This is a genomic window from Pseudomonas sp. JY-Q, assembly GCF_001655295.1.
GTDB lineage: Bacteria > Pseudomonadota > Gammaproteobacteria > Pseudomonadales > Pseudomonadaceae > Aquipseudomonas > Aquipseudomonas alloputida.
In genome coordinates this window covers 3,587,078-3,644,198 of sequence record NZ_CP011525.1, presented here as the reverse complement: position 1 = coordinate 3,644,198, position 57,121 = coordinate 3,587,078, and the positions used below count along the sequence as shown (strand labels likewise).

At 62.7% G+C, this 57,121-nt stretch carries 51 protein-coding genes and 1 pseudogene (2 of these 52 cut by a window edge); 20 read left to right on the top strand and 32 right to left on the bottom strand.

The annotated features are described in order from the left end of the window. The 3 genes from AA098_RS16550 to AA098_RS16540 form a co-directional block, all read left to right on the top strand. Positions 1-657, top strand: partial view of a porin gene (locus tag AA098_RS16550; protein WP_010953581.1) — the 3' portion only. Its footprint begins 531 nt before the window's first position; 657 of the gene's 1,188 nt are visible here — the last part of the coding sequence; its start codon lies off the left edge, out of view; the stop codon is at positions 655-657. Positions 658-797: 140 nt separating this feature from the next. Further along, positions 798-1,961, top strand: coding sequence for a nitric oxide-sensing protein NosP (nosP, locus tag AA098_RS16545; RefSeq protein WP_003254110.1), 1,164 nt, complete (start codon positions 798-800; stop codon positions 1,959-1,961). After that, positions 1,930-3,828 (top strand): NahK/ErcS family hybrid sensor histidine kinase/response regulator, encoded by a 1,899-nt coding sequence (locus AA098_RS16540; RefSeq protein ID WP_064614781.1) that lies wholly within the window; start codon positions 1,930-1,932, stop codon positions 3,826-3,828. Before nosP ends, AA098_RS16540 begins: the two co-directional genes overlap by 32 nt. A 45-nt stretch (positions 3,829-3,873) precedes the next feature. Here the strand turns inward: AA098_RS16540 and AA098_RS16535 are convergent, their stop codons facing one another. From AA098_RS16535 to AA098_RS16500, 7 genes are all read right to left on the bottom strand, one after another. Next, complete coding sequence (locus tag AA098_RS16535) at positions 3,874-4,539, bottom strand: response regulator transcription factor (protein ID WP_003254108.1); 666 nt, start codon at positions 4,537-4,539, stop codon at positions 3,874-3,876. A gap of 54 nt (positions 4,540-4,593) precedes the next feature. Further along, positions 4,594-5,154 (bottom strand): PQQ-dependent catabolism-associated CXXCW motif protein, encoded by a 561-nt coding sequence (locus tag AA098_RS16530; protein WP_003254107.1) that lies wholly within the window; start codon positions 5,152-5,154, stop codon positions 4,594-4,596. 204 nt (positions 5,155-5,358) lie between these two features. Further along, a protein-coding gene (locus AA098_RS28570) for an IS3 family transposase (RefSeq protein ID WP_085983016.1) occupies positions 5,359-6,713 on the bottom strand; the annotation gives its coding sequence in 2 pieces (ribosomal slippage) (positions 5,359-6,237 and positions 6,240-6,713; 1,353 coding nt in all). 186 nt (positions 6,714-6,899) lie between these two features. Then, entirely contained in the window at positions 6,900-7,691 is a 792-nt protein-coding gene (locus AA098_RS16515) for an ABC transporter permease (RefSeq protein WP_060538209.1), read from the bottom strand. Then, positions 7,688-8,428, bottom strand: coding sequence for an ABC transporter ATP-binding protein (locus AA098_RS16510; RefSeq protein ID WP_003254104.1), 741 nt, complete (start codon positions 8,426-8,428; stop codon positions 7,688-7,690). Before AA098_RS16510 ends, AA098_RS16515 begins: the two co-directional genes overlap by 4 nt. Continuing rightward, positions 8,425-9,414: a YVTN family beta-propeller repeat protein gene (locus AA098_RS16505; RefSeq protein ID WP_054888204.1), complete on the bottom strand. Its 990-nt coding sequence runs from the start codon at positions 9,412-9,414 to the stop codon at positions 8,425-8,427. The genes AA098_RS16510 and AA098_RS16505 overlap by 4 nt, the downstream gene beginning before the upstream one ends. A 30-nt stretch (positions 9,415-9,444) precedes the next feature. After that, on the bottom strand, positions 9,445-10,638 hold the full coding sequence (locus AA098_RS16500; RefSeq protein ID WP_014860446.1) for an ABC transporter substrate-binding protein: 1,194 nt from the start codon (positions 10,636-10,638) through the stop codon (positions 9,445-9,447). 150 nt (positions 10,639-10,788) lie between these two features. On the opposite strand from AA098_RS16500, the gene AA098_RS16495 reads away from it, so the two are divergent. Then, a complete protein-coding gene (locus AA098_RS16495) occupies positions 10,789-12,066 on the top strand; it encodes a histidine kinase (protein ID WP_054888205.1) in 1,278 nt (425 codons plus the stop codon). Next, positions 12,063-12,701 (top strand): response regulator transcription factor, encoded by a 639-nt coding sequence (locus AA098_RS16490; RefSeq protein WP_003254098.1) that lies wholly within the window; start codon positions 12,063-12,065, stop codon positions 12,699-12,701. Before AA098_RS16495 ends, AA098_RS16490 begins: the two co-directional genes overlap by 4 nt. 360 nt (positions 12,702-13,061) lie before the next feature. Here the strand turns inward: AA098_RS16490 and AA098_RS16485 are convergent, their stop codons facing one another. Then, positions 13,062-13,721 (bottom strand): pentapeptide repeat-containing protein, encoded by a 660-nt coding sequence (locus AA098_RS16485; protein ID WP_064614780.1) that lies wholly within the window; start codon positions 13,719-13,721, stop codon positions 13,062-13,064. Positions 13,722-13,787: 66 nt separating this feature from the next. After that, entirely contained in the window at positions 13,788-15,683 is a 1,896-nt protein-coding gene (gene exaA / locus AA098_RS16480) for a quinoprotein ethanol dehydrogenase (protein WP_012052783.1), read from the bottom strand. A gap of 254 nt (positions 15,684-15,937) precedes the next feature. Between exaA and pedF the strand changes: the two genes are divergently transcribed. The 11 genes from pedF to AA098_RS16430 all read left to right on the top strand — a co-directional run bounded on the left by pedF (position 15,938) and on the right by AA098_RS16430 (position 27,619). Continuing rightward, on the top strand, positions 15,938-16,399 hold the full coding sequence (gene pedF / locus AA098_RS16475; RefSeq protein ID WP_014860448.1) for a cytochrome c-550 PedF: 462 nt from the start codon (positions 15,938-15,940) through the stop codon (positions 16,397-16,399). Between the two features lie 5 nt (positions 16,400-16,404). Further along, the gene (locus AA098_RS16470; protein ID WP_054888207.1) at positions 16,405-17,280 is read left to right on the top strand and encodes an ABC transporter substrate-binding protein; all 876 of its coding nucleotides are present in this window, start codon (positions 16,405-16,407) and stop codon (positions 17,278-17,280) included. Between the two features lie 8 nt (positions 17,281-17,288). Further along, positions 17,289-18,050, top strand: coding sequence for a quinoprotein dehydrogenase-associated SoxYZ-like carrier (locus AA098_RS16465; protein ID WP_060538204.1), 762 nt, complete (start codon positions 17,289-17,291; stop codon positions 18,048-18,050). A 38-nt stretch (positions 18,051-18,088) separates the two neighbouring features. Continuing rightward, positions 18,089-19,012, top strand: coding sequence for a quinoprotein relay system zinc metallohydrolase 1 (locus AA098_RS16460; RefSeq protein WP_047603007.1), 924 nt, complete (start codon positions 18,089-18,091; stop codon positions 19,010-19,012). Positions 19,013-19,207: 195 nt separating this feature from the next. Further along, positions 19,208-20,995 (top strand): PQQ-dependent alcohol dehydrogenase PedH, encoded by a 1,788-nt coding sequence (gene pedH, locus AA098_RS16455; protein WP_003254089.1) that lies wholly within the window; start codon positions 19,208-19,210, stop codon positions 20,993-20,995. 317 nt (positions 20,996-21,312) lie between these two features. After that, positions 21,313-22,833 carry an aldehyde dehydrogenase family protein gene (locus tag AA098_RS16450; RefSeq protein ID WP_003254088.1) on the top strand — a complete coding sequence of 507 codons (1,521 nt, stop codon included), beginning with the start codon at positions 21,313-21,315 and terminating at the stop codon, positions 22,831-22,833. Positions 22,834-23,064: 231 nt separating this feature from the next. After that, positions 23,065-23,136 carry a pyrroloquinoline quinone precursor peptide PqqA gene (gene pqqA / locus AA098_RS28565; protein ID WP_003243383.1) on the top strand — a complete coding sequence of 24 codons (72 nt, stop codon included), beginning with the start codon at positions 23,065-23,067 and terminating at the stop codon, positions 23,134-23,136. A gap of 51 nt (positions 23,137-23,187) precedes the next feature. Further along, positions 23,188-23,460 carry a pyrroloquinoline quinone biosynthesis peptide chaperone PqqD gene (gene pqqD, locus AA098_RS16445; RefSeq protein ID WP_003254087.1) on the top strand — a complete coding sequence of 91 codons (273 nt, stop codon included), beginning with the start codon at positions 23,188-23,190 and terminating at the stop codon, positions 23,458-23,460. Between the two features lie 89 nt (positions 23,461-23,549). After that, a complete protein-coding gene (ercA, locus tag AA098_RS16440; RefSeq protein WP_003254086.1) occupies positions 23,550-24,713 on the top strand; it encodes an alcohol dehydrogenase-like regulatory protein ErcA in 1,164 nt (387 codons plus the stop codon). Beyond that, positions 24,697-26,367 carry a NahK/ErcS family hybrid sensor histidine kinase/response regulator gene (locus AA098_RS16435; RefSeq protein ID WP_064614779.1) on the top strand — a complete coding sequence of 557 codons (1,671 nt, stop codon included), beginning with the start codon at positions 24,697-24,699 and terminating at the stop codon, positions 26,365-26,367. Before ercA ends, AA098_RS16435 begins: the two co-directional genes overlap by 17 nt. Before the next feature lie 637 nt (positions 26,368-27,004). After that, a complete protein-coding gene (locus tag AA098_RS16430; RefSeq protein ID WP_017147696.1) occupies positions 27,005-27,619 on the top strand; it encodes a hypothetical protein in 615 nt (204 codons plus the stop codon). A gap of 139 nt (positions 27,620-27,758) precedes the next feature. Here AA098_RS16430 and AA098_RS16425 read toward each other — a convergent pair whose 3' ends face one another. The 5 genes and pseudogenes from AA098_RS16425 to AA098_RS16405 all read right to left on the bottom strand — a co-directional run. Next, positions 27,759-28,982, bottom strand: a complete 1,224-nt coding sequence (locus AA098_RS16425; protein WP_047603004.1) for an OprD family porin — start codon at positions 28,980-28,982, stop codon at positions 27,759-27,761. Between the two features lie 104 nt (positions 28,983-29,086). After that, positions 29,087-30,469 (bottom strand): tripartite tricarboxylate transporter permease, encoded by a 1,383-nt coding sequence (locus AA098_RS16420; protein ID WP_177342682.1) that lies wholly within the window; start codon positions 30,467-30,469, stop codon positions 29,087-29,089. Further along, positions 30,469-30,921 (bottom strand): hypothetical protein, encoded by a 453-nt coding sequence (locus tag AA098_RS16415; protein ID WP_064614778.1) that lies wholly within the window; start codon positions 30,919-30,921, stop codon positions 30,469-30,471. Before AA098_RS16415 ends, AA098_RS16420 begins: the two co-directional genes overlap by 1 nt. 102 nt (positions 30,922-31,023) lie before the next feature. Further along, on the bottom strand, positions 31,024-31,938 hold the full coding sequence (locus AA098_RS16410) for a hydroxymethylglutaryl-CoA lyase (protein WP_195743560.1): 915 nt from the start codon (positions 31,936-31,938) through the stop codon (positions 31,024-31,026). 2 nt (positions 31,939-31,940) lie between these two features. Next, positions 31,941-33,236, bottom strand: a pseudogene (locus AA098_RS16405) (hydroxymethylglutaryl-CoA reductase, degradative); the annotation flags it as partial. 141 nt (positions 33,237-33,377) lie between these two features. On the opposite strand from AA098_RS16405, the gene AA098_RS16400 reads away from it, so the two are divergent. Beyond that, on the top strand, positions 33,378-34,745 hold the full coding sequence (locus AA098_RS16400) for a PLP-dependent aminotransferase family protein (protein WP_064614776.1): 1,368 nt from the start codon (positions 33,378-33,380) through the stop codon (positions 34,743-34,745). A 29-nt stretch (positions 34,746-34,774) separates the two neighbouring features. Here AA098_RS16400 and dsdC read toward each other — a convergent pair whose 3' ends face one another. The 13 genes from dsdC to AA098_RS16335 form a co-directional block, all read right to left on the bottom strand. Next, positions 34,775-35,713, bottom strand: a complete 939-nt coding sequence (gene dsdC / locus AA098_RS16395) for a DNA-binding transcriptional regulator DsdC (protein WP_014756321.1) — start codon at positions 35,711-35,713, stop codon at positions 34,775-34,777. Between the two features lie 35 nt (positions 35,714-35,748). Then, positions 35,749-37,098: a D-serine ammonia-lyase gene (locus tag AA098_RS16390; RefSeq protein ID WP_060538202.1), complete on the bottom strand. Its 1,350-nt coding sequence runs from the start codon at positions 37,096-37,098 to the stop codon at positions 35,749-35,751. A gap of 34 nt (positions 37,099-37,132) precedes the next feature. Then, entirely contained in the window at positions 37,133-38,476 is a 1,344-nt protein-coding gene (locus AA098_RS16385) for a gluconate:H+ symporter (protein WP_060545000.1), read from the bottom strand. A 414-nt stretch (positions 38,477-38,890) separates the two neighbouring features. After that, positions 38,891-39,613: a proteasome-type protease gene (locus AA098_RS16380; RefSeq protein WP_054888213.1), complete on the bottom strand. Its 723-nt coding sequence runs from the start codon at positions 39,611-39,613 to the stop codon at positions 38,891-38,893. Positions 39,614-39,686: 73 nt separating this feature from the next. Beyond that, complete coding sequence (locus tag AA098_RS16375) at positions 39,687-40,466, bottom strand: transglutaminase family protein (protein WP_004576480.1); 780 nt, start codon at positions 40,464-40,466, stop codon at positions 39,687-39,689. After that, complete coding sequence (locus AA098_RS16370) at positions 40,463-41,413, bottom strand: alpha-E domain-containing protein (RefSeq protein WP_003254074.1); 951 nt, start codon at positions 41,411-41,413, stop codon at positions 40,463-40,465. The genes AA098_RS16375 and AA098_RS16370 overlap by 4 nt, the downstream gene beginning before the upstream one ends. A gap of 3 nt (positions 41,414-41,416) precedes the next feature. Beyond that, complete coding sequence (locus AA098_RS16365) at positions 41,417-42,826, bottom strand: circularly permuted type 2 ATP-grasp protein (protein WP_003254073.1); 1,410 nt, start codon at positions 42,824-42,826, stop codon at positions 41,417-41,419. 433 nt (positions 42,827-43,259) lie between these two features. Next, on the bottom strand, positions 43,260-43,631 hold the full coding sequence (locus AA098_RS16360; protein WP_003254071.1) for a RidA family protein: 372 nt from the start codon (positions 43,629-43,631) through the stop codon (positions 43,260-43,262). A gap of 27 nt (positions 43,632-43,658) precedes the next feature. Continuing rightward, positions 43,659-44,354, bottom strand: coding sequence for a DUF3726 domain-containing protein (locus AA098_RS16355; RefSeq protein ID WP_004576483.1), 696 nt, complete (start codon positions 44,352-44,354; stop codon positions 43,659-43,661). A 2-nt stretch (positions 44,355-44,356) separates the two neighbouring features. Next, positions 44,357-46,051 (bottom strand): hypothetical protein, encoded by a 1,695-nt coding sequence (locus AA098_RS16350; protein WP_004576484.1) that lies wholly within the window; start codon positions 46,049-46,051, stop codon positions 44,357-44,359. Positions 46,052-46,077: 26 nt separating this feature from the next. After that, a complete protein-coding gene (locus AA098_RS16345; RefSeq protein WP_004576485.1) occupies positions 46,078-47,628 on the bottom strand; it encodes a BCCT family transporter in 1,551 nt (516 codons plus the stop codon). Positions 47,629-47,683: 55 nt separating this feature from the next. Next, entirely contained in the window at positions 47,684-48,670 is a 987-nt protein-coding gene (locus AA098_RS16340; RefSeq protein ID WP_003254063.1) for a dipeptidase, read from the bottom strand. Between the two features lie 13 nt (positions 48,671-48,683). After that, positions 48,684-50,126: an aldehyde dehydrogenase family protein gene (locus AA098_RS16335; RefSeq protein WP_064614775.1), complete on the bottom strand. Its 1,443-nt coding sequence runs from the start codon at positions 50,124-50,126 to the stop codon at positions 48,684-48,686. 95 nt (positions 50,127-50,221) lie between these two features. Between AA098_RS16335 and AA098_RS16330 the strand changes: the two genes are divergently transcribed. Beyond that, the gene (locus AA098_RS16330; protein WP_060538188.1) at positions 50,222-51,109 is read left to right on the top strand and encodes a LysR family transcriptional regulator; all 888 of its coding nucleotides are present in this window, start codon (positions 50,222-50,224) and stop codon (positions 51,107-51,109) included. Positions 51,110-51,175: 66 nt separating this feature from the next. Here the strand turns inward: AA098_RS16330 and AA098_RS16325 are convergent, their stop codons facing one another. From AA098_RS16325 to AA098_RS16310, 4 genes are all read right to left on the bottom strand, one after another. Further along, on the bottom strand, positions 51,176-52,105 hold the full coding sequence (locus AA098_RS16325) for a LysR family transcriptional regulator (RefSeq protein WP_054888216.1): 930 nt from the start codon (positions 52,103-52,105) through the stop codon (positions 51,176-51,178). A gap of 98 nt (positions 52,106-52,203) precedes the next feature. Beyond that, positions 52,204-52,713, bottom strand: a complete 510-nt coding sequence (locus tag AA098_RS16320) for a flavin reductase family protein (RefSeq protein ID WP_064614774.1) — start codon at positions 52,711-52,713, stop codon at positions 52,204-52,206. A gap of 25 nt (positions 52,714-52,738) precedes the next feature. Next, complete coding sequence (locus tag AA098_RS16315; RefSeq protein ID WP_064614773.1) at positions 52,739-53,773, bottom strand: methionine synthase; 1,035 nt, start codon at positions 53,771-53,773, stop codon at positions 52,739-52,741. Positions 53,774-53,799: 26 nt separating this feature from the next. Next, positions 53,800-54,783: a DUF1852 domain-containing protein gene (locus AA098_RS16310; RefSeq protein ID WP_064614772.1), complete on the bottom strand. Its 984-nt coding sequence runs from the start codon at positions 54,781-54,783 to the stop codon at positions 53,800-53,802. Positions 54,784-55,014: 231 nt separating this feature from the next. On the opposite strand from AA098_RS16310, the gene AA098_RS16305 reads away from it, so the two are divergent. Both AA098_RS16305 and AA098_RS16300 read left to right on the top strand, forming a co-directional pair. Next, complete coding sequence (locus tag AA098_RS16305; protein ID WP_064614771.1) at positions 55,015-55,515, top strand: peroxiredoxin; 501 nt, start codon at positions 55,015-55,017, stop codon at positions 55,513-55,515. A gap of 86 nt (positions 55,516-55,601) precedes the next feature. Further along, positions 55,602-56,540 carry a LysR family transcriptional regulator gene (locus AA098_RS16300; protein ID WP_060538179.1) on the top strand — a complete coding sequence of 313 codons (939 nt, stop codon included), beginning with the start codon at positions 55,602-55,604 and terminating at the stop codon, positions 56,538-56,540. Here AA098_RS16300 and AA098_RS16295 read toward each other — a convergent pair. Continuing rightward, positions 56,517-57,121 carry the 3' portion of a porin gene (locus AA098_RS16295; RefSeq protein WP_060545006.1) on the bottom strand. The gene runs 526 nt beyond the window's last position, so 605 of the gene's 1,131 nt are visible here — the last part of the coding sequence; its start codon lies off the right edge, out of view — the gene reads right to left on this strand; the stop codon is at positions 56,517-56,519. The genes AA098_RS16300 and AA098_RS16295 overlap by 24 nt on opposite strands.

The following is a 57,121-nucleotide window of genomic DNA, read 5'->3' as shown; positions in this document are numbered from 1 at the left end:
AGCGGTTACCCATACCCGTTCCCTACCTCACAGATCACCTACCGTACGCCCGTGATGGAGGGCCTGCGGGTGGCGGTGGGCATCATGGACCCGGTGGACACCAACGACAGCAGCCCGACCGGAAAGGCCTACCAGGAAAACCCACGCACCGAGAGCGAGATCACCTACCAGTTCGACCTGGGTGGGGCGCAGATCTACAGCTGGGTCAACGGCAGTTACCAGACCTCGGACAATACTGACTCCACGGTAGAAACGATCACTTCCAAGGGGGTGGGTTACGGGGTGCAGGCAAAGATGGGCGGCTGGTCGCTGACCGGCTCGGGGTTCCAGGCCAAAGGCATCAACCCGTTCTTCACCAACAATGCCGGCGAACCGGTTTTGCGCAATGTCGACAGTGATGGCTACCTGCTGCAGGGCTCGTACAAGTTCGGCAAGAACCGCGTGGCGCTGTCCTATGGCAAGACTAAGGACGATGGCAACGGTGCGGTTGGCAGCGGCGCGGACTACGAGACCCGGGGTGTAGCGCTGTTCCATGACATTAACGACAACCTGAAACTGGTGGCCGAGTACAACCAGTTTTCCATCGACGGGCATGACACCAGTGCGCAGAACGAAGACACCGATACCTTTGCGGTGGGCGCGGTGTTGACCTGGTAAGCGGCCGGGGCCGCAAGGCGGCCCCGAATGACACGGTCTTTTACGCCCATGGAACCGCCCACCCGCTACCCAAGTAGCATTCGTCACCCACCACCACCTCCTTAAACTGATCATTCAGCCACCCCGTGCCGGAGACCACGATGCAGCAGGCTCATAACGACGGTGTGGTCAGTGCCATGTCGCAGGCTACCGACGCACGGCTGGCCGCTCAGGACCTGGCGCGGCAGTTGCTGCACCCGCACCTGGGGTTCGTGCTGTTCTTCTGCTCCGCCGAATACGACTTGCAGGCTTTGGGCGAAGCGTTGGAACAAGACTTTGGCGGCATACGCCTGGTCGGCTGCACCAGCGCCGGTGAAATCACCCCGCTGGGCTACGGCCGCAATTGCGTGACGGCGGTGGGCTTCGATCACCGGCACTTTTCGATCGCCACCGCGTTGATCGATGAGATGGAGCGCTTCAGCCTGATCGACGCGCAGCAGATGGTCGAGCGGCTGGTCGGCACCTGCCGCAGCAATACCCTGGCGCCAATCAAGGGCCACAGCTTTGCACTCACGCTGCTCGATGGCTTGTCCAGCCGCGAGGAGATGGTGCTTGCCGCACTCAGCGCAGCCCTGGGGGATATCCCGCACTTCGGCGGCTCGGCCGGTGACGACAACTACCTGAACCGCACCCATGTGTATTACGGCGGTACATTCCACAACGGTGCAGCCGTGGTGGTGCTGGTCAACACCTGGCTCGACTTCGAAGTGTTCACCACGCATCACATCCTGCCGCGCCAGGAAAAGCTGGTGGTCACCGGTGCCGACAGCGCCCAGCGCCGGGTTTTCGAACTGAATGCCGAGCCGGCGGCCGAGGAATATGCCCGCCACATCGGTGTACCCGTGGCTGCGCTCGATCACCGGGTGTTCGCCGCCCACCCGCTGGCCGTGCGCATTCATGATCAGTACTACGTGCGGGCGATCCAGCAAATGCACCCTGACCTCAGCTTGAGCTTCTACTGCGCGGTGGAGAACGGCATCGTGCTCACGGCCATGACCCCGGGCCCGCTGTTGCCGAACCTGCACCAGCTGTTCGATGGCCTGCACCAGCGTCTCGGACCGTTGTTGCTGACCATCGGTTGTGATTGTTTCCTGCGGCGGCTGGAACTGGAGGCCCACCACGGCCTGGAGCCGGTCGGCGCGTTCCTGCGCGAGCAACGGGTGATCGGCTTCAACACCTACGGAGAACAGTTCAATGGCATGCACATCAACCAGACCTTCACCGGGGTCGCCATTGCCCGCAACCGGCCTCCTGTCGGTCGCTGAACTGCAGGCCGAGCTGACCCGGCTGCAGCACCAGAACCACAAGCTGCAGCGCATCAATGACGCACTGATCGAGCGCATCGAATCGGGCGTGACCCGGGGCAACGACCCATACGCCGCGTTCCAGCATTCAGTGGTGCTGGCCGAGCAGGTGCGCGAACGCACCGATGCGTTGAACCAGGCCATGGCCGAGCTCAAGGCCGTCAACCGCCTGCTCAGCGAGGCCCGGCAGCGGGCTGAGACGGCCCATCAGCACCAGATTCGCCTGATTACCGAAAACGTCCCGGCGCTGATCGCCTACCTGAACGCCGATCTGGTCTACGAATTCACCAACAAGGTTTACGAGGAGTGGTATTGCTGGCCGCATGGCGTGATGCTGGGCCAGAGCCTGCGCGAGGCCCACAGCGAGCAGCATTACCAGCGCCTGGAAGGCTACGTGGCGCGGGCGCTGGCGGGGGAGAGCGTAACGTTCGAGTTTGCCGAGACCAATGTCAACGGCCAGGAACGCTACATGCTGCGTTCCTACGTGCCGAACCGCCTGGCCAGTGGCGAAGTGGTGGGTATCTTCGTGCTGATCCGCGACATCACCGAGCGCCGCAACACCGCACAGGCGTTGCACCAGGCGTATCAGCACCTGGAGCAACGGGTGCGCGAGCGCACTGCCGAACTGACCAGCCTCAACGACCAGTTGCTGCGCGAAATCGAAGAGCGCAGCCAGGCCGAGTCGCGTCTGCGCGAGGCCAAGCGCGAGGCCGAGCAGGCCAACCTGTCGAAAACCAAGTTCCTTGCTGCGGTCAGCCATGACCTGCTGCAACCGCTGAACGCGGCGCGGCTGTTCACCAGTGCATTGCTTGAGCGCGACGAGCCGCAAAACGCTGCCCACCTGGTGCGAAATGTCAGCAATTCGCTGGAGGATGTGGAAAACCTGTTGGGTACCCTGGTGGATATTTCCAAGCTCGATGCCGGGGTGATCAAGGCCGATGTCGTCCCGTTTGCCCTCCACGAACTGATGGACAACCTGGCTGCCGAATACGCCCAGGTGGCGCGTAGCGAAGGGTTAGAGCTGCATTTTGTGGGGTGTTCTGCCGTCGTGCGCAGTGACATCCAGCTGCTGGCGCGCATCCTGCGCAACCTGCTCAGCAATGCTATCCGCTACACCCGCAGCGGGCGCGTGGTGCTGGGGTGTCGGCGCCAGCGCGGTGGCGTGCGGATTGAAGTGTGGGACAGCGGCATCGGCATTGCCGAAGAACACCTGGAAGACATGTTCCTGGAGTTCAAACGGGGTGATGTGCAGCGCCCGGACCAGGACCGTGGGCTGGGCCTGGGCCTGGCAATCGTGGAGAAGATCGCCGGCATCCTCGGCCACCGGATCCGCGTGCGGTCATGGCTGGGCAAAGGCTCGGTGTTCGCTGTCGAGGTGCCGCTGAGCGCCACTGCACCCAAGGCCCAGCCGAGCCAGGCGATCTGCGAGCCAATGCTCGAACGCCTGCGCGGGGCGCGGGTGTGGGTGCTGGATAACGATGCGGCGATTTGCGCGGGCATGCGCACCTTGCTGGAAGGTTGGGGCTGCCGGGTGGTCACTGCGCTGTCGGAGGAAGACCTGGCGCGCCAGGTGGACAACTACCACGCCGAGGCCGACCTGCTGATTGCCGACTACCACCTGGACAATGACTGCAATGGTGTCGACGCCGTAGCGCGGATCAATGCCCGCCGCGCCCAGCCGCTACCGGCGCTGATGATCACGGCCAACTACAGCAACGATCTCAAGCAGCAGATCCGCGAGCTGGGTCACACGCTGATGCACAAGCCCGTAAGGCCGATGAAACTCAAGACGGCGATGAGCCATCTGTTGGCCAGTGGCGTGGCATAGCGGTTGGCCGCTTCGCGGGTTTACCCGCGAAGCGGCCGGAACAGGTCAACGGCGCAGATAATCAGCAAAATCGATATCGCCAGCACTGAGGATGGCTTGTACCCGGTTGTGCACATTGAGTTTGCGCAAGATCGCCGAAACGTGGGCCTTGACTGTGGTTTCGGCGATGTCCAGCGTGTAGGCGATCTGCTTGTTCGATTCACCTTTGGTCATGCGCTCGAGCACCAGCAGTTGCTTGCGGGTCAGGGCCTGGAGCATTTCCGGCGGGAAGCTCGGGGCATCGTTATGGCGCCGGCTGGTACTGCTTTTTTGCGCGCGGATGATGTCTGGCGGCAGGTAGACATTGCCATTGAGGATCTGCTCGATCGCTTCGATCATCTGTGAGCGTGGCGACGACTTGGTGATGAAGCCCACGGCACCGTAGGTAATGGCCTGCAGCACGATCTGCTTTTCCTGCTCGGCCGAAACGATGACCACCGGCGTGGTTGGCGCCTCGTTGCGCAGGGTGATCAGGCCATTGAGGCCGTGCATGCCGGGCATGTTCAGGTCGAGCAGGATCAGGTCGAGGTCGTCATGCGCCTGGGTCAGGGCCAGGGCGCTTTCAAGGTCGGCGGTCTCCATGACCTCGCTGCCCTGGAAGCCATCGCTGATGACATTGTGGATGGCTTCGCGAAACAGGGGGTGATCGTCGGCAATCAGAATTTTGTACATGGCCTTTTCACCTTGTTTTTATTGGATGGAGCGGGGCACGCATACGCAGGCATTTCAGGGGAACGGCACCGGTTGTGCCGGCTGCAATGGCAGGTTGGCTTGCTGCCAGGCATCCAGGCCGTCGCGGTACCAATACAGGTTGTTATAGCCCAAGGCTTTCGCGCGTTTTACCGCGTTCCAGCTTAACCAGCAATCGGAGCGGCAGTAAAAGACCAGTGGTTGGTCCGGGTGCCCGGCCGTGGCTTTTTGCAGGTTACGCACGAAGTAGTCCTGCCATGCCGGGCTCAGTTCGCCGTCGCCAGTGTTGGCCAGCCACAGGCTGCCGGGGAGGTTGCTGTGTGGTTCGTCTTCGATGAAACGACCTTGCAGCCATTGGCGGCGATAGACGTCGATCAGCACCGGCCTGGGCGTCTGGCCCAGCAGGCTTTGCAAAGTGGCGGTGTCGACGACCTGGCCGCCTTCGACCTGTTGCGGGGTCGGGCTGCGATAGTGCGTGCTGCGATAGCCGTCGGCGGAGAACAGCGGCGCCGTGTCAGCCTGGGCGATGCCTAGCGTCAGGCTCAGCGAAAGTACCGCCAGCAAAGGGCGTGGCAGCCGGGGCAGGGCACGTGGCATGGAGGTTTTTCCTTTTTGTTATGGACTCATTACATGCCAGTGGCGGTGCTTTGTGAATGCGACGATAGACAGTAAATGCAGTACTAAAGTAGTAGATGGCCGGGCGCCTGAAGGCAGGGAGACGCCCAAGGTGTGGGAGCAACTGTCTTGCTCAATTTCTGAAAGCTGGCGCGATCTGGACTGCCCCCCAAAAGTTGGACAGTTTTAAGCTGCAGCCTGAGCCCTGTACTCCACAGGGCTCAGGCCATTGAGCCTCAGCTTGATGCGATCATGGTTGTAGTAGTGAATGTACTCATCCAGACCCGCTCTCAGCTCATCAATGCTCTCGAAACGCTTCAGGTAGAAAAACTCGGATTTGAGCGTGCCGAAGAAGCTTTCCATGGCCGCGTTGTCCAGGCAATTGCCTTTTCGAGACATGCTCTGCTTTACCCCACATTCGCTTAGCTTACGGCGGTATTGCGCCTGCTGGTAATGCCATCCCTGATCCGAATGCAGCACGAGCTTCGGTTTCTCTCCCAGGCAATCGAGCGCTTTGCCAAGCATGTTCCCAACCAGGCTATAGCACGGGCGGCTGGCCATTTCGTAGGCCACGATTTCGCCGTTGTACAAATCCATCACGGGCGACAGATAGAGCTTCTGTTGAGCTACTTTGAACTCGGTTACGTCAGTCACCCACTTTTGGTTTGGGCGTTGAGCGATAAAATTTCGCTCCAGTACATTCGCTGCCACTTTACCGACGGTACCTCGATAGGAGCGATATTTCTTGGGGCGCACTACTGATTTCAATCCCTGCTCAGCCATCAGCCGTTCAATGACCTTCTTGTTCACCCGCTTTTCCTTCCTGATTACGAGTGCGATACGGCGATAACCATAAAGCCCTTTCTGCTCGTGGTAGACGCGATGCACCAATGCCTTGAGCTCAGCATGCCGATCTGGCTTCTGCTGAGCTTTGAGCTGGTAGTAGAAGGTGCTGCGCGCCAGCTCGACCAGTTGAAGGAGGTCAGGCAAAGGAAATCTGCGCTTGAGTTTGGAAACGATCAGGACTTTTTCCCGCGTGTTCGTTCCTTTTCCTCGCGCAGAGCCTTGAGCTCCTTTAGGACAGCATTCTCCATGCGCAGGTACTCAAGTTCAGCCATCAGCTGATCTCGAGACTTCTGATCATCATTGGTATCGGTGGGTTTGGCAGGCTTGATCTTCTTCGACACGTCGATTGGCTTTCTTGGCTTGATGGCAGTAGAGGGTGCAGGACTGCCACTGTAGTACTGCCGCTGCCAAATGCCTATCTGAGAGGACTGCCCAAGACCAAAGTGGGCAGCGGTCTGGCGCAGCGAAAGCCGATGCTCGTGCATATAGCTAAGCACCTGCTGTTTGAAATCACTGGTATAGCGCCGCCCATGCGAGCCTGGACCAATGCCATTATTGGCCTGATAACTGGCCACCCAGCGTCGAAGCAGGCTGAAATCGATACCTAAGTGTTGAGCCACCTTTCGGAAACCGTTGCTGCCATCCAGGTAGGCTGTGATCGCTGTGAGCTTGAATTGCTCGGTGTACTTACCCATAGATCCCCCAAGGGTTGGATTGGTGTCCAACTTCTTGGGGGCAGTCCACCGTGTGGGAGCGGCCTTGCGTCGCGAAAGGGCCGCAAAGCGGCCCCCGGTTTCAGCTGCACCGCACACATGGCCGGGGCTGCTGCGCAGCCCAATCGCGACACAAGGCCGCTCCCACACGCGTTACACGCCAGGTTTTCAGCGCGGCTTGCGCAGCGCTGCATGCTGGGGGTTGAAGGTGAGGATCGCCAGCAGGGTGAACAGCCCGGTCAAGCCCAGGCACACCGCCAGCGCCAGCAGGTTCATCCGCTCATAAAGTGCAAACCGCACCAGCTCTACGGCATGGGTGAACGGGTTCACAGCACACAGCCAGTACAACCACTGGCTGGCCTCGCGCATTTTCCACAACGGGTACAGCGCCGACGACAGGAAGAACAGCGGGAAGATCACGAAGTTCATCACCCCGGCGAAGTTCTCCAGCTGGCGGATGGCGTTCGACAGCAATAGCCCCAAGGCACTGAGCATGAAGGCCACCAGCAGCAACGCTGGCAGCGCCATCAGCAAGCCCGCTGCCGGTGGTTGTACCCCGTATAACCAGGCGATGGCGAGGAAGGCATAGACTTGCAGCAGGGAAATCAATGAAGTTGCCAGCAGTTTGCTGCCCAGCAGGAACGGGCGTGGCAGCGGGCTGGTCAGCAACACGCGCATGCTGCCCATCTCGCGGTCGTAGACCATCGACAATGAGCCCTGCATGCCGTTGAACAGCAGAATCATGCAGGCCAGGCCGGGGATGATGTACACCTCGTAGGGGATGTAGGTGTCGTACGGCTCGATGATGGCAATGCCCAGCGCTGCGCGAAAGCCGGCAGCGAACACCAGCAACCACAGCAGCGGGCGTACCAGCGCGCTGAGCAGGCGTGTACGCTGCAGCACGAAGCGCAGCCATTCGCGCAGCATGATGCCGTTGAAACATTGCCAGTAAGCGTTCATCGGGCGTTGGCTCCTGAGGGGGCGTTGGTCAAGCGGGCAAAGGCGTGATCGAGGTCACCGCCGTGCTCAAGGCTCAGCGCATCGGCGGTGCCACTGGCCACCAGGCGCCCCTGATGCAGAATCAACAAATCATCGCTGGGCTGCACTTCGTCCAGCAGATGAGTGGCCCACAGCACACTGAGCTGCTGCTCGCGGCACAACCGGCGCAGGTGCTGGTTAAGCGCCAGGCGGCTGGCCGGATCGAGGCCGACGCTGGCTTCGTCCAGCAGCAGCAGGCGCGGTTCATGCAGCAGCGCGCGGGCAATTTCCACCCGCCGCCGATGGCCGATGTTCAGCTCACGCACACGATCGCGCCGGCGTTCACCAAGGCCTTGGCGGGCCAGTTCGGCTTCGACCCGCAGGTGGCTCTGACGCCGCGACAGGCCATGCAAGGCGGCGTGGTAGCGCAGGTTCTGCTCAACGCTCAGGTCCAGGTCCAGGGTGCTTTGCTGAAACACCACGCCCAGCTGGCGCAAGGCCGGGCGTGCAGCGTTGCGTAGCGAGCAGCCACACACGCGGATGTCGCCATGCTGCAGGTCGTACAGGCGCGTGAGCAGGGCGATCAAGGTCGATTTGCCGGCACCATTGGGGCCCAGCAATGCGGCGAAGCGCCCAGGTGCCAGGCTGAAGCCGACCTGCCTGAGTGCCTCGCGCTGGCCATAGGCAAAGCTCACGTCACTGACGTCGAGGGCATTCATGGTGTCACCACCACGCCCCAGGGGTAGCGCCCGACCTTCACCGACTTGAGCACTTTGAGCTGCTTCACATCGATGACCGAAACGTCACCGCTGACACCGTTGGTGGCCAGCAACTGGCGCTGGTCCGGGGTGAATGCCAGCTGCCAGACCCGCCGCCCGACCAGCAGGTAGTCGAGCACATCAAAGGTCTTGGCATCGATCACCGCCACGTGGTTGGCCGGGCCCAAGGCGACGAAGGCGTACTTGCCATCGGCGCTGAGCTTGATGCCCACTGGTTGGACTTTGTCCGGGTGCACGCCCTTGATCTGGAAATTCAGGGTTTTCAGCACCTGGCGCGTGGCCACGTCGAGTATGGTCACCGTGCCGCCGATTTCTGCCGAGGCCCACAGGCGCGAACCGTCTTTGCTGAACTCGACGAAGCGCGGGCGCTGGTCGACCAGCGTGCTGTCGGCCAGGGTCTGGGTGCTGGTGTCGATCCAGTGCAGCATGTTGGTGGTTTCACTGGTGTTGACCGCCCACTTGCCGTCAGGGCTGACCGCCATGCCTTCGGGTTCGATGCCGACTTCGATCTGCCCGAGCACCTTGTCGGTGACGGTGTCGATCACTGTCACCAGCGCATCGTCCTCGTTGGACACATACAGCCAGCGGTCGTTGGGGTGCAGGGCGAACTGCTCGGGGTCCTTGCCGGAAGGCAGCTCCTTGATGATCTTGCGTGTGGCCACGTCCATCACCTGCACCCGGTCCGAATCGCTGGCGCAGATGTACAGCAGCTTGCTGTCGTGTGACAGCAGCAAGCCACGCGGGCGCTGGCCCACCGGCAGGGTTTCGGTGACTTCCAGCGTTTGCATGTCGATCAGGCTGAGGCTGTTGTCCTTCTCGTTGGAGACCCAGGCGGTGGCAGCCATGGCGTGACTGCTGGCCAGCGCCAGGGCGCCCGACAGCAGGCTGGGGTAAATCAGGGCCCGGTGGAAGAGGGGGCGGCGCATGGCGGATTCCTTATTGTTGTGGTTGTCGGGTCAGGGGTAGCTACACGTCACTTCGGGCTTGTCATAGCCCAGGCTGTCCATTTCGTTGAAGGGATGCAGGAAGCCCTCCTGCGGCGAGGTGCTGACCAAGGCGCGGGGCTGAACCAACGGGATCGGCTGGCGCAGTTCGCCGTTCCACGGGCGGTAACTGAGCTTGCGCCCCTTGAAGCCGTCCAGCGGCAACTGCTCGCTGAGCAGCAGTTGCTGCAGCGCGCGAGGTTCGGCCAGGCGCAGCTTGCTGGCCGCACTGGCGACACTGCGCACAGCCATCCAGGCGGCGAAGTCACGGTCATTCATCCAGCGCCCGGCCTGGGCCTCGAAGCGTTTTTGCAACTGCGCCGCCCCGAAGGTTTCCACCGTCTTGTGCCAGCCCGTGGGGGTCAGGCCCTGGGTACCGGCCACCGGGCGTGGATACCACGTCTGGTAGGGCAGGTACTCGCCGAAGTCACCGCGCTCGTCGGCCACCAGTACCACGTCGTATTCGGCAGTCTGGGTGAACAGCGGCATGTCGGCCTGGGCGCTGCGGCGCTGGTCGTTGTCGAACGTCCAGGTTTTTTCCGCGACCAGTTGCACGCCAAAACGCTTCACCGACCGCCGCAGGGCAGCGGCGTAAGCCTGGTCGTCCGGGGTCTGGCCGACCACCAGCAATGCCCGTTGCCATTTGCGCAGCACCAGAAACTGCGCCAAGGCATCGGCCAGCATGGCCCGGCTCGGCAGGCTGTGCAGGACATTGCCCAGGCACTGGCTGCTGCGCAGGCTGTCGTCGGGGCTGCCGGCGTTGAACAACAGGCTGTCGGGCAGGGCGGCAGACAGCGCGCGCAGGCTGGCGGCCGGGGCATTCACCACGAACAGGCGCAGGCCTTGTTCATGCTGGGCCCTGGCGGCTTGCAGCAGGGCCTCGGGGCTGTCGACATTGGCGCTGGTCAGCTGAAACTGCTGCTTCAGGAAGCGCCCGGTGCTGTTGCTGTCGACAATGGCCAGTTCGGCACCTTGGAGCCCGGCATCGCCGGGTTCGGGGATGACGTTGGACAGCAGCGGGCCAGCGGCGGGGCGATAGCCCAGGTAGCCGATGCGTATGTGCAACGGGGCTGCGGCCTGGCCCTGAGCGGCGGGCGCCTGGGGCGTAGCCAGCGTTGCGGCCAAGGCCAGCAGGCAGGTCAAGGCAAGGTGGGCAGGCTGGCGCATAACACACTCCACGGCAGATGGCGCCAGCATAGGAAGCCCGCCGGGAGGGGGGAATATGCAGAAAGTAGCGCTCGGCCGGTACCAAGGTAGTAATTCAGTGCGGGGGCCGCAGTTTTACGATGGTCCACAACGGCCTGAGGAGAACCGCTTGTGCGCCTTGTCAACTTGTCGGCCCTGTGGCGAGTCAACCTCTGGGTCACGTTATGCTTCGCCTTGGTGACGCTGGCTTGTGCCGGGGTGCTGTTGCACCAGGCGGTGGCCGACGTCGAGCGTGAGTTGCAGTCAGCCGAAGCCGTGGTGGCATACCTGGGCGACACCGCCGAACGCGACCCGGCAAACCTGCAGCCCGGCTTGACCAAGAACCTGCGCCATGTGCGGGTGCATTGGCTGGCAGCGGGTGAGGTGCCAAGGCTGCCGCAAGAGGCCGGTATGGATGCCTGGCTCGGCCGCCAGTTGTTCGGCGAGCGCTACCACAGCAGCCGGCTGCTGGACTTGAGTGATGGCCGCCGCGTGTTGATTGCCGTGGATGCGCGGGATGAAATCGATGAAGTCTGGGACTCCCTGCAACAACTGCTTGTCGTTTGTGGCCTGGCGTTGTTGCTGAGCTTGTTGACCATCCGCTGGGCGGTACGGCGGGCCATGGGCCTGCTGGATGAGCTGCTGGGCGCCTTGCATCAGGTCTCAGGCGGGCAATTGACGGCACGCCTGCGCGAAGCCGGCCTGCCGGAAGCGCGCCAGCTGGCCAAACACTTCAACCGCATGGCCGCAACCCTGGAGCAGGCTCAGGCCGACAATGCCCACCTGACCCAGGCCCTGCTGGCGGTGCAGGAGCAGGAACGTACCCAGCTGGCGCAGACCCTGCACGATGATCTGGGGCAGTACCTGGCAGGCATGCGTGCCCAGCTATGCCTGCTGCGTATGGTGGCCGAACAGCCTGAAGTGGTGACGCAGACGGCGCAGGCCCTTGAATTCAATTGCGAGCGCCTACAGCAGGGTTTTCGCGCGCTGGTGCACAACTTGTATCCGGTGGCGCTGCACTACATGCCGTTGGCCGAGGCCTTCGGGCTGTTGGTGAGCCAGTGGCAGGCCAGCCAGGGCATCGAATGCCGGCTGCGGGTTGGCGAGCACTTGCCGGCGCTGCCTGGGGCGAGCAGAACGCATTTGTACCGCTTGCTGCAGGAGGCGTTGACCAACGTCGCCCGGCATGCCGGTGCCAGCCAGGTGCGGGTGCGCCTGCAGCGCAGTACCAAGGGCTTGCGCCTGTTCATTCGCGACAACGGCTGCGGCGGGTGCCAGCCCCAGCGCCCAGGGGTAGGCCTGCACTCGATGGCCGAGCGCGCCCGCAGCCTTGGGGGGGAGTTACGCATTTTCAGCCGCCCGGGCGGTGGCTGGGCGCTGGCCCTTAACATTCCCCAGGAGGTGCGATGAATATCGTGTTGGTCGATGACCACGCCGTGGTCCGCCAAGGCTACGCCAGCTTGCTGCGGGCGGTGCTGCCATTGGTGCAGGTGCGTGAGGCCGCCAGTGGTGAAGAGGCGCTGGCCAGGGTACAGGAGCAGGTGCCCAACCTGGTGATCATGGACTTTGGCCTGCCCGGTATCAGTGGCCTGGAAACCACCCGCCGCCTGCGCCAGCGCCTGCCGCAATTGCGGGTGCTGTTTTTCAGCATGCACGATGAGCTGCCGCTGGTGCGCCAGGCGCTGGATGCGGGTGCCTCGGGCTACCTGACCAAGAACTCGGCGCCTGAGGTGCTGATCGAGGCGGTGCAGCGGGTGTTGGCCGGGCATGCCTACATCGAGCAGCCCCTGGCCACCCAGCTGGCTTGCCTGTCACAGCAAAGCACCAGTGACCCCCGGTTGCAGCGCATGACCCAGCGCGAACTGGAGATATTCACGATGCTGGCCAAGGGCACCCCGGCGCGGGTGATTGCCGAGCAGTTGTGTATCAGTGCCAAGACCGTGTCCAACCACCTGACCTTGCTCAAGAGCAAGTTGCAGGTGAGCTCGCATGCCGAACTGGTGCATCTGGGGATTGACCTGGGGGTGGTGCGGGTGGCGGGGTGAGGTATTTCATTGCACCTGTTGGGGCTGCGTCGCAGCCCACCGCGCACAACGGAATGTGTCCACCCCCCGACATGTGTCCACCCCCGATCTGTGTGTGTAGGAGCGGGTTTACCCGCGAATACGGTGGCGGCGGCAACAGTGAACGGCGGGTGGAAATTGGCCAGCAGGCCCGGCCCTTTCACGGGTGAACCCGCGCCTACGACGGAATGTGTTCAACCCCCGATGCGTGTCCACCCCCGATCTGTGTGTGTAGGAGCGGGTTTACCCGCGAATACGGTGGCGGCAGCAACAGTGAACGGCGGGTGGAAATTGGCCAGCAGGCCCGGCCCTTTCGCGGGTGAACCCGCGCCTACAGGCCGCTCATTTGTCCCAGGTTTCAGGGCACCCCTTGCACCCCTCCATGTTGGCCTCCTGAAAATTCCCGTAATGCTGCCGCGCCCCGCGCAAATCGGCGTGTGCCAGGTTGCTCTGGCCAAACTTGGCCTCCTGCAGGTTGGCATCGCCCAGGTTGGCCGCTTGCAGGTCGGCCTTGCTCAACCAGGCCATCTCCAGGTCCGCCGCCTGCAAGTTGGCCTGCTGCAGCTTTGCCCCGGACAGCCTGGCGAACTGCAGGTAGGCTGCGCGCAGGTCCGCCTTTTCAAACTGTGCACCCTGGGCGAACAAGCCCCAGCCTTGAATGGCCACCAGCCTGCTGTTGCTCAGGTCAGCCAGGCGCAGATTGCTCTGTTGCAGGCTGGCGCGGGTCAGGTTGGCACCTTGCAGGCGGGCTTTTTCCAGATTTGCCAGGTCCAGTTGGGCATGACGCAGGTCGGCATCGCGCAGGTCGGCACCGGCCAGGTTCATCTTGCGCAGGTCCTGGTTGGCCAGGTTGGCGCCGCGCAGGTTGGCCCCCGGGCACTGGCTGGCTTCGGCAATCACACAGCCGTTGATGGTCAAGGGGGTATCGTTGCCGGCGTCGTCGGCGCTCACTGCCAAGGCAGGGAATAGCGCCAGCAGCAAGGTAAAGGGCAGGTAATTCATGGCAAAAGTCTCTGGGCAGGAGAAGGGCAGAAACGGGGAGGGGCGCAGGCCGCTCCCCGCTGCAGGTCAACGCTGTGCAGTCTTGTTGTCCCAGCTCGGGATCTTGAACACCCAGAACGAACCACCCTGAGCCACCGGTTTGGTCAGCTCGGCCATGTCGCCGCCCCACAGCGGTACTGCACCGCCGTAGCCCACGGTCACGCCGATGTACTGCTCGCCGTCCTGCTCCCAGGTGATGGGCGGCGAGACGATGCCGCTGCCGGTCTGGAACTTCCACAGCTCTTTGCCCGTCTTGGCGTCGAAGGCCTTGAAGAAGCCGTCGCCCGTGCCGGTGAACACCAGGTTGCCCTTGGTCGCCAACACCCCGGCCCATAACGGCAGGTGCTCCTTGTGTTCCCAGACCAGCTTGCCGGTGGTCGGGTCCATGGCGCGCAACGTGCCGACGTGGTCGTCGTACATGCGCTTGATACGGAAGCCCATGCCCAGATAAGCCGAGCCCTTCTTGTAGTTCACTTCCTCGGTCCAGTATTCCTCTTTCCACTGGTTGCCGGGGATGTAGAACAGCCCGGTGTCCTGGCTGTAGGCCATGGGGTTCCAGTTCTTGCCACCCAGGAACGGTGGCGAGACTTCCACCGGCTTGCCCTTGGTTTCACCCGGCAGCGGCTTGGCCGGGCGTTGGCCGGGGTTTTCCACCGGGCGGCCGGTCTTCAGGTCGATATGGCTGGCCCAGGTGATGTTGTCGACGAAGGGGAAGGCGTTCTGCAGCTTGCCGTTGTTGCGGTCGACCACATAGAAGAAGCCGTTGCGGTCGGCGTGGGCGGTGGCCTTGACCACGTTGCCGTTCTTGTCCTTGTAGTCGAACAGCACCAGCTCGTTGTTGCCGGAGAAGTCCCAGGCATCGTTGGGGGTGTGCTGGTAGAACCACTTGACCTCGCCGGTACTCGGGTCGACGCCGACCTGGCCGGAGGTGTACAGGCTGTCGAAGTCATGCGGGTTGCCGTCTTTCGACGTGCGCGCCCAGGTATTCCAAGGGCCGGGGTTGCCAGCGCCGACAATGATGGTGTTGGTTTCGGGGTCGAAGCTCGCGCTTTGCCAAGGGGCACCGCCGCCGTGGCTCCAGGCTTCGACCTTGCCGGTTTCGGTGGTAGGGTCGTCCGGCCAGGACGGCGCCTTGACGTCACCGGTCGGGGTGCTGTCCTTGCCGTTCAGGCGGCCCATGTGGCCCTCGACGAAGGGCCGCATCCACACTTCTTCACCGGTGTCCGGGTCGCGCGCGAACAGCTGGCCGACCACGCCGAATTCATCGCCGGAGCTGCCGTGGATCAGCAGCACCTTGCCGCTGGTCTTGTCCTTGATCAGCACTGGCGCACCGGTCATGGTGTAGCCGGCGCTGTGGTCGCCGAACTTCTTGTTCCACACCACTTTGCCGGTGCGCTTGTCGAGGGCGATGACACGCGCATCGAGGGTGCCAAAGTAGATCTTGTCGCCGTAGATCGCCGCCCCGCGGTTGACCACGTCGCAGCAGGGACGAATGTTGTCGGGCAGGCGGTGGTTGTAGGTCCACAGGCGTTTGCCGGTCTTGGCATCGAGGGCGAATACCCGTGAGTACGAGCCGGTGACGTAGACCACGCCATCGCTGACGATGGCCTGGGATTCCTGGCCGCGCTGCTTCTCGTCGCCGAAGGAGTAGGACCAGGCCGGGGTCAGCTTGAACACGTTCTTGTCATTGACCTGGGCCAGCGGGCTCCAGCGCTGGGCATTGGTGCCCATGCCGTACTGCAGCACGTCCTGGGTGGTCAGGTGGTCATTGGCGATGTCTTCCCAGGTGACGTTCTTGCCGGCAGGTGCAGCGGGTGTGCTGGCCGCTGTTGCCACATTGCCCAGGGCCAGGCTACCGGCTATCAGCAGGACGCGCACGCTCAGGGCCAGCGGGGAAAGGGCGGGTAGCGATCTTATTGTCATGGTTGCAGTTCCCAGTGGAGGTTTTGGCCTGCACAGGGTGGGGCGCAGCGGCCATCGCGGGATACGGAAAAAGTCCCGCCCTTGCCGGGAATAGTTCCCGCACGGCACCTCAATTGGCCCTTCGCCACAAGCCCTACTACCAAGGGATTAAGGCCCGGCCACCAAAGCAGCATTCGGCCGCCCGCGGGCTGTTTCTAAGATGGCGGCACGGCCTCTGTGGTTGAGGCTTTGTGTGCAATGGTGAGGGCATAACAATGACAACAAAATGCAATGTGTTGCTTGCTGCTGGGTTGCTGGCCGCAGCCGTGCTGACCGGTACAGCCTGGGCCCATGGCAACGTGGTGCCCCAGGCAGTGGAGACCAAGGGCCTGACCCCGATCAAGGACACTGGCGTGAGCCTAGACGGCGACGGCTGGGCCGCGGTCAACCCGTACCGCAGCTCGCCCGAGCACGAAAAGGCCGTGGAAATCGGCGCCTCGGCCTACAACCAGAACTGCGCTGCCTGTCATGGCCTGGAGGCCAAGTCGGGTGGTATCGCCCCTGACTTGCGCATGCTCGATGCGGGTGATGCCGGCGATGAATGGTTCGTCGAGCGGGTACGCCACGGCGCGGTTCGCGACGGCCGCGTGTACATGCCGAAGATGGCCGATTACCTCAGCCAGGAAGCCCTGTGGGCGGTGCGCACCTACCTCGACAGCGTGCACGTCGAGGAGTGACGGCCATGCGTCTGTGGGCGGTGCTGTTGAGTGGCCTGCTGCTGTGTTGCGCGGTGGCCCAGGCGCAGGTGCGCAACTATGACGCGATCATCGCCGCCGGCGAGCTCAAGGTGGCAGTGTACAAGGATTTCGCCCCCTACAGTTTCCAGGACCACGGCCAGCCGCGTGGTGTCGATGTGGAGCTGGCGCAGGCCCTGGCCACGGCCTTGGGGGTACGCCTGCAACTGATCTGGGCGCCACCCGGAGAAAAGCTCGACGATGACCTGCGCGACTACATCTGGCGTGGCAGCCCGCTGCGTCATCAGCAATTGGCCGACCTGATGATGCGGGTGCCTTACGATCGCGCCTACGCGCAGCGGCGCAACGAGCTGGGGGAGCTGGAAAACGCCCAGGTGGTGATGTTCGGCCCCTATCAGCAGGAGCGTTGGCAGGTGGCCTACGATCGCCGTCGCCTGGCCTCGGTGGCCAGTGTCGCGGTATTCCAGCAGCATCCTATCGGGGTCGAGGTGGACAGCGTGCCGTCGTTCTACCTGACATCGGTGTTCAACGGCATGCTCAGCGCCAGGACCCACCATTACCCCAGCGTGCAGCAAGCTTTCGCTGCCATGCAGGCCGGCCAGGTGGACGCAGTGATGGCGATGCGCGGCGAGGTTGACTGGCAGCTGCACCAGGCCGCCGACCCGCAACTGGCCCTGGCAGAAAACGCCTACCCGAACCTTGGCAAACAGGCCTGGGAAATCGGCATGGCCGTACATGAAAGCAACCGACAGCTGGCCTATGCCGTGGAGGAGGCCATGGAAGCGATGATTCGCGATGGCCGGCTCAAGGCGATGTATGCCGCATACGGCCTGCGTTACGAGGTCCCGGAGATGTATCAATAGGAGTGGCCATGAACTGGCAAGCAACTTTCCTGCTGGCCTGCTGGATGCCCTGGGCCGCCCAGGCTGCGACACAAGGCACCCACACAGACCCGGTGCCTTCTGTGATGTGGGACTTCTACCACAAGCAGTTGCTGGGCCAGGCCGCGTTCGTCTTCGATGACCGGGTCAAGCTTCTGGCGCCGCCCTTTGCCGAGGATGCACGGCAGGTACCGCTGGAGATCGACGCCCGGGCGTTCACGGGCGATGTGGTGCGGATTATCGCCTGGGCAGAACTGAACCCTCTGCCGCGCATCGTCGACTTTCAGCCCGGCGAGCGCGTCTTGCCCTGGTTGTCGATCCGCATCCGCATCGAACAGGCCACACCGTTGCGCGCCGCCGTACTGACACGCGATGGCTTGTGGCACGTTGGTTCGACCCTGATCGATGCTGCCGGCGGCGGTTGTACCGCACCCAGCGTGGTGCGCACCCAGCCCGGCTGGGAGGAGCACCTCGGGGAGGTGCTGGGCGGGCGCTACCCGCGTGGCGACAGCAGCCGCCTGCGCCTGCAGGTGGCCCACCCGATGGATAACGGCCTGGTCAGCGGCATTCCTGAATTCTTTCTCAATCATGCCGAGTTGCAAGGTGCAGATGGCCAGCGCCTGGCCAGCCTGGAGCTGTACCCGGCGGTCAGCGAAAACCCCAACCTGGGCTTTGACATTCAGGGCCCTGGGCCAACACGGCTGCTGTTGCAGGACAACAGCGGCAACCAGTTCGAGGCGGCGCTGCCCTGAGCGCGTTGTCTGATTTCACCCTGACCCGAGGCACCGTCATGCGTTGGATCCTGCTGTTGCTGCTGTGCCTGGGGCTGCCGGCCCAGGCTGATCTGGCGTACCGGCTTACCCCCCGGCAGATCGCCGAGGGCACCTGGTTGCTGGAAGGCAGCACCGACAATTTCGCCAAGGCCAATGGCGGCAATGTGGTCAACACCGCGTTCATCGTCACCGACAGCGGTGTGGTGGTGATCGACAGCGGGCCGTCGAAGGGCTATGGCGAGGCATTGCGCAAGGCAATTGCCACCCTCACCGACAAGCCGGTAGTGGAGGTGCTGCTGACCCATCATCATCCTGACCATGTGCTGGGCAACCAAGCCTTTGCCGATGTGCCGATCGGTGCCCTGGCCGGCACCCGCGACCTGCTGCGCCAGCAAGGCGATGCCATGGCCGAGAACATGTATCGCCTGGTCGGCGACTGGATGCGCGGTACCGAGGTGGTGCTGCCGACCCGGGTGCTGCAGCCGGGGGTGCATGAGGTGGGCGGGCACCGCCTGAGGTTGCTGGGGCTGGGCGGGCATACGGGGGCCGACCTGGCGATTTTCGATGAAAAGACCGGCGTGCTGTTTGCCGGCGACCTGGTGTTCTATGACCGCGCCCTGACCACGCCCAACAGCCCGGGGCTGGACGTGTGGCTCAAGGACCTGGATACCCTGCAGGCACTGCCCTGGAAACAGCTTGTACCCGGGCATGGCCCCTTGGCCAGTGATGCGCAGCCGTTCGTGCAGATGCGTGACTACCTGGGCTGGCTCGATGGCCTGATGCGTGATGGCGCGGCGCGCGGTGACGACATGGCCGAGATGATCCGCAGCCCCATTCCCGAACGGTTTGCCGGGATCAGCCTGACGCGTTATGAGCTGATCCGCAGTGTCAGCCACCTGTACCCGCGTTACGAGCGCCAGCAGTTGCAGCGCTTGCCATGACATTTACGGTGCCTGTGAGCCCCCGCGCCGTCCGTGCCGCGCTCTATGGCTGCCCCCGTCCATCGCTCAGGCCCCTACCAAGGAACTAGAAAACTCCGCACTGCGGGCAATTGTTGGCAATCGGGTCGGGACCAAGAATTCCCAGCACACCGGGAAATTTTCCCGGGCACAACAAAAAAACCAAAGGTAGCCGTCATGACCCGATCCCCACGTCGCCCCTTGTTCGCCGTGAGCCTGGTGCTCAGCGCCATGCTGCTTGCCGGCGCGGCGCACGCCGCTGTCAGCAATGAAGAAATCCTCCAGGACCCGAAGAACCCGCAGCAGATCGTGACCAATGGCCTGGGCGTCCAGGGCCAGCGCTACAGCCCGCTGGATCTGCTCAACGTCAATAACGTCAAGGAGCTGCGCCCGGTCTGGGCGTTTTCCTTCGGCGGGGAGAAGCAGCGCGGCCAGCAGGCCCAGCCGCTGATCAAGGACGGGGTGATGTACCTGACCGGCTCCTACTCGCGGGTGTTCGCCGTGGACGCCCGCACCGGCAAGAAACTGTGGCAATACGATGCACGTCTGCCGGATGACATCCGCCCTTGCTGCGACGTGATCAACCGCGGCGTCGCACTGTACGGCAACCTGGTGTTCTTCGGCACGCTGGACGCCAAGCTGGTGGCCCTGAACAAGGACACCGGCAAGGTGGTCTGGAGCAAGAAGGTTGCCGACCACAAAGAAGGCTACTCCATCAGTGCCGCGCCGATGATCGTCAATGGCAAGCTGATTACTGGCGTTGCCGGCGGCGAGTTCGGCGTGGTGGGCAAGATCCAGGCGTACAACCCGGAGAACGGCGAGCTGCTGTGGATGCGCCCCACCGTGGAAGGGCACATGGGCTATGTGTACAAGGACGGCAAGGCGATCGAGAACGGTATTTCCGGCGGTGAGGCGGGCAAGACCTGGCCTGGCGACTTGTGGAAGACCGGCGGCGCTGCGCCTTGGCTGGGCGGTTACTACGACCCGGAAACCAACCTGATCCTGTTCGGTACCGGCAACCCGGCCCCGTGGAACTCGCACCTGCGCCCCGGTGACAACCTGTACTCCTCCTCACGCCTGGCGCTGAACCCGGACGACGGCACCATCAAGTGGCACTTCCAGAGCACGCCGCATGACGGCTGGGACTTCGACGGCGTGAACGAGCTGATCTCGTTCAACTACAAGGACGGCGGCAAGGAGGTCAAGGCTGCCGCCACGGCCGACCGCAACGGTTTCTTCTACGTGCTCGATCGCACCAACGGCAAGTTCATCCGCGGCTTCCCCTTCGTTGACAAGATCACCTGGGCCACGGGCCTGGACAAGGACGGCCGGCCGATCTACAACGACGCCAGCCGCCCGGGTGCCCCCGGCAGCGAGGCCAAGGGCAGCTCGGTGTTTGTCGCGCCGGCCTTCCTCGGCGCCAAGAACTGGATGCCGATGGCCTACAACAAGGACACAGGGCTGTTCTACGTGCCGTCCAACGAGTGGGGCATGGACATCTGGAACGAAGGCATCGCCTACAAGAAAGGTGCGGCGTTCCTCGGCGCCGGTTTCACCATCAAGCCGCTCAATGAAGACTACATCGGCGTGCTGCGCGCCATCGACCCGATCAGCGGCAAGGAAGTGTGGCGCCACAAGAACTACGCGCCGCTGTGGGGCGGTGTGCTGACCACCAAGGGCAACCTGGTGTTCACGGGCACGCCAGAGGGCTTCCTGCAGGCATTCAACGCCAAGACCGGCGACAAGGTCTGGGAATTCCAGACCGGCTCAGGCGTGCTTGGCTCGCCCGTCACCTGGGAAATGGACGGCGAGCAATACGTCTCGGTGGTCTCCGGCTGGGGCGGCGCGGTGCCGCTGTGGGGCGGCGAAGTGGCCAAACGGGTCAAGGACTTCAACCAGGGCGGCATGCTCTGGACCTTCAAGTTGCCCAAGCAGTTGCAGCAAACGGCAAGCGCCAAGCCATAACGCCTGCCTACTGCCGCTTGTTGCCGCTGATCGGTGGCAAGCGGCCCTAGGCTCTGACGAAAAGCCTTGATACTTGTTCATGCTGCGTTGAAAACCGCCTCGGAATGCTCATGTACTCCAGTACAGTCGGGCGCGACCCCGGCCGTTCCTCGGCTGTTTTCGCCTTGCCTGACCTGCGTCTCAAGACTTTTCGTACAGAGCCTACTACCAAATGACGAGAGCCCCGCTGCCAACGATGCATTCGCCCGGCACGCGGGGCTTCTTACCATCGGTGCATCGCCTGTCGTGGGACAGGCACCGACCCGCAGAGGCTCAGCATGATCTACGCACAACCCGGAACTCCAGGCGCCGTCGTATCCTTCAAACCCCGTTATGGCAACTTCATCGGTGGCGAGTTCGTGCAGCCGTTGGCTGGCCAGTACTTCACCAACAGCTCGCCGGTCAATGGCCAGCCGATTGCCGAATTCCCGCGCTCCACGGCCCAGGACGTCGAGCGCGCCCTGGACGCCGCGCATGCCGCCGCCGAAGCCTGGGGCAAGACCTCGGTGCAAGACCGTGCGCGGGTACTGCTCAAAATTGCCGACCGCATCGAACAGAACCTGGAAGTGCTGGCGGTTACCGAAAGCTGGGACAACGGCAAGGCCATACGCGAAACCTTGAATGCCGACGTGCCGCTGGCAGCGGACCACTTCCGCTATTTTGCCGGTTGCATCCGCGCCCAGGAGGGTGGCGTAGGCGAAATCAACGAAGGTACCGTGGCTTATCACATCCACGAGCCGCTGGGTGTGGTGGGGCAGATCATCCCGTGGAACTTCCCGCTGCTGATGGCCGCCTGGAAGCTCGCCCCGGCCTTGGCCGCTGGCAACTGCGTGGTGCTCAAGCCCGCGGAACAGACGCCGCTGTCGATTACCGTCTTTGCCGAACTGATCGCCGACCTGTTGCCGGCAGGCGTACTGAACATCGTCCAGGGCTTTGGCCGTGAGGCCGGCGAGGCGCTGGCCACCAGCAAGCGCATTGCCAAGATCGCGTTCACCGGGTCCACCCCGGTGGGCTCGCACATCATGAAGTGCGCGGCCGAGAACATCATTCCGTCCACCGTCGAACTGGGTGGCAAGTCGCCGAACATTTTCTTCGAAGACATCATGCAGGCCGAGCCGGCGTTTATCGAGAAGGCTGCCGAAGGCCTGGTGCTGGCGTTCTTCAATCAGGGCGAGGTGTGTACCTGCCCGTCACGGGCGCTGATCCAGGAGTCGATCTACGAGCCGTTCATGGCCGAGGTGATGAAGAAGATCGCCAAGATCACCCGCGGCAACCCGCTGGATACCGAAACCATGGTGGGTGCCCAGGCGTCCGAGCAACAGTACGACAAGATCCTTTCGTACCTGGAGATTGCCCGGGAGGAGGGCGCGCAGCTGCTCACCGGCGGTGGTGCCGAGCGGCTGCAGGGTGACCTGGCCAGCGGTTACTACATTCAGCCAACCCTGCTCAAGGGCAACAACAAGATGCGCGTGTTCCAGGAAGAAATCTTCGGGCCAGTGGTGGGCGTGACCACCTTCAAGGACGAAGCCGAAGCGTTGGCGATCGCCAACGACAGTGAATTCGGCCTGGGCGCCGGCCTGTGGACCCGCGACATCAACCGCGCTTACCGCATGGGCCGCGGCATCAAGGCTGGCCGTGTGTGGACCAACTGCTACCACCTGTACCCGGCGCATGCGGCGTTCGGGGGGTACAAGAAGTCCGGTGTTGGCCGTGAGACCCACAAGATGATGCTTGACCATTATCAGCAGACCAAGAACCTGCTGGTGAGCTACGACATCAATCCGCTGGGCTTCTTCTAAACCGCGTCGCGGCCTTCGCGGGCTCGCCCGCCCCCACAGGTTCACCGCTGGTTCCAGAACCGGTGCAGAACCTGTGGGCGCGGGTTTGCCCGCGAAGAGGCCGGCACACGTAACGGCCTACCCGTACCAACGCACCCCGCCAGCTCGTTCCAAAGTAGCATTCGGTCCGGTCCGCCCCCGTGCATTAATGCTTCTACCGGAATCCTCCGGCACAAGAAGAGGACTTGCCCTATGTGGACTAAACCCGCCTATACCGACCTGCGCATTGGCTTCGAAGTGACGATGTATTTCGCCAACCGTTGATGACGGCCCGGCCATCGCCACGGTGGCCGGATCCTCCTGGAGCATGTGCCTGTGAACCTGATTGATCGCCAGCAAGCCCTTGCCTTGGGGCGAGGCTTGCGCCTGGACTGGGAGCCACAGAAGGCTTGCCACGTGCTGTTGTACGCCGGGGGCATCATCGAGCTCAATGCCAGTGCCGGCTGGGTCCTGGCGCTGCTGGACGGCCACAGTACCGTGGCAACGGTCATCGACCGCCTGGCACAACGCTTCCCCGATGTACCGGGGCTCGAAGAGGACGTACTGGCGTTTCTGGAGGTGGCCCGCGCCAAATCCTGGATAGAATGACCGGTAGCCCCGCTTTGGTCTGGTTGCTTTCGTGGTGGGATGCTTTACGCTGGCGGTTATCTTCCAGAACAATAAGAACAGGCTTACCGATGAGCCAGAGTTTCAGCCCCCTTCGCAAATTCGTATCGCCTGAAATCATCTTTGGTGCCGGCTGCCGGCACAATGTGGCCAATTACGCCAAAACCTTCGGTGCGCGCAAGGTACTGGTGGTCAGCGACCCTGGCGTGATCGCGGCCGGCTGGGTGGCGGATGTGGAGGCCAGCCTGCAGGCCCAGGGTATCGACTACTGCCTGTACACAGCGGTGTCACCCAACCCGCGGGTCGAAGAGGTGATGCTCGGCGCCGAAATCTATCGGCAGAACCACTGTGACGTGATCGTCGCCGTCGGTGGCGGCAGCCCGATGGATTGCGGCAAGGCCATCGGCATCGTGGTGGCCCATGGGCGCAGCATCCTCGAATTCGAGGGCGTGGACATGATCCGCGTGCCCAGCCCGCCGCTGATCCTGATTCCGACCACCGCCGGCACCTCGGCGGACGTGTCGCAGTTCGTGATCATTTCCAACCAGCAGGAACGCATGAAGTTCTCAATCGTCAGCAAGGCGGTGGTGCCGGACGTGTCGCTGATCGACCCGCAGACCACCCTGAGCATGGACCCGTTCCTGTCGGCCTGTACCGGCATCGATGCGTTGGTGCATGCCATCGAGGCCTTCGTGTCTACCGGCCACGGGCCGCTGACCGATCCCCATGCGCTGGAAGCCATGCGCCTTATCAATGGCAACCTGGTGGAGATGATCGCCAACCCCACCGATATTGCACTGCGTGAAAAGATCATGCTCGGCAGCATGCAGGCGGGGCTGGCGTTCTCCAATGCGATCCTGGGCGCAGTGCACGCCATGTCGCACAGCCTGGGCGGCTTCCTCGACTTGCCCCATGGCTTGTGCAACGCTGTGCTGGTGGAGCACGTGGTGGCGTTCAACTACAGCTCGGCGCCGGAGCGTTTCAAAGTGATCGCCGAAGTGTTTGGTATCGACTGCCGCGGTCTCAATCACCGGCAGATCTGCGGGCGGTTGGTAGAGCACCTGATTGCCCTGAAGCGTGCCATCGGCTTCCATGAAACCCTGGGCCTGCACGGGGTGCGCACCGCGGACATTCCGTTCCTGTCGCAACATGCGATGGATGACCCGTGCATCCTCACCAACCCCCGTGCGTCCAGCCAGCGTGATGTCGAGGTCGTTTATGGCGAGGCCCTCTGACGAGCAGCAGCGGGCGTTGGCCGGGCTGCTGGGGCTGGGTGACCACTCGGCGCGCAAAAGCCATTACCCGGAGCTGTCCGCCCGCCTGGACGAACTGGAAGCCGAACGCAACCGTTACAAATGGCTGTTCGAAAACGCCGTGCACGGTATTTTCCAGGCCAGCCTTCAGGACGGCATGCGTGCCGCCAACCCGGCGTTGGCGCGCATGCTCGGCTATGACGACCCGCAATCGGTGCTGTTTTCCCTGACGGACCTGGCCGCCAACCTGTTTGACGGCGGTGCCGAGGAGTTACAGGCCATTACCGCAGTGCTCGCCCGTGAGCACAGCCTGCACGGCTACGAAACCCGTTTGCGGCGCAAGGACGGCAGCCATCTCGATGTGCTCATGAACCTGCTGCTAAAACCCGGCCATGAAGGGCTGGTGGAGGGGTTCGTTGCCGACATCACCGAACGCAAGCTGGCCCAGCAACGCCTGCAACAGCTCAATGACGAACTGGAGCAACGGGTCGCTGCGCGTACCGATGAATTGCTGGAGGCGCGCGATGCTGCTGAAGCTGCCAACCGCAGCAAGGACAAATACCTCGCCGCCGCCAGCCATGACCTGCTGCAACCGCTGAACGCCGCCCGTTTGCTGATCTCGACCCTGCGCGAGCGGCCATTGCCAGAGGCCGAGCATGTGCTGGTGGAGCGGACCCACCAGGCCCTGGAGGGCGCGGAAGACCTGCTGACCGACCTGCTGGACATTTCCCGGCTCGACCAGGCGGCGGTAAAGCCGGATGTGGCCGTGTACCGCCTGGACGAGCTGTTCGCGCCGCTGGTCTCGGAGTTCAGCTCAGTGGCCGATGCGGCGGGCCTGAAGCTGCATGCGCGCATCCCGGACTGTGCCATCAGCACTGACCTGCGACTGATGACGCGTATCCTGCGCAACTTCCTCAGCAACGCCTGCCGCTACACCGACGAAGGCCGGATCTTGCTGGGGGCGAGGCGCCGCGGTGGTCATTTGCGGCTGGAGGTGTGGGATACCGGGCGGGGCATAGCGCAGGACCGGCTGCAGGCCATATTTCTCGAGTTCAACCAGCTGGACGTTGGCCGCGCAGCGGATCGCAAGGGCGTTGGCCTGGGGTTGGCCATCGTCGAGCGGATTGCCAAGATTCTCGGCTACCGGATTGAGGTACGTTCGTGGCCGGGGCGTGGTTCGGTGTTCAGCATCGAGGTCCCGCTGGGTAAAGAGGTGCCGCTGGCCGCTCACCAGGCTGTGCCGCTGCCAAGCGTCGGCAACCCGCTACCGGGCCGCCGCCTGTTGGTACTGGACAACGAAGTGAGCATCCTCGAGAGCATGGGCGCGCTGCTTGGGCAGTGGGGCTGCGAAGTGGTGACCGCGACCGACCAGGCAGGTGCCTTGCTGGCCTTGCAGGGGCAGGCCCCGGAACTGATCCTGGCCGACTACCACCTGGACCATGGCGTGGTGGGTTGCGAGGTGGTCAGGTATTTGCGTGAGCATTTTGCGGTTGCCATACCGGCGGTGATCATCACCGCCGACCGCAGCGATCAATGCCGGCGGGGCTTGCAGAAATTGGGGGCGCCGCTACTGAACAAACCTGTGAAACCGGGAAAATTGCGAGCTGTATTGAGCCAGTTGCTCCTGGTGCATTGATTGCGCAGGGCTCATTAGGGGCGCGGGAACTGCATTTGCCTGAAGCCTGCGCTGTACCTGTGGGAGCGGGCTTGCCCGCGAAAAGATGAAATGGGCTGGCGCTGTATAACCCCCTGATTTGGAGTTGCCCTGCGAACAACGAAGTAGAGCCGTGAAGGCCCGTTGCGACGTTTGGATCCAGTGATCAAAAAACTTTACCATTCGGTCAGCTTGCAAGAAGTTAGCAAACTAACTAATGCGGCTTTAAATACCGCTGGTCGGTGCTTTTGCTCAAGAAATGAACGATTACCCTGCTGGTGGCTCATATTGGCCAGCAGGTGTATTCGCAGGAACTGCACCTGGCATCTTTCAGGAAGTTATCAACCTTAAAACTCATGTGGATCGCAGGGATGCACATGGGGATTTTTATTGTTTCTGATCATGGAGTAACGCCTATGCCCAACCGAGGCTCAACGGTTGAGTCGCTGTGTATTCATGTTTCAATCCGCTGTTTCAATTAACGATATGAATGGGGTCTTGCCGTTGCGATCACGCCGTTCGCACGCCTGTAGCACGGCCCGCTAGCGCTAATGCATTACGTGGAGAATTCGACGTGGAGTTTAATACAATTATTAGCCTGTTCGGGCAGAAAGAATCCATGGAGCTGGTGCGGTTGTCGGTTATTTATGTTCATTTGCTGGCCTGCTGCGTTGCCATCGGGCTGGTGTTTGCCAGCGATGCCGAGATGGTCAGGGACTTGTTGAAGGGGCATCAACAGGCCGGGCATGACGGTAGGCATATGGCACGTTTGCAGAAGTCTGTAACGAACGCCTTGATGTTCTTGTGGCTCACGGGGGCTGCCGTCATCGGTATCGACTACCTTGAAAAAGGCATGGGTTACTTTGCCAATCCGAAACTTCACGCCAAAGTTATTATTGTCCTGTTGCTGACATTCAATGGCATGTTGTTGCATCGTTATGTCTTGCCGGCGTTACTCAAGGCGGGCTCTTTGCTTGACCTGAATATCGGCGTGCGCATGTTTGCACTGTTCTCCGGCGCGTTGTCCGGTGTGTCCTGGTTATATGCGGCAATGTTGGGTGTCGGTCGGCCGCTGGCTTGGAAGTATTCGCTGACCGAGTTGCTGCTGGCCTATCCAGTCATGATCCTGCTCGGCTTTGCCCTGATGGCCGCACTGACCCAGTGGGCGCGCAAACGCACCATGGCCAAAGCGACGCAAGCACCTGTCTGGCCGCTGGCGGGCATTCCTTGCTGATAGCCTGAGCCACGGCGCTGAACGCAGTACGCTGCGAACCTGTAACGCGGGTTCGCGGCGTTGTTGAGGCTTTGGACATGACACAGGCTTAACTGGCCGGAGAACGTCGCCTTGCTGCGTCGCTGAGTATCCGGCGCATTTACAAGATCGAAAACGGATAACTCACGATCACCCGGTGCTCATCGAACTCATTGCTGCTGAAGTCCCTGCGCAAGGTTGAACTGCGCCACCTCACGGTCAGGTCACGCAATGTGCCGCTTTGAAGGGTGTAGGCCAGCTCGGTTTCGCGGCCCCATTCCTTGCCATCGCGCACGCTGCCGACGCGCACGTTGTCGCCGCTGATGTAACGCGTCATGAATTGCAGGCCGGGCAGGCCGTCGACCGCGAAGTTGTGGTCGTAGCGCAGCTGCCAGGAGCGCTCGTGGGCGTTGTCGTAGCTGGAGTTGTAGCTGTCGTTGGCCAGGCTGGTGCCGGCAGTGCCATTGACCCGCATCCAGCCGGTGTCGCCGCTGACCCGCTGCAGCCCCAGATACAAGGTATGGCCGCCGGTACGTGCGCAGAGCAGCAGCGAGGTGGTGCGGTTGTCCATCGCACCCGCCAGCGAGCGGCCGCTGTCGTTGCCGACGAAGTAGCCGAGGTTGGCCCCCAGGGTCCAGTTGCCCACGGCCTGGCTGTGGATCAGGTTGTAGTACTGTTGGCGGTAGATGTCTTGCAGGTCCGAATGCCAGACGGCGAGTTGGGTGGCCTTTTCGTTGAACAGGTATTCGGCACCAAGGATGTCCAGGCGGTCCGAGGTGGCGGTGGGCCTACCGGCCATGAACAGGTCCTCCATGCTGGCGTCGTTGCGCGGGCTGTTGCCACGCAAACGTGCGCCGTAAAGGGTCAGGTTGTCGATTTCGCGGGAGGTGAGCTGGGCGCCTTGGAAGGTCTGGGGCAGCGAGCGACCGTCGTCCGAACGCAGCACCGGCAGCATCGGCGACCATTCGCCAACCTTCAGCTCTGTGGCTGAAACGCGTGCCTTGAGTGCCACACCCAGGCGGCCGAAATCATCCGCCGGGCGGCCATCGTCGTGCACCGGCAGCAACTGGGTACCGGCAGTGCCGCGGCCGCCGTCGAGCTTGACCGAGTACAACCCCAGCACATCCACACCAAAGCCGACCACGCCCTGGGTAAAGCCGGAGCGGGCGTCGAGGATGAAGCTTTGCGTCCATTCTTCGGCCTTGCCCTGGGGGTAGGCCGGGTCGACGAAATTGCGGTTGATGTAGAAGTTGCGCAGGGTCAGGCCGACCTTGGCGTCTTCGCTGAAGCCTTGGGCCAGGGCGCTGCCGGCGCCAAGCAGCAGGCAAGCGCAAGCCACCGTCATGCGGCAAGGGGGGCAAAGGATATTCATTGTTGTTGTTCCTTTCTTGCAGGCGAGTGAAACCACGCAGCCGCAGTGGCTGCGTGGCAGAGCAGGGGAGGGTCAGTTCAGCCGAACAGGGCGACGATGGCCGGCACGCTGAGCACGGCGGTGTAGTAGCCCATGAATTGCACGCCGATGTTGAAGCCGATGAAACGGTACAGGAAGCCACCCAGCAGGCCGACCGTGAGGATCACCAGCAGGCCCAGCAAGCCGCCTTCCCACAGGCCGATCACCAGGATCAGGCCGACGAACGTGGCGATCACCGCCTCGTGGCTGATGCGCCGGGACACGAACGAGGCGGCGCGGTGGGCGAAGTTCATCGAGAAGGGGTAGGCAATCAGGATGGCGATCACGACCGCCAGCATGCCGTAGGCGAGGAACTCGCTTGCGCTGAGCAGGTTGTGCAGGTTGTTCACCTGCCCGCTGGCGCTGTCCACGGTGAAGCGTGGTGGGGCGTTGAACAGCGGTGCGGCCGGCCCGGCGGCTACCGGGCTGAGCGGCAGGCCAAAGGCGATCAGCGGGATCAGCGCCTCGGCAATGTAGGTGGACTCGGTAACACCATTGCGCACGCTGATGACCGTGGTCAGCCGGTGATAGGCGTGCTTGATGCGCGAGCCCACCACTTCACCGAGGATTACCGTCATTGCCACCGGGCTGAACACGAAGGTGGCACTGGACACCGTGGCGGTGGCCAAGGTCCAGCCGGCCTGGCGGCGGTCCAGTACCTTCAACGGGTTGGGGAACCATCCACCCCAGCCCTTGACGTCCGGCGACAGGGCAAAGGTGCGTTGCTCGCTGCGCTTCATCCGCGCCCGCTCTGCCGGGGCGAGCATGGCAAACAGGGCGGCGATCAGCGGGCCGATGGCGATACCCAGAAAGTAGCTGACGCTGAGTTTGACGCCGTGCTGGCCGGTGAGGGTCTGCAAGGCAATGATCACCAGCACGAAGGGCAGCAGCGCCAGCACCGAGGCCCAGCGGCCGGCCGAGAAGTAGGCAATGGTGGTGGCGGCAGCGAGGAACACCCAGGGCGCCGCCTGTTTGATCGCATCGCCGAAGGGCGCCAGCAGCACGGCGAACAGCACCGCCAACGGGACTGCCACCAGGGCGGCGATCACCGCGCCGGAGATCATCTTGCGCAGGGCGATATGCGGCACGCCAAGGTTGCGCAGGAAGTTCGCTTCGCGCATCAGTGGGGTAGCCATGGTGTCTCCGGGGATGCCGAGCAACGCCGTGGGTACCGCATGGGTCATGTGCTTGGCCACCGCGCCGGCAAGGAAGAAGGTGAACACCCCGGCCGCGGGCACGCCCAGCAGTACCACCAGCAAGGTCAGGGGCGCCAGGGTGGTGGTTTCGTCGCTGCCGGAGATCAGGCCGATGGCAGCAAACACCACGGCACCGATCACGCCCATCAGCACGGCTATCAGAACCTGGTCGAACAGGGCGTCCATCAGGCGGCACCTCGCTTCAGGGCGGCGGTGCTTGTGCAGGCGACGGCTGCGTTGGCGGGCTCGGCTTCATCGAACAGGCGCTCCAGGCCCAGTTCACGCAACTCGTTGCGTACCGCTTGCGGCAGGTCGCTGAGCTGGCCGATGCCGCCGTACTCGCTGCGCAGCGCTTCGATCACCTGCTGGCGCCAGGCAGGGTCGGCGACCTGCTCGACCACATGGCGCTTGGGTTTGAACAGGCATGCGCTGACCCCGCCGCCCAGCAGTGAGCCGAGAATGCCGAGCAACATGGCGTAGGCGCGGGCCATCTGGCTGGACTCGACCCAGCCGGTCAGCAAGTGCGCAGCCAGAAAAAACGTGCCCAGGCTGCAGGCGGCGCCGATGGCGATGGCGGCGAGCAGGTGGCGGCTGTCCACGGTGTCGCCCCAGACTTCATACAGGTTGTCGTCAGCCATGGTCCACCTCCGGGTGGAGGGGCTGCAGGCGGCATTCAAGGGTCATTGGTTTTCTCCTGCCCTTACGGGCTTGTTGTTATTGTGCGGGAGCTACGGGCGCAATCAGTGCTGGCTGACGCTCCTTGCCGCCAGGGCGAGGCCGGCGCGGGAGCGGTTGGCGGTGCCCAGCTGGGCGCTGATGTGCACGCCAACCCGTGCCACGGCCTCCAGGTCGACACCGGTGCTGTAGCCCAGGCCGTGCAACAGGTACAACAAATCTTCCGTGGCCACGTTGCCGCTGGCGCCAGGCGAGTAGGGGCAGCCGCCAAGGCCTGCGACCGAACTGTCGAAGGTGCGTACACCTTGCGCCAGCGCGGCATGAACATTGGCGATGGCCATGCCCCAGGTATCGTGGAAATGGCCGGCCAACGCTGCCACCGGCACGTGCTGCGCGCAGTGCTCGAACAGCTGCGCGGTTGCGTCCGGCCGGCCGGCACCGATGGTGTCGCCCAGGCTGATCTCGTAGCAGCCCAGTTCGTGCAGGCGCCGTGCGACCTTGGCCACGGCCTCTGGCGTCACCGCACCACTGAATGGGCAGCCGAGTACGCAGGATACATAACCGCGCACACGGACAGAGGCTTGCCTGGCTGCTTGCAGCACGGGGATGAAGCGTTCGAAGCTGTCATCGATGGAGCAATTGATGTTGTTGCGCGAGAACGCCTCGGAGGCGGCGGCGAACACCGCCACCTCGCGGCATCCGGCCCGTTGCGCGGCCTGGAAGCCTTGCAGGTTGGGCACCAGGCCTGCGTAGCGAACCCCGTCGTCGTTGGGCAACTGGCGCAACACTTCCTCGCTGCCGGCCATTTGCGGCACCCAGCGCGGCGACACGAAGGCACCGGCTTCGATATGCCGCAGGCCGGTGGACGCCAGCGCGCCGATCAAACTTACGCGGGCGGCCACCGACAATGGCTGGCGCTCGTTCTGCAGGCCGTCACGCGGGCCGACTTCAAACACCTTTACCGCTTGCGCCGGGGCCATGGTCATTCGCCGCGCTTCTGTTTCAGCAGCGCGACGGCGCGGTCGGCACGCACATCGTGGTTTTCTACCAGTTGCCGGGCAACCCAGTCCACCTCGTCGCCCCGGGCACCCGCGACCACGGCGATATTGCGCGCATGCAGGGCCATGTGGCCGCGCTGGATGCCTTCGGTGGCAAGGGCGCGCATGGCCCCGAGGTTTTGCGCCAGGCCCACGGCCACGGCAATCTCCGCCAGGTCCTGGGCGGTTTTCACCTGCAGGATGCGCAGCGACAGTTGCGCCAGCGGGTGCGTCTTGGTGGCGCCGCCGACCAGGCCCACGGGCATCGGCATTTCCAGGGTGCCGACCAGGTGGCCGTTACCGTCCTTTTCCCAGGTGGTCAGCGAACCATAGTGGCCACTGCGGCAGGCAAACGCATGGGCGCCGGCCTCAACGGCACGCCAGTCGTTGCCAGTGGCGACGATCAGCGGGTCGATGCCGTTCATGATGCCCTTGTTGTGGGTGGCCGCGCGGTAGGGGTCGACCGCCGCTAAGGCGTAGGCGTCGAGGATGCCTTCGATCACCGCCTCGCCGCTTAACTCAGCCGTTTTCAATTGTTCCGGGGTGATGCGCACCTGGGCCCGGGCCAGGCGCAGGTCGGCCAGGTTGGACAGAATGCGCAGGCGTACCTGGCCCCCGGTGATCGCTTCCATCAGCGGCGCCACGGCCTCGGCCATGGTGTTGACGGTGTTGGCACCCATGGCATCGCGCACATCGACGATCAGGTGCGCCACCAGCATCGGGCCGCGCGGGGTATCGGCGAAGGTGTGTACTTCGATATCGCGGCAGCCACCGCCGAGGCTGTTGAGCAACTGGTCCTTGCGGTTGGCCAGCTCAATGATTTCGTCCTTGCGCCGCAGCAGGCTCAGGCGTGCATTGAGCGGGTCCTGGATGCCGACGATCTGTACCTGGGCGCGCATCAGCGGGGCGCTGCTGGAGGTGATGAAGCCGCCATTGGCGCGGGCCAACTTGGCCATGTACGAAGCCGCGGCGACGATGGAGGGTTCTTCCACCACCAGTGGCACCAGCACATCACGGCCGTTGACCTGGAAGTTGCTGGCCACGGCAAAGGGCAGCTCGAAGGTGCCGATGACGTTTTCGATCATGCCGTTGGCGATGTCCATCGGCAGGGCGCCGGCGTTGGCCAGCAGGCTGACATCGCCGTGGCTCAGGCCAAGTAGCTGGCCGATATGATCCAGGCGCGCGGCAGGGGACAGGTTGCGGAAAGCGGGCAGGCGGGAGTCGAGGCTCATGAAGGCTCCGTTGGAGTCATTGTTGTTGGGCGGCCGCTTGAGCGCGTCGCCGGCTTGGTGCTAAATGTGCAGCCACTGTGCCCTTGATTAAAGGTACAGTTTTGCCCAACAGTACCCAGACTGTACCCCTGGCAGCCCAGGAGCCCGCCGATGCCCCGTGTCACCCTTGCCCAGCAGGTCGCCGATGCGGTTGAGCAGCAGATCCGTGCTGGGGTGCTGAAGGTCGGCGATCGCCTGCCATCGCTGCGCGAATACATGCGCTTGCACGGGCATTCGAAGAATACGGTGATAACCGCTTACGAGATCCTCGCCTCCAAGGGGCTGGTGGAGGCGCGCCACGGCCAGGGCTTTTTCGTGGGCGCGCAGGTGCAGGCCGCCGAAGTGGATGAGACGCCGCCTTACACCCGGGCAATGGACACTATCTGGATGATGCGTCAGCAGTTCGTTCGCGAACCCGGGCTGGCGCCGCTGGGTGAAGGTTTTGCGCCGGTGGCCTGGCTGCAGGACATGCGCCTCGACAAATTCACCCGGCAGGCAATGCGCAGTGGCGCTGGCAACCTGTTCCGCTATGGCAACCGCCTGGGCAACCCGGGCCTGCGCCAGAGCCTGGTGCGCAAGCTGGCCAGCTACGCCATCAGTGCCACGCCCCGGCAGATCGTGACCACCCACGGCGCCAACCATGCGCTGGACCTGATCATCCGCCGCTTCGTGGTACCGGGCGACGCGGTGCTGGTGGAAAACCCGGGGTACTACCCGCTGTTCGGCAAGCTGCAACTCCACGGCGCGCGGCTGCTGAGCGTTCCGCGTCTGGCGGATGGGCCGGACATGGACGCGCTGGAGTCCATGCTGCGTGTCGAACGGCCCCGCTTGTTCTTCATCCAGTCGGTGTGCCACAACCCTACCGGCTCGGATATCTCCCCGGCCAAGGCCCACCGCCTGCTGCAACTGGCCGAGCGGCACGACTTGCTGCTGGTCGAAGACGATGCCCTGGCCGACTTCAAGCCCAGCTCTGCGCTCAAGGTGGCGGCGCTCGACCAGTTGCGCCGGTCGTTGTACATCGGCAGTTTTTCCAAATCGGTGTCGGCGGCCTTGCGGGTGGGTTACATCGCGGGCAGCAAGGAGGCCATCGACGAGTTGGCCGACCTGCAGATGATGCTGCACACCAGCTGTTCGGAACTGTGCGAGCGCACGGCGGATGTGATCCTCAGCGAAGGGCACTTCCTGCGGCACCTGATGCGCCTGCAGGACCGGGTGCGGGAAGCCACTGCCGGTGGGTTGCGGGTGCTGGACGAACTAGGGGCCGAAGTGTTCTGCCGACCGGAACAGAGCCTGTACCTGTGGGCGCGTTTCCCCGGGATCGAAGATACTGCCGTGCTCACCCGTGAAGTGCAGGGCAGGGGGGTAATGCTGGCGCCGGGGGCGATCTTCCAGACCAACCAGAAGGCCGTGACACCCTGGACCCGGCTGAACGTGGCCTATCTGCAAGAGCCGGTGTTTGCCCAGTGCATCCGCGCCTGACCCAGTCCTTGGGCCTGCACTGGTCGCTCCTACAGGTCAGTGCAGGCTTCTTTCACGAGCCAGTCGATCAACACCTGCAGGCGTTTGGGCATCGGGTCATGATGCGGGTAGACCAGGTAATAGCCATAGTTGGGGGTGTCGACGAAACCACCGAACGGCAAAACCAGCTCACCTCGTGCAATGCGATCCTTGACCAGCTGTTCGCGGCCAATGGCGATGCCTACGTGATTCAGCGCGGCGAGCGTGCACAGGTCGGAGCGATCGAATGTGAGGAATCGGCGCGGGAGGCTGATACCCGCACCTGTGGTGTTGGCCCAGAGCTGCCATTCTGCATCGAATGCAGCGTTGTCCCAGGCCGCTACGTCATGCAAGGCGGTGCAATGATCCAGCGGGTGCAGGTCACCGGTCAATGCATGGGTTTCTGCGTAACGGGGGGAGCACACCGGGGCGATCCGCTCGTCCATCAAGTGGATGCTCTGCAACCCCGGGTGATGGCCATCCGAATAACACAGGACCAGGTCGATCTTGCGGGTGCGGTAATCGATGCTCTCGTTGCCCACCCTGATATCCAGCTGGATATCAGGGTAGCGGGCGGTGAACTGCGCCAGCCGCGGCACCAGCCAGCATTGTGCGACTGACGGGCGCACATACAACGTCAACTGGCCGGCGATTTCGGCGTGAGCACGTTCCTGCACGGCCTCGCTTAACTCATCCATGGTCCGTTGCATGACCGCGAACAGGCGCTCGCCGTCTTCGGTGAGGCTGACCTTGCGCGGCATGCGGTGGAACAGCTTGAGCGCCAGCTCATCCTCCAGGCGATTGATGCGGTGACTCACGGCACTGGCCGTCAGGCACAGCTCATCGGCGGCGCGCGAGAAGCTCAAGTGGCGTGCCGCAACCAGAAAGACATGCAGGCTGCCCAGGTGCGAGCCATTGAGTTTCACGGCGCCGCCGCCGGGCTTTTTCATTGATCAATCCTTCCTGCGCCGTGAGCTGATTGCGGTTACACATTTGCCTGCAGGCTGCGCCCTTTCGCCAGATAGGTGTTGAATTCATCGTCCGGCACCATGCTGCCACCCGTCCCCCAGACGAGGTGTGTAGCCTGCTGCAGCTGGGTTGGGGTGAAGCTCTGGCGAGCCAGGTACTCGCCTGCTTGCAGCACCCGCAGCATACCGGGTACGCCGGCCAGGGCAGAGGGTTCCAGTTTGACCTTGTCCTGCTCATGGGCGATGACCATCAAGCGGTACAGTTCTTCGTCGGTCACGGTGTAGTAACCATCGATCAGGCGCTGCATGGCTTTGCCGACAAACCCTGATGGGCGCCCGACCGCCAGGCCGTCGGCGGCGGTGATGTTGTCGATGCCGAAGTCCTGCACGCTGGTTTCATCGTGCAGGCCGGTATAGACACCCAGCAGCATGCAGGGGGAATGGGTGGGCTCGGCAAAGATGCAGTGCACCGCATCGCCGAATACCAGTTTCAGCCCGAACGCAACACCGCCTGGGCCGCCCCCTACGCCGCACGGCAGGTACACGAACAATGGATGATCTGCGTTTACCTGGATGCCCGCCTGGTCGAATTGCCGCGCCAACCGTTCGGCGGCCACGGCATAGCCGAGAAACAGCTGCGGGGAGTTTTCGTCGTCGACAAAGTAACAGCTGGGGTCGGATGCCGCCTGCTGGCGGCCCTGCTCGACCGCCACGCTGTAGTCGGAGGCGTGTTCGACCACCGTGACACCGTTGGCCCGCAGCTTGTCCTTCTTCCATTGCCTGGCGTCAGACGACATGTGCACGCTCACCTGGAAGCCCAGCTTGGCGCTCATGATGCCAATCGACAGCCCCAGGTTGCCGGTCGAGCCCACGGCGATCGTGTACTGGCTGAAGAATGCGCGGGCCTGGTCGCTCGCCAGTTTGGTGTAGTCATCCGTTGGCGTGATCAAGCCGGCAGCCAGGGCCAGGTCCTCGGCGTGCTTGAGCACCTCATGGATGCCGCCCCGGGCTTTGATCGAGCCGGAGATAGGCAAGTCGCTGTCCGCCTTGAGCCACAGGCTGCCTGCGTTCTGCAGCGATCCCTCCTCGACAAGCAGCTGGCGCAGCTGTGGCAGCGGGGTGATGTGCGACTCGATGACCCCGCCGGCCGCTGCCGTCTCGGGGAACACGGTGGCCAGGTAAGGCGCGAACCGCTGCAGCCGCGCGCTGGTGACTTGCACGTCGGCCGCCGTCAGGCCCACGTCGTGCAGGGCTTCTGCAGCCTTGGCGATGCCAGGGTTGAACCAGCTGGTTGGCTTCAGGGCCACCAGCTCGGCGATGATCGGGTGGCTTTGTTGCCAGGCTTCCAGGGTTTTTCCGTGAATCATGATTTCACCTGTAGTGCGGTATGTGCAGAGTAGATCAGACAATCTTCGAAAGGAGCAGGGTCAGGCACAAGGCGACTACCGAGGCCAGCACTGTAGCGGCAGTGAACTTCTTCAGTGCATCACTCAGGGAAAGGCCCAGGTACTCCTTCACCACCCAGAACGCCGAGTCGGTGATGTGGGTCCAGCCGATGGCGCCGGCGCCGATGGCGATCACCAGGATTTCCCGGTTGTATTCCGGGTGCTGGCCAAGGATTGGCATTACCATGCCGGCCGCGCTGATCATCGCGACGGTGGCCGAGCCGACGGCAAAGTGCATGATCCCGGCGATCAACCAGGCGAGGATGATCGGGTTGAGCTGCGTCTGGTTCAGTACATCGGCCAGTGCCTTGCCGATGCCGCTGCCCACGAGCATGTCATTGAAGGCACCGCCGGCACCGATGATCAGCAAAATGCCGGCCAGGGGAGGGAAACAGCGCTGGGTCAGGCTCAGCAGGTCTGCCATATCCAGGCCGCGGCGCAAGCCCAGTGCCCAGTAGGCGAACACCACCGACAGCGTCAGGGCAATCAGTGGGCTGCCCAGGAAGGCCACCCACTCGTACAGCGCAGAGCCCTTGTCCAGGACCGTGACGGCCAACGTTTTGCCGACCATCAACACCAGTGGCAGCAGTACGGTGGTGAGTGTGATGCCGAACGCGGGCGTTGCCTGCTCTTCTGCTTGAGCCACCGTGCGCGCAGACAGGAAGGCCTGCTGGGATTCGTCGGCTTCACGGTTACAGGTGAAGCGAACCCACACCGGGCCCGCGATGATAGCGGTCGGCAGGCCAACGATCAGGCCGTACAGGATGACCGTACCGATATCCGCATTGAGCATGCCGGTGATGGCTGTGGCGGCCGGGTGTGGCGGGAGAATGCAGTGCACCACCATCAGCGAGGTGGCCAGCGGCACGCCGAGGTACAGCATGCTGATACGGGTTTGCCGTGCAACCACGTAGATCAACGGAATCAGCAGGACGAAGCCGACTTCGAAGAATACCGGGATGCCGGCGATGAAGCCGACGAGCATCATTGCCCACGAGGCATTGCGTTCCCCCAGCCCGTTCAGCAGTGTGGTGGCGATGCGCCTGGCACCTCCGGATTCCTCCAGCAGTTTGCCGAGGATACTGCCCAGGCCGATGATGCCGGCAAGAAAGCCCAGCGTGCTGCCCATGCCTTTCTCGAATGCCGCCACGATTGCCGTAGGCGCCATGCCGGTGCCGACACCGACCACCAGGCTTGCGGCCATCAAGGCCAGAAACGGGTGTACTTTGAGTTTGCTGATCATGACGACGATCAGGAGTATCGCGGTGCCCAGGACGAGTAATGAGAACGTTGGAGTCATCGTGTGGTTTTCTCTATCGCTGATCGCTTCCGTGCGAGCTTCTTGTTGGTTTGCACCCATTAGATTTCAGCGATTTGATCGACTCAAACGATCACTCCTCACCCCATAGGTGAGCCCATGTCATGCATGGCATGGGGCGGCATTGCGGGAGTCTGGTCGGAGCGGTGAATTGGCACCGGTGTAGCAGCGCACGACATGACAGGCTCGTGACAGGGGGGAAGGCGCAGGATAACCCACGGAGTTTCGAACATTACACATTGGTTTTACTGAGGTGTTGCCTGTACCGGCCTGTTCGCGGGCTCGCCCGCTCCCACAGGCCATCACAGCCTTCAAGGCTTGCACAGTACCTGTGGGCGCGGGCCAGACCGCGAAGGTGCCTGTCCAGGCACCAAAGGATCTGGACAGTTCGCTTACTCAGCCATAAGGTGGCGCTGGCAGTTCGGCCAGCAGGGTTTTCAAGCCGTCGCTCCACTGCCTGCGAATCTGCTGGTAATAGGCATCGTCGCTGGTAATGCGCTTGCGCGTCATGCTTTCCAGGCTGTTGTTGCGGTACACCAGCAAGTCCAGCGGCATGCCCACCGACAGGTTGCTGCGGATGGTGGAGTCGAACGAGATCAGGCCGCAGCGCAGCGCTTCATCGAGCGGTGTGCGGTAATCCAGGTTGCGGTCGAGTATTGGCCTGCCGTACTTGCTTTCACCCAGTTGCAGAAACGGGGTGTCCGGTGTGGCCTGGAAGAAATTGCCTTGTGCATACACGTTGTAGATGGCCATGGGGCCGCCGGCTATCTGGCCGCCGACGATGAATGAACTGCTAAGGTCGATATCGGCCGTGAGCTTGCTGCGGTCTCTTTTGACCACCTCGCGCAGGGTGTCGGCGACCAGCACCGTTGCATCGTAGAGCGTGGCAACGTTCAGCAGGTGGGGGCCGTTGCCCTGGGTGCGTTGCTGCAGCAGGTTTACCACCGACTGTGAGGTCGCCAGATTGCCGGCGGTCTGCAGCACGATCAGCCGCTCGCCCGGGGCGCTGAAGACGAACAACTTGGTGAACGTGGAGATCTGGTCGATGCCGGCGTTGGTGCGTGAGTCGCTGATGAAGACAAGCCCGTCCTCCAGGTGCATGGCGACACAGTAAGTCATGCGGTTTCCCTTGTGTTGCGTGTGGAAGGGTCTTGCCGCACTCGCGCGGCAAGACCGGTCTGACGCCAGCCTGTCACTGGCGATGCACGTGGACGCTGGCCTGCATCGATTCGGCGCCGCCGCCGCGGCGTACGCCCCTGACCGGACAGGCATCGAGGTAGTCCAGGCCCACCGCGAGCTTCAGGTGACGCTCTGGCCGGGTCAGGCGGTTGGTAATGTCGAAGCTGTACCAGGCTTCGTCGACCCAGGCTTCGGCCCAGGCGTGGCTGGCCAGGTGTTGTTCGTCCTCGGTGCACAGGTAGCCGGACACATAGCGTGCCGGCACCCCCAGGCTGCGTGCGCAGGCCAGGAAGGCGTGGGTGTGGTCCTGACACACGCCTGCGCCACCGTTGAAGGCTTCGATGGCCGTGGTGCCCACCGACGTGGCCCCAGGGCTGTAGGGCATGTGCTCGGCCAGGCCTTGCATCAGCCCGATCAGTGCTGCCCGGTCGCGGTGACTGCCACAATGCCGGGCGGCGAAAGCAATCAGGGTGTTGTCGGCCAGCGTCAGGTGGCTACCGCGCAGGAACGGCAGGGGGGACTGGCTCTCGGTTTCGTGTTCGCAATCCGGGTCGATCTCGACCTGGCCGTGTGCGGTAAGCGCCAGGTGGCCATGGGGTTTGTCCAGTGTCAGCACATGCAGGATGTTGCCGTAAGGGTCGATCTGGCCCTTGACCTTGCAGGGCAGGTCCAGTTGCCATTGATTGATACGCTGGCGTTCGCTGCTGCGCGGCGTCAGGCGCAGGAACTGGATACTGTTGCACACGTCGCTGGCGTAGCTATAGGTCGTGTCGTGGCGAATGGACAGTTTCATACAACCTCCAGGTAGGAGTGATGGACGGCCTGGCCCAGTTGGTTGATGCGGCCGATGAAGTCGCTTAGCCAGGGGTGCAACCCTGCATCAAGGATTTCGTCGATTGCGGTGTAGCGCAGGCGCGCGTTCAGTTCGGCGGCCATGCGCTGGGCGGCACGCCCGGTACTGCCCGGCAGGCCCGCCAGGATCAGGTCCAGTTCCTCGATGCAGGCATGCAGCGAGCGCGGCACGTCCACCCGCAACAGCAGCAGCTCGGACACCGGCCGGGCACTGGGCGCGGCGCGATAGAGCTCGTTGAAGGCCTCATACGAGGTCAGCGCGCGCAGCAGGGCGCTCCATTGGTAATAACCGCGGGCGGAGTCGTCGCTGACCTCTTCGGAGGCCTCGCCGAACATTTCATAGCGCGAATCGAGCAGGCGCAGGGTGTTGTCCGCCCGCTCCAGGAAGGTCCCCAGGCGAATGAAGCTGTAGGCATCGTTGCGCATGATGGTGCCGGATGTCGCACCGCGGAACAGGTGTGATCGTTCCTTGACCCAGTCGCAGAACTGGCTGATGCCATAGCGACCCAGGCCGTTGCTGGCAATGTTGCGCATTTCGATCCAGGTGGCGTTGATGTTCTCCCACATGTCGGCGGTGATTCGGCCGCGCACTGCATGGGCATTGGTCCTGGCGGCCTGCAGGCAGCAATAGATGCTGCTGGGGTTGGTGGCGTCGAGGGCGAAGAAGTGCAGCATGCGCTCGGTGTCGAGTTCCTTGTGCCGACGCAGGTAGTCGTCCAGCATGCCCGAGGCCATCAGCGACATTGCCAGCTCGGCATGGCCGTCGCTGCGCCCGGCCTGGGGCATCAGCGACAGCGAGTAGCTGACCTCGAGCATGCGCGCGAGGTTTTCTGCACGCTCCAGGTAGCGGGACATCCAGTACAGGTCGGAAGCGGTTCGCGAAAGCATGGCTCAGTCCTCCACCACCCAGGTGTCCTTGGTACCGCCGCCTTGCGACGAGTTGACCACCAGCGAGCCTTCCTTGAGCGCCACGCGCGTCAGGCCACCGGGCACCAGGCGGGTTTCACTGCCCGACAACACGAACGGGCGCAGGTCGATGTGACGCGGTGCGATGCCGCTGTCGACGAAGGTCGGGCAGGTTGACAGGCACAGCGTCGGTTGAGCGATATAGGCGTGCGGGCGGGCTTTGATGCGCGCGCGGAAGTCCTCGATCTGGGCTTTGGTCGAGGCGGGCCCGACCAACATGCCATAGCCGCCGGAACCTTGGGTTTCCTTGACCACCAGTTCGGGTAGGTGGGCCAGTACATGGGACAGGTCCGCCGGCTTGCGGCACTGCCAGGTCGGCACGTTGTTCAGGATCGGTTCTTCGCTCAGGTAAAAGCGGATCATGTCGTCGACAAAGGGGTAGATGGATTTGTCATCGGCCACGCCAGTGCCGACGGCGTTGGCCAGTACCACATTGCCGGCGCGGTAAACCGAGATCAGCCCCGGCACGCCCAGCATGGAGTCAGGGTTGAAGGACAGCGGGTCGAGGTAGTCGTCGTCCAGGCGACGATAGATCACGTCCACCTGTTGGGGGCCGGCCGTGGTGCGCATGTAGACATGCTCATCACGCACGAACAGGTCGGCGCCTTCGACCAGCTCGATGCCCATTTCCCGGGCCAGGAAAGCATGCTCGAAATAGGCGCTGTTGAAACGGCCGGGCGTGAGCAGCACCGCGGTAGGGTTGTCCAGTGGACTGGCGCTCTTGAGCGTGTCCAGCAGCAGGTTGGGGTAGTGATCGATGGGCGCGATGCGCTGGGCGGCAAACAGTTCGGGGAACAGGCGCATCATCATCTTGCGGTCTTCGAGCATGTAGCTGACGCCGCTGGGGGTGCGCAGGTTGTCTTCCAGCACGAAGTAACTGCCATCGCCGTCACGTACCAGGTCGACACCGGCAATATGCGCATACAGCCCACGGTGAAGGTCCAGGCCCTGCATGGCGATCTGGTAGCCCTCGTTGGCCAGCACTTGCTCTGGCGGGATGATGCCGGCCTTGAGAATGCGCTGGTCGTGGTAGATGTCCTGCAGGAACAGGTTCAGCGCCTGTACCCGTTGAATGCAGCCACGCTCGACCGTGCGCCATTCGCTGGCGCGGATGCTGCGCGGGATGATATCGAAGGGGATCAGGCGCTCGGTATCCTGCTTGTCGCCGTACAAGGTGAAGGTGATGCCAGCGCGGTGAAACAGCAGGTCGGCCTCGCGGCGGCGCTGTTCCAGCAACTCCAGCGGGGTGTTGGCCAGCCAGCGGGCGAACTCCTGGTAATGCGGGCGGCAAGTGCCGTTCGCTTCGTACATTTCATTGAAAAAAGCCCGGGACATACCCACTCCTTGCCGCCGTTGCCGGCAGCTTCATTGCGGTTCATCTGCGTCTTTCAGGGTGCTGCCTTGCTGGGGTAAGTGGGAGCTGTGTCTCGCGTTAACCTCGGTCTCGGTAGATTGCCTGTGCGTTGAGTACAACCGGTCTGTGCAATAAAAGTGCCGAATACCCCTGGCGGTTCTGGCGATGCAGGAAATGTGAGGGGCACACCCGATGTGTGCTGCCTGGCCGCAAGGGCCGGCGCATCAAAAGAGGGCGCTTTTGATCCGGGCGCGGGTTTTGAACCGAAATGGGGCGCAAGCCGGTGCCCGGCGGCAGAAAATGGGAATAGTCCGGGTGCATGACTTGGGGGGAAGGGGGCATGCATCGAGTGCCGCGCGGGCGGCACCCGATTGAACACACGCTGAATATCGCCAGGCGAGCGCCTTCAGGCCCTCAGAGGCAGGCGTAGACCACCAGCTCCACCAGCATTTCTTCCCGGGCGAGGCCCGCCACCACGACGGCCGCGCGGTTGGGGTAGGGTGCCTGGAAATACTCGGCGTACACGGCATTTACAGTTGCCAGATAGCGGCGGTCGGTCACGTAGATCAGTACCTGGGTCACGGCATCCAGCGAGCTGCCAGCGGCTTCCAAGGTGTGGCGCAGGTTGTCCAGTGTCTGGCGGGCCTGTGCCTCGATGCCGCCGGCAACCACCTGGCCCTGCGTATCGATTGGGATCTGGGCCGTGTACAACGTACCGTTGCCGACGACCGCCCATTCCAGTGGCGCCCTGGAGGCGAACAGCTCGGTCTTTATTGCATGCTTCATGGGTTGTTTCCTCAGTGGCAAGGGTGTTCAGTCGGCGTCGCTGCCGCCGCCTGCACCGTGGCGGCGTGAGGCATCGGTGCTCTCGACAAGGATGTGTTCGGCCAGCTGCCTGAGCCTTTGCCAGGTATGTTCGTTGACGGTAAAACCTTGCTGCAGTGTGCGTTGCGGGTCGGTTATCGCCTGGGCGGTCTGGCCTGCTCGGGTGAACAGCACCGTTACGTCTTGCGCGGCCGCTTCAATGCCCCGGGGCCGGGCTTCACTGCTCAGTTCCGGGCGCGGCATGCCGGCGGTAAAATCGGCCAGGTGGTATTGGCGGGCGTCCTCCCAGCGGGCTTGCACGTGCAGCCCCTGCACAGCTGCCCGGCTCAGGTAGCCCAGCAACAGCAAACGGTTGTGGCAGTGGCGGATGCGCAGTTCGGCCTGACCACAGCGCATGGCCTTGGCTGCCGCCAGTTCCACCACCGTCGCGGCGCAGCGCAATACGCTCTGGCCCTTGGCGTCGATCACCAGCAGGGCGTTATCCTCATGGCACAAGGCGTATGGCTGTGCAGCTTCGGCTTGCAGATAACGCAACGCCTTTTCCAGTGCACCGACGCCATCAAGCCCCTGCAGTTGCAGCCAGCCCACGAGTTCGGCGGCATCCTCGCAGTCGCCCGGGGCGAAGCCCATGCCTTCGAATGCCTTGCGGCACATCACCTGTATTTCGTTAAGCGATACGCGCATGGTCAAAGCTCCCTTTGCGGCATGACTGCGAAATTCCAGTCGTCTGCGAACGGCTGACCGATGTCGCTGACCAGCGGCGCGCCCTGGAACAGCGTGATACGCACCCAGCGGCTTGACTTTGGGTCGAATTTCCCCGCGCCGAAAAATGCCAGTTTGCAGCGCAGCAGGTGAATCGGCAGCATGTCCCGGGCCAGCAGATTGGCACGGATTTCACCGAAGTTTGTTTTTGCCATGCCTTGCAGGCGGCGTACCGCGCCCTTGAACCTCGGTTGGGCGATCAGGAAGTGAGCGGTCAGCGCCTGAGGCTGCCGTTGCAGGTGCTCCAGCAGCGCGCCATGGCACTGCTGGATATTGCGGGCAATACCCAGCTGCATTTCTTTTTCGGCCCCTGGCTCCTCTGCGCGAATGCCCAGGCGCGGCTCTTCTTTTTCAGCTGAGCGGTACCAGAAGAAGTGCTCCGCATCGGCAGCACTGAAGTCGTAGCGCAACGCCCAGCCATACTGCTGCTCGATGAGCTGGCGCAGTTGCCCAAGGGGCATCTGGGCGTCCAGCTGCCAGCTTTCGTTGACCCCCATGTGCTCGGCCAGGGGCGTGACCTGCTCGGGGTACAGCTCCAGCAGCAGGCTGACCAGAAGCTCCTGGCAGCCCACCCCCGTGTGTAATTGCGCCCAGGCCAGCAGACGCGGCCAAAGGCCCGCGCCGTCGGCTTGCGTGCCAAGCCAGGTGGCCAGTAAAGCAAGCTCGGCCAAGGTTTGCAGGTTCTGCTCATGCTGGCGCTGGTCTTCGGTCCGGGACTGGCTCAGGTGCAACTGGGCGCGCGCCAGCAATTGCTGCAGGCGTGCCAATTGGTCGGGCTCCGCCGACTGCGCCAGCACCAGGGCCAGGGCCGTTTCCCGCGTACTGATCCAGTGCTCCACCAGTTGAGGGTGGTTGATCAGAAAAGGGGCCATTCCCAGCCCGGTCGCGTTGCCGACCCCCAGGTAGCGTTGTAGCGCCGGGGCCAGTTGCACTGCCCGCTGCGGGGCGAGTGCCCGGGCCATGTGGTTGATCTGCTCGATGCTGAAGTGTCGCAGCAGGTAGACGGTGAACATCTGCGCGCTGAACGGCTGGTTGAAGTCCGGGTTATCTTGCAGGCAACCAAAATCTGCGATGCCGAACTTGCCGTTACCGTACACCGCGGTGGTGCGATACAGGTAGCCGACTTCAGCCAGTTGTTGTGGATCGGGCTGGCGTCCTTCTGCCAGCGCCGCCAGAAACCGGTCGAAATTGCGCAAGCTACGGTTGGCCCGCGACAACACCAGCACGCGTGCATCGAAGCGACCGGCTTCCTGCAGCGGCACGTTGCGTTGCAGGTCGGCCAGTTGTGCCGAGTCGACATCGCCGGCCACCAGCACGAAGCTGACGTCCCACTGGTCGGCGATGACCCGATCGCTGCGCTTTTCGGGCGGCAGGTAGGCCGAGAAGATCACGCAGTGGTAATGGCCGTTTGGCGTTTCGATGCGGTAGATCGCAGTGCCGAAGCCTTGGCCATCGAGGTCGAAACAGCTGCGCCGGATTTGCCAGCGCTGCTGCATCATCCGCCGCATGCTGCTGCGCACGAAGCTTAGCGGGCTCTGGAAGTGGCTACCCAGCCGGGCCAGGTCCATGACTTGGCTGGCAGGGCGCAACGCGGGTATTGCAGGCACGCTGTTGGGCATTGTTGTTGTACCTGGATGGATCATGTTCAGACGCCTTGTTCACGGGCCATGTGTCGAGCGATGCGCACGGCATCCCACAGCGCTGGCAGGATCACCAGCGACACCGGCACCGCGGTGATGACAATAAAGGATTGCAGGGCCGTCACCCCGCCTGCGCCAATGGTGATCAGCACCACCGCCGCCAGGCCCATGCCGATTGCCCAGAAACCGCGCAACCACTTCTTCGGTTTATCGTTGCTGGACATCGCCAGCGCCACGGTGAAGGCCATGGCGTCGCCATTGGTGGCCACCGAGATGAAACTCAAGAACAGGAACAGCGCGCTGACAAGGCCACCCAGTGGCAGGTGCTGCGTCACTCCCAGCAACAGGTCTTCAGGCTTGGCGCCATGGGCGGTGACGATGCCTGGCGTTTGCAGCTCCAGGCCGATCCCGGTACCGCCCACCACAGTGAACCAGAACATGGTCACCAGCGGTGCGATGATCGACAGCGTCATGATGATCTCGCGGATGGTGCGGCCCCGCGAGATCCGCGCGACATACAGAGCCACCATGGGCGCGTAGCCGATGAACCAGCCCCAGTAGAACACCGTCCACCAGTCCAGCCATTTGGGGTCGGCGCGGAACATCGTCAGGGGGATGAAGTGCTCCACGTGCAGGGCAAAGGCCGCCGGGAAACCGCCGAGGATGAACAGCGTCGGTCCGAATACCACCATGAACAGGGCCAGGCCGATCATCAACCAGACGTTGATCTCGCTGACAAAGCGGATGCCTTTGAGGCCCACCAGGCACGAGACGGTGTACATCGCGGTCACCAGGACAATGGTCAGCGACTGGGTGACGATAGTGTTGGGCAGCCCCCACACGGCGTGCATGGCGCTGCTGATCTGCAGGCCAAGGAAACCGATCGGACCGATGGTGCCGGCCACTACCGCGATGATCGAGGCAGCGTCGGCCAAGGTGCCGATCGGGCCCTTGAGCGCTCGCTGGCCGAACAGGGGGTAAAGCAGGGTGCGCGGCGCCAGCGGAAGGCCTTTATCGTAATGCAGGTGCATCAGCACGATCGCCAGCAGGCTGCCCAGCACGGCCCAGGCCAGGAAGCCCCAGTGCACGAACGATTGCGCCAGTGCCGCGGTGGCCGCCGCTTCGCTGTGCGGTTGCAGGCCGGCGAAGAAGGGCGGTGGGCTGGCAAAGTGCATCAAGGGTTCGGCAGCGGCCCAGAAGGCGCCACCACCTGCCAGCAGGGCGCACATGATCACGGCGATCCAGTTGAAGGTGCTGACGTCCGGGCGCTGGGTGACCCCGCCCAGGCGTACACGCCCGCACCTGGAAAAACCGATGAACAGGCTGACGGCGAAGGTTGCCAGCATCAGCACTTGCCAATAGAGGCCAAAGGCCTTTGTCGACCAGGCGAACAGGGTATTGACCAGCGCCGACACGGTGTCGATGTCGATCAGCGCCGCCAGCAGGAAGGCGCCGAGGAATCCGCCGCTGATCAGGAACAACGGCCAGTCGATATCGCGTGCCATAGGCAGGCCCATGGCCTGGCCGTCGGCCTGCAAGGTAGTTGGGTTTTTCATGAAACCTCCGGAACCTGCGATTCTTTTTATTGTTGATGCTGTCCGTGCAAGGGGTTCAGGCCTGTGCCGTGGTGGCGGTCTCCAGCAAGCGCAACCAGTTCAGCCCCATGATGTTGCCCACGTCGTGCTCGGCAAAGCCGCGGGCGCGCAGGCCCTGGGCAATGTTGCGGAAGTCGCGGCTGTCGCGGAACCACTGCAAGGGCGCCGGCCAGTTGGCGTTGTCCCTGGAGCCTTCGCCGTAGTCCTTGTCCTTGCTCCAGCGGCCGTTGCGCATCCATTCCAGCACTGACAAGGGTTGCGCCTGGCACAGGTCGGTGCCGATGCCGATGTGCTCCACACCCATCAGGTCGGCGGTGCGCGCGACCATGTCGCAGAAACTTTCCAGGCTACAGTCCGAGGCACCCTTGAGGTGGAACGGATAGGTGCTGAAGCCCAGCAGCCCGCCGGACTCTGCGATCCCGCGTAGCACCGCATCGGATTTGTTGCGCTTGGCGGCGTGGAAGCTGGCAGGGTTGGCGTGGGAGATGATCACCGGTCGGCTGGACAGTTCGATGGCCTCAAGCGTGCTTCGCTCGGCGCTGTGAGACATGTCGATGAGCATGCCGACGCGGTTCATTTCGGCGATCACCTGGCGGCCGAAGCGGCTGATGCCGTTGTCCTCGCGCTCATAGCAACCGCTGGCCAGCAGGCTTTGGTTGTTGTAGGTCAGCTGCATGACGAACACCCCGAGCTGGCGGAAAACCTCCACCAGGGCAATGTCGTCCTCGATCGGCGAGCAGTTCTGGAAGCCGAAGAAGATACCCACCCGGCCCTCCTCGTGGGCCAGGCGGATGTCGCTGGCCGTGCGCACCGGGCGGATCAGCTCGGGCCATGTCTCGAAGCGGCGGTTCCACTCGCCCAGGCGTGACAGGGTTTCGCGGGCGTTTTCGTGGTAGGCGATGGTGGCGTGCACCGCGCTCAGGCCACCGGCCTGCATCTGCTGGAATATTTCCTGGCTCCAGTTGGAGTACTGCAGGCCGTCGATCATCAAAAGGTCGTGCATGGCATGTATTCCTTCAGGGCCGCAGGTAGGTGGTCTTGACCACGGTGTAGAAGTCGCGAGCGTATTGCCCCTGTTCCCGGGGGCCGAAACTCGAGGCTTTGCGGCCCCCGAATGGCACGTGGTAGTCGGTCCCGGCGGTGGGCAGATTGACCATCACGCAGCCGGTCTGGGCGCGGCGCTTGAAGTGGCTGGCGTGGCGCAGCGACTGGGTGATGATCCCGGCTGTGAGGCCGTACTCGGTATCATTGAGCGTGGCCAGCGCCTCTTCAAAATCGCGCACGCGGATCACGCAGGCGATGGGGCCGAACACTTCCTCGCGGTTGATGCGCATGTCGTTGCGGCTGTTGATGAACAAGGCCGGGCGCATGTAGTAGCCATCGGAGGCCAATTGCAGGCGCTCGCCGCCTTCTATCAGGGTGGCGCCTTCGGCCTGGGCCAGTTGCAGGTAGGCCAGGTTCTGTTCCAGCTGGCGCGCGTCAGCGACCGGGCCGATCTGTACGCCAGCCTCCAGTGCATGGCCAACCTTCAGCTGGCGCATGCGCAGGCGCAGCGCCTCGACGAAGCGGTCGTGGATACCGTCGCAGACGATCAGCCGTGACGACGCGGTGCATTTCTGCCCGGTGCCAAAGAAGGCCCCGTTGAGCGCGCATTCCACGGCCAGTTCGAGGTCGGCGTCGTCCATGACCACCAGGGCATTCTTGCTACCCATTTCCAGCTGGCAGCGCACCAGGTTACCGGCGGTGGCCACCGCTACGCGTCGGCCCGTCTGCAGAGAACCGGTGAACGTCAGGGCATCGATCTCGGCGGACTCGATCAGGGCCTCGCCGACGTCGGCACCGCTGCCCATCACCAGGTTGAAGGTACCGCTGGGCAGGCCCTGACGGCTGATGATCTCGGTGAGCGCCCAGGCACTGGCCGGCACCAGGTTGGCCGGCTTGAACACCACGGCGTTGCCGAAGGCCAAGGCCGGGGCGATTTTCCAGGCGGCGGTGGCCATGGGGAAGTTCCATGGGGTAATGATGCCCACCACACCCACCGGTTCGCGATGCACTTCGATGTCGACCCCTGGGCGCACCGAGGCGGCAGTCTCGCCCATCTGACGCAGCACTTCGGCGGCGTAGTAATGGAAGAACTGGCCACTGCGGTTGACCTCGCCGATGCCTTCGGCCAAGGGTTTGCCTTCTTCTCGCGACAGCAGTTCGCCGAGTTCTTCCTTGCGGGCGATCAGCTCGTCGCCGATGGCCATCAGCACTTGCTGGCGGCTTTCCAGACCACTGGCGGCCCACAGGGGTTGAGCGGCGCGGGCGGCCTGGATGGCCTGGCGGGCCTGTTCGGCGCTGGCCTGATGGTACTGGCCGATCAGGTCGCCAGTGTCCGAGGGGCTGAAGTTGCCCAAAGTGGCGTGGCCTTCACACCACTGGCCATCGATGTAGTTGTTGTAGGTCTTGTGTGACATGGATGAACGCCTCCGTTTGCATGGCATTCATCATGCGAGCAATATGCAGCAAATAAAAATTAATAAAAAAAATGCTTTGATAAGGTATGCTAACCATGTTGCCCGAGCTGAAAATCGCGCAGTTGCGTTACTTCGTACTGGTCGCCGAACACAAGAGTTTCCACGCGGCCGCCCGCCAGGCCTTTCGCACCCAGCCTGCGATATCCCTGGCCCTGCGTGAACTGGAGCAGAAGCTGGGGCAGGCACTGGTCGAAAAGGGCGGTGGCCGGGTAGAGCTGACGCCATATGGCGAGCATTGCCTCCCGTTGTTTCGTGGCTTGATCGAGCACCATGACCGTATTGCGCGTGAAGCCATGCTGTTTGCCCGGCATGAAATCGGCCAGGTCAGCATCGCCACCGTGCCTTCTGTGGCCAGCCGAATGCTGCCAGGGCCGCTGGCCCGCTTTGTGGCCGCGCACCCCAATGTGCAGGTCAGCATTCAGGACGGCACGGCCGAACGTGTGCAGCAGTTGCTCGCTCAAGGGCAAGTGGATTTCGGCATCAGCAGCCTGTGGGTGGACGATGACCAGCTCGAATTCGCCCCCATCGTGAATGATCAGGTTGGCGTGGTGTGCCGCAGCGACCACCCGCTGGCGCAGGCGGGGGGGCGGCTGCATTGGGCGCAGTTGCTGGGCGTGCCGATGATCCGCAACGGTACCTCGCAATTACTGGCGGGTACCGAGGCCGAGGGTTTGCTGGCCGATAGCCGGCTGTTCATTTCCAACATGATTTCGTTGATCGCCATGCTGGAGGAGGGGGTAGGGATCAGTACCTTGCCGTACCTCGCTTTTCCGCAGGAGAACGAAAAACTGGCGTTCGTACCCCTTGTCGAGCCCAAGGTAGAACGGCACATCGGCATGCTCACCCGCAAAGGGCGCAGCTTGTCACCTGTGGCGGGGGCACTGATGGCGTTTCTGCAAGTGCAGTTGGCGAAGGCTAGCTGATTCGTTGGCCGTAGGGGCATGGCGCGCCATGGCCGGCACTGAGGTTCGCAAACGCACGCCCGGGCTTCAGATAACCGGGCCTGAAGGCACGCTGACACCTGCCAGCGTGGTGAACGAAATATCCTTGGCCGTCAGCAGAAAATCACGCACGTACGGCACCTCCAGCATGTCACTGCGCAGTGCCGCATAGAGGTTTGCCTGCAGGCCGTGTTCGCCAAGGCGCTTGGCGGTTACATAGCCGCGCGAACTGTATTCGTGCACGGCCCAGTTGGGCAGGCAGCAGACGCCGCGCCCGGACGCAACCAGTTGCATCATCATCACGGTAAGTTCTGAGGTGCGGACCTGTGCGGGCTCGACGTCGGCGGGGTCGAGGAAGCGGGTGAAGATGTCCAGGCGGGTGCGTTCGATCGGGTAGGTGATCAGTGTCTGGCTGGCGATATCGGTGGGCTCCAGGTACGGCTTGTGGCGCATGGCGTGGTGGTTGTCGATGGCCAGCAGTGCCTCGTAGCTGAACAACGGCACGTAGCTGATACCCGGCAGTGTCACCGGGTCGGAGGTCACCACCAGGTCCAGGTCGCCGCGCTCCAGGGCTGGCAGCGGCGCGAAGGAAAAACCGGAGGCGAGGTCCAGTTCCACCTCAGGCCAGGCGCCGCGGAACTCATCCACTGAAGGCATCAGCCACTGGTAGCAGCTGTGGCACTCGATGGCGATGTGCAACCGTCCGGCGCAGCCCCCGGCCAGCTTGCCCAGGTCCCGTTCGGTATTGCGGATCTGAGGCAGCACCTGATCGGCCAGCTGCAGCAGCTTCAGCCCGGCGCTGGTGAAGCGCACCGGCCTGGATTTGCGCACGAACAGTGGCATGCCGATGCGCTCTTCCATATCGCGGAACTGGTGCGACAGGGCTGATTGTGTCAGGTGCAGGCGCTCGGCGGCCTCGTGCAGGCTGTCGGTTTCACGCAGCGCGTGGAGGGTTCGCAGGTGGCGTAAATCGATCATGAGTAAAATGGCGGATCAACGCAGTAATGGCGGGTTTTCTTCACTGCTGCGTGATCCTGACAATTCCTTTGCTGGGTTTTCCGTGAGTGGGGTGAGGCTCAAGCCGCGTGAGGCGCGGCGAGGTTGCAGTACTGCCCCTTGAAATACAGCAGCGGCTGCGTGGCAGCAGTTGCCTGCAGGTTCAACGCTTTGACTTCGCCAATCACGATCAGGTGGTCCCCGGCGGCATGTTCGGCGTGAATTTCGCAATCAAGCCAATGCAGGCTGCCGGCAATGATCGGATTGCCCAACGGCGACGCTTGCCATTCGACGCCGTGCCACTTGTTGGCGCCGCGCCGGGCAAACTGGTTGGAAATGCCGACCTGCTCACCTGACAGGATGTTGACCGTGAAGCGGCCAGCCTGGCGAATTTTCGGGTAGCTGGCCGAACTGGACATCACACTGAATGACACCAGCGGCGGGCTCATCGATACGCTGTAGAACGACTGGCAGGTGAAGCCGATCGGCTCACCTTCGTGGTGCGATGTAATCACCGTGATGCCGGAGGCGTAGTGCCCGAGTGCCTGGCGAAAAGTCGACGGCTCGATCGCCGTACCGAAAAGCAACATGGTAGGTCCTGTGGCTGCATTCATTTCAGCGTGCGTTAGCGAGTTCCTGACGGACAATGGCTGCGCCTGCACTCAAGGCCTTGAGCTTGCCGCTGGCTACCTGGCGGGGCAGGGGCGCCATGCCGCAGTTGGTGCAAGGGTAGAGCTTGTCGGCATCGACGAATTGCAGTGCCTTGCGCAGGGTGGCGGCGACCTGTTCGGGTGTTTCAATGGCATGGGTGGCCACATCGATGGCGCCGACCATGACTTTCTTGCCGCGAATCAGCTCGAGCAGGTCCATCGGAACATGCGAGTTATGGCATTCCAGCGAAATGATATCGATGCTGGACTGCTGCAGTTTGGGGAAGGCCTGTTCGTATTGCCGCCATTCTGAACCGAGGGTCTTTTTCCAGTCGGTGTTGGCTTTGATGCCATAGCCATAGCATATATGGACGGCCGTTTCGCACTTGAGGCCCTCGATGGCCCTTTCCAGGGTAGCCACGCCCCATTCATTCACATCGTCAAAGAAAACATTGAATGCCGGTTCGTCGAACTGAATGATGTCCACGCCCGCGGCTTCCAGTTCTCTGGCTTCCTGGTTGAGAATCTTGGCGAACTCCCAGGCCAGTTTCTCGCGGCTTTTGTAGTGGTTGTCATACAGTGTGTCGATCATGGTCATGGGGCCGGGTAGCGCCCACTTTATCGGCTGTGTGGTGTGCTGGCGGAGGAACTTGGCATCTTCGACAAACACCGGTTTTTGTCGAGCGACAGCACCCACCACCGTCGGTACGCTCGCATCGTAGCGATCACGGATCCTGACAGTTTTCCGTTGTTCGAAATCAACGCCGCTGAGGTGCTCGATAAACGTGGTGACAAAGTGCTGGCGGGTTTGTTCGCCGTCACTGACGATGTCGATACCGGCGTGTTGTTGTTCTTGCAAGGCCAGGCGCAAGGCATCCTGTTTACCTTCGACCAGTTGCGCGTCTTGCAACTTCCACGGTGACCAGAGTGTTTCGGGTTGAGCAAGCCAGGCGGGTTTAGGCAGGCTGCCGGCCGTGGAGGTGGGTAGCAATGTGTTCATGAACAGTGACCTTGTGCTTTGAATGTTCAACGTGCGTATTGAGCGGACCATTGCGCTAGCGTGGCCTGGTAGGGTTTGACAAATTGCTCCTCGGCAAACTTGCCCTGCTCGATCGCCAGGCGGCTGCGCTCTTCCCGGTCGTAGACAATGCGCGTGAGCGAGTAATCCTGGTTGTTCAGGCTGGGCTGGTAGGCCTTGCCTGCAGGAGAATTGGCGTTGTAGATCTCGGGTCGGTAGATTTTCTGAAAGGTGTCCATGGTGCTGATGGTGCTGATCAGTTCAAGGTCGGTGTAGTCAGCCAGCAAGTCGCCGGCAAAATAAAACGCCAACGGGGCGACGCTGTTCGGCGGCATGAAATAGCGCACCTTCAAGCCCATTTTCTTGAAGTATTCATCCGTCAGGGAGTATTCATCCTGCTGATACTCAACCCCTAGCACAGGGTGCTGATTTTCGGTGCGCAGGTAAGTCCTGCTGCTGGATACGCTCAGGCAGATAACCGGTGGTTTGCTGAAATGCTCCTGGTAGGTTGGCGAGTTGACGAAGCATTTGAACAGGTTGCCATGCAGCTCGCCGAAATGATCGGGTGTGCTGAAGGTCGACCGATGCTTGTTATGCTCCAGTAACAGCACACTGAAGTCGTAATCGCGCACGTACGAAGAAAAGTTGTTGCCTACTATGCCTTCGAGGCGCGTATTGTTTTGGCGGTCGACAATATGGGTTTTCAAAATCTCGATCAGCGGCAGTGCATGGCCGTGCTGCGCATTTTCAATATTCATTTCCACCGATATGATGTCCAGCTCTACGCGGTAGCGATCATGCTCGGGGTTGTCCCAGTGCGCCAGCGCATTGAAACGGTTATTGATCATCGTCAAGGTATTGCGCAGGTTTTGCTGGCGGTTTGCACCCCGGGCCAAATTGGCGAAGTTGGTCGTGATGCGGGTGTTTTCGGCGGGGTGATAATGTTCGTCGAACGCAATGCGCTTGACGGTGAATGTTGGCGCTTTATTCATGGTGACGGCTTCCAGATGCCTGAGTGTGAGCAACTCAGTGCTGGTCAGTTGCGTAGGCTGAGTCGTTCACACCGTAATCTTGATGTGTTTGATTGAGGCGTATCCTAGGCGGGGCGCTGCATGAATGATATTGAAGTTATTTCACAGGTTTTTTAGCCCTGTTCATGATGCGTTGCCTGGACGACTGCGGCATCATGGCCGCCTGGCCCTCACCTCACCCAGGAGACAGCGATGATCAAAACCGGCGATCAACTGCCCGACGTTACCCTTTATCAATACAACAGCGACGCAGGCGCCTGCGCGATCGGCCCGATGGCCTTTTCCATTCGCGAGCGTTGCAAGCACAATAAGGTGCTGATCTTCGCGTTGCCGGGCGCATTCACGCCGACGTGCTCTGAACGTCACGTTCCCGGTTATGTCGCGGCGGCCCCTGCGTTCTGTGCGGCTGGCATTGACGAAATCCTGTGCGTCTCGGTGAACGATGCCTTTGTCATGAACGCCTGGGGCAACAGCATGCAGGTCGGGGATGCGGTCAAGATGATCGGCGATGGCAATGGCGAATTCAGCGAGGCGCTGGGGCTGACCCAGGACCTTTCGGCACGCGGTTTGGGGCGGCGCTCGCAGCGGTATGCGATGTTGGTCGACGACCAGGTAGTCCAGTACATTGCGGTTGAAAGCCCCGGCAAGTTCGAGGTCAGCGATGCGGCCAGCCTGCTGGCTGTGTTGCGCTAGCCATACCTTTCAGGCCTTGCCGACAACGGCTGTCAGGGCTGCCAGAACACTTTTCGAACCGGCCGCTAACAACAAGGTATAAACGGTTGAAACTTCACCAACTCAGGGCGCTGGTCGCCATTCATAACGCAGGCAGCATCCTCGAAGCCTCCAAGCTCATGCACGTTACTCAGCCCGCGCTGAGCCGTTCGATCAAGGAGCTGGAGCGGGAGGTGGGGTTTACCCTGTTGCAGCGGTCGCACAAAGGCATGGCCCTTACCGAGGAAGGCAAGCGTGTCATCCGCCATGCCAACCTCGTGGTAGAGAGCATACGCCGCCTGCAGATCGAAGCGGCGAGCATTCAGGATGCGGCGCTGGGCGCCGTGTCGATCGGGGTTACGTCGTTGACGGCGATGCTCGATGGCGTCGATGACAGTATCCTGGCCTTTCGGCGCAAGTACCCGCGGGTGAAGATCACCATCACCGACCTGCGTCCCAGCCAGATCCTGCAGCGCTTGCGCGATGGCAGCCTGGACTTTGCCATTACTTCGCAGCAACCGCTGAGTCGGCTGAGCCTGGACTGGGAGGCGCTGGGCAGTATCAAGGGCAGGGTGATTTGCCACGCCTCGAATCGGCAGAAGTTCAGCCAGTCACTGCGCACCTTGCAATACGCCCCCTGGATCAGCCTGGACGAGTTGTCGGACCAGGCTTCGCAGTTTCACCAACTGTTTGAAGCCAATGGCCTTCGGGTGCCACAGAACACTGTTGAATGCACTTCAGTGATGATGGCGCTGAAGCTGTTGAAGAACACGGAATCGTTGATGACCATCAGCGAGCTGGCGGTGGACCAAGGGTCTACCTACGGTATCGATTGCGAGTTCGTAGCCATGGCGGTGCAGGAGTTGATTCCGGATTACCCCATCAACCTGGTCTGCATTGACCGCCACAGCCTCACGGCGCCTGCCCAGGAGCTGTTCCACAGCTTGCGCGGGCAGGTGCTCAAGCAGACCCGCCCCGTGGGGTCAGAAGTGGTAGTACATGCCTAGCGAGACGTTGCTTGGGTTATCGCCCGCCTGGTCCACCGGGGTCCCGGCGTAGGTGACCGACGAGGCGCGCTGGTTGGCGATCATGCCGAGGCGTCCATAGAGGGCCCAGCGGGGGTTGATGAAATGGTCATAGCCGATCATCACACCCCACGCGTCCTTGTCACGGGCGCTGACCTGGCGTTGCATCACCGCCAGGCGCAGCACGTCCAGTTCGCCCACTGGCGCCATCATGCCGAAAGTGTACAGCGTGGTGCTGGGCGTGCCGGCCTGGTCCACATCCTGACGCTGCCAGGTGAGGCTGGTGGCCAGCGGGCCGAAATCGTAGAACGCCGACAGGCTCTTGAAATCGTTGGCGGTCTGGCGTGAAACGCCGCCGTCGTCCCATGGGTCGCTGTAGTAACGGTTGTAGGAGGCCAGCAACATCACCCGGCTGTTGCGGTACTGCAGCCGGGCGCCACCGCCACGCACGGTGCGCCCAGCGCTGGCGGCATCGTCGAAGCCGAAGCTCAGCGCGGTACCGAGGCTGAAGCCGCTGAAGGTCGGGCTGGTGTAGGCCAGGGTGTGCTTGGGGCGCAGGTCAA

Coding starts and splice junctions, on each gene's coding strand:
- AA098_RS16330 (WP_060538188.1), top strand. CDS start 50,222: ATGTTGCCCGAGCTGAAAATCGCGCAGTTGCGTTACTTCGTACTGGTC.
- AA098_RS16350 (WP_004576484.1), bottom strand. CDS start 46,051: ATGCCCAACAGCGTGCCTGCAATACCCGCGTTGCGCCCTGCCAGCCAA.
- AA098_RS16390 (WP_060538202.1), bottom strand. CDS start 37,098: ATGATTCACGGAAAAACCCTGGAAGCCTGGCAACAAAGCCACCCGATC.
- AA098_RS16490 (WP_003254098.1), top strand. CDS start 12,063: ATGAATATCGTGTTGGTCGATGACCACGCCGTGGTCCGCCAAGGCTAC.
- AA098_RS16515 (WP_060538209.1), bottom strand. CDS start 7,691: ATGAACGCTTACTGGCAATGTTTCAACGGCATCATGCTGCGCGAATGG.
- AA098_RS16410 (WP_195743560.1), bottom strand. CDS start 31,938: ATGGCCCCGGCGCAAGCGGTAAAGGTGTTTGAAGTCGGCCCGCGTGAC.
- AA098_RS16310 (WP_064614772.1), bottom strand. CDS start 54,783: ATGAATAAAGCGCCAACATTCACCGTCAAGCGCATTGCGTTCGACGAA.
- AA098_RS16510 (WP_003254104.1), bottom strand. CDS start 8,428: ATGAATGCCCTCGACGTCAGTGACGTGAGCTTTGCCTATGGCCAGCGC.
- AA098_RS16450 (WP_003254088.1), top strand. CDS start 21,313: ATGATCTACGCACAACCCGGAACTCCAGGCGCCGTCGTATCCTTCAAA.
- AA098_RS16360 (WP_003254071.1), bottom strand. CDS start 43,631: ATGAAGCATGCAATAAAGACCGAGCTGTTCGCCTCCAGGGCGCCACTG.
- AA098_RS16435 (WP_064614779.1), top strand. CDS start 24,697: ATGGCGAGGCCCTCTGACGAGCAGCAGCGGGCGTTGGCCGGGCTGCTG.
- AA098_RS16320 (WP_064614774.1), bottom strand. CDS start 52,713: ATGTTGCTTTTCGGTACGGCGATCGAGCCGTCGACTTTTCGCCAGGCA.
- AA098_RS16365 (WP_003254073.1), bottom strand. CDS start 42,826: ATGTCCCGGGCTTTTTTCAATGAAATGTACGAAGCGAACGGCACTTGC.
- pedF (WP_014860448.1), top strand. CDS start 15,938: ATGACAACAAAATGCAATGTGTTGCTTGCTGCTGGGTTGCTGGCCGCA.
- AA098_RS16470 (WP_054888207.1), top strand. CDS start 16,405: ATGCGTCTGTGGGCGGTGCTGTTGAGTGGCCTGCTGCTGTGTTGCGCG.
- AA098_RS16355 (WP_004576483.1), bottom strand. CDS start 44,354: ATGCGCGTATCGCTTAACGAAATACAGGTGATGTGCCGCAAGGCATTC.
- AA098_RS16385 (WP_060545000.1), bottom strand. CDS start 38,476: ATGACTCCAACGTTCTCATTACTCGTCCTGGGCACCGCGATACTCCTG.
- AA098_RS16345 (WP_004576485.1), bottom strand. CDS start 47,628: ATGAAAAACCCAACTACCTTGCAGGCCGACGGCCAGGCCATGGGCCTG.
- AA098_RS16465 (WP_060538204.1), top strand. CDS start 17,289: ATGAACTGGCAAGCAACTTTCCTGCTGGCCTGCTGGATGCCCTGGGCC.
- AA098_RS16375 (WP_004576480.1), bottom strand. CDS start 40,466: ATGAAACTGTCCATTCGCCACGACACGACCTATAGCTACGCCAGCGAC.
- AA098_RS16485 (WP_064614780.1), bottom strand. CDS start 13,721: ATGAATTACCTGCCCTTTACCTTGCTGCTGGCGCTATTCCCTGCCTTG.
- AA098_RS16335 (WP_064614775.1), bottom strand. CDS start 50,126: ATGTCACACAAGACCTACAACAACTACATCGATGGCCAGTGGTGTGAA.
- dsdC (WP_014756321.1), bottom strand. CDS start 35,713: ATGAAAAAGCCCGGCGGCGGCGCCGTGAAACTCAATGGCTCGCACCTG.
- pedH (WP_003254089.1), top strand. CDS start 19,208: ATGACCCGATCCCCACGTCGCCCCTTGTTCGCCGTGAGCCTGGTGCTC.
- AA098_RS16325 (WP_054888216.1), bottom strand. CDS start 52,105: ATGATCGATTTACGCCACCTGCGAACCCTCCACGCGCTGCGTGAAACC.
- AA098_RS16460 (WP_047603007.1), top strand. CDS start 18,089: ATGCGTTGGATCCTGCTGTTGCTGCTGTGCCTGGGGCTGCCGGCCCAG.
- exaA (WP_012052783.1), bottom strand. CDS start 15,683: ATGACAATAAGATCGCTACCCGCCCTTTCCCCGCTGGCCCTGAGCGTG.
- AA098_RS16420 (WP_177342682.1), bottom strand. CDS start 30,469: ATGGACGCCCTGTTCGACCAGGTTCTGATAGCCGTGCTGATGGGCGTG.
- AA098_RS16500 (WP_014860446.1), bottom strand. CDS start 10,638: ATGCGCCAGCCTGCCCACCTTGCCTTGACCTGCCTGCTGGCCTTGGCC.
- AA098_RS16430 (WP_017147696.1), top strand. CDS start 27,005: ATGGAGCTGGTGCGGTTGTCGGTTATTTATGTTCATTTGCTGGCCTGC.
- AA098_RS16400 (WP_064614776.1), top strand. CDS start 33,378: ATGCCCCGTGTCACCCTTGCCCAGCAGGTCGCCGATGCGGTTGAGCAG.
- AA098_RS16305 (WP_064614771.1), top strand. CDS start 55,015: ATGATCAAAACCGGCGATCAACTGCCCGACGTTACCCTTTATCAATAC.
- AA098_RS16425 (WP_047603004.1), bottom strand. CDS start 28,982: ATGACGGTGGCTTGCGCTTGCCTGCTGCTTGGCGCCGGCAGCGCCCTG.
- AA098_RS16530 (WP_003254107.1), bottom strand. CDS start 5,154: ATGCCACGTGCCCTGCCCCGGCTGCCACGCCCTTTGCTGGCGGTACTT.
- AA098_RS16535 (WP_003254108.1), bottom strand. CDS start 4,539: ATGTACAAAATTCTGATTGCCGACGATCACCCCCTGTTTCGCGAAGCC.
- AA098_RS16370 (WP_003254074.1), bottom strand. CDS start 41,413: ATGCTTTCGCGAACCGCTTCCGACCTGTACTGGATGTCCCGCTACCTG.
- AA098_RS16505 (WP_054888204.1), bottom strand. CDS start 9,414: ATGCGCCGCCCCCTCTTCCACCGGGCCCTGATTTACCCCAGCCTGCTG.
- ercA (WP_003254086.1), top strand. CDS start 23,550: ATGAGCCAGAGTTTCAGCCCCCTTCGCAAATTCGTATCGCCTGAAATC.
- AA098_RS16415 (WP_064614778.1), bottom strand. CDS start 30,921: ATGGCTGACGACAACCTGTATGAAGTCTGGGGCGACACCGTGGACAGC.
- AA098_RS16340 (WP_003254063.1), bottom strand. CDS start 48,670: ATGCACGACCTTTTGATGATCGACGGCCTGCAGTACTCCAACTGGAGC.
- AA098_RS16315 (WP_064614773.1), bottom strand. CDS start 53,773: ATGAACACATTGCTACCCACCTCCACGGCCGGCAGCCTGCCTAAACCC.
- AA098_RS16380 (WP_054888213.1), bottom strand. CDS start 39,613: ATGACTTACTGTGTCGCCATGCACCTGGAGGACGGGCTTGTCTTCATC.
- nosP (WP_003254110.1), top strand. CDS start 798: ATGCAGCAGGCTCATAACGACGGTGTGGTCAGTGCCATGTCGCAGGCT.